The organism is Microbacterium sp. Leaf159 (assembly GCF_001423615.1).
Taxonomy (GTDB): Bacteria; Actinomycetota; Actinomycetes; order Actinomycetales; family Microbacteriaceae; genus Microbacterium.
In genome coordinates, this window is the sequence record NZ_LMOU01000003.1 from 13,697 (window position 1) to 68,910 (window position 55,214).

A 55,214-nucleotide genomic window follows, 5' to 3' on the forward strand; every position below is an offset into this window, starting at 1 on the left:
TCGACTCCGGAGTGCTCGTCGATGCCCTCGGCTGCGGGAGCGGGCTCGTTCTCGGCACCGGCTTCGGTGTCGGCGGACTGTTCCGCGTCGTTCGCAGGCGCGGTTCCGAACAGGATGTCGTCGAACGAGGGGCGTGCACCCTCTGAGGAGGGTGCATCGCCATCGTCGGATGCCACGTCGGCATCCCCGTCGTGTGCGGAGCGCTCGGGGGTCTCGGCGGCCTCGGATACGACGTCCGCCGCGTCTTCGGCGTCGTTGGCGTCTGAGGCATCTGCCGCGTAGCCGAGCTCCGCCGCCGCGTGCTCGACGTCGCGTGCCGCCGCCGCCGCATAGGCAGCGTCGTCGGCCTTCGCCTCTGCGGCATCCGCCGCTGCGGCGTCAGTCCGAGCAGCGTCAGATTCCGCAGCATCTGATTCCGCGGCATCTGATTCCGCAGCATCCGAGTCCGCACCGTCGACGGACGCATCCTCACCAGGCTCGGCTTCGGGGGCCTCGGCGTCGATCTCCGCACCCTCGTCGACGTTCGCCGCGTCGTCCGCAGGCGCATCCTCAGCGTCATCCGAGCCGTCTTCTGCACCCGCAGTCTCGACGGAGGCATCCGCAGCGGTATCGCCGATCACCGCGGGCAGGAGCGTGGTCGCAGGAGCGGCGTCGAGCGAAGCATCCGACGGCCCAGCCTCCGCCTCGGGAGCGATGAACTGCGAGGCTGCCGCGATCGCGTGCGGTGCGAGCGTGCCGCCGCGCACGAGCTCGATGAACACGTCTTCGAGCGTGGGGCCGCGCTGCACCAGGGTGGTGAGGGCGATGCCGGCCGATGCCGCGATGGCGCCGACCTTTCCGGCGTTGCTGCCACGGACGGTGAGTCCGGAGCGGAGCACCTCGACCTCGAGGCCGGCGACCGAGAGCGCCGCCTTCAGCGCGGCGCGGTCCGCGGCATCCACGACGACCGATCCGGCAGACGGGTCTGCGAGCTTCTCGATGCCGCTCGACAGCATGAGCTGCCCCTTCGAGAGCACGAGCACGTGGTCGGCGACCTGCTCGATCTCGCTCAGCACGTGCGAGGAGACGAGCACCGTGCGACCCTCGTCGGCGAGGCGGCGCATGAGCAGACGCATCCAGCGGATGCCTTCGGGATCGAGTCCGTTGGCCGGCTCGTCGAACACGAGGGCGCCGGGGTCGCCGAGCAGGGCGTGGGCGACGCTCAGTCGCTGACGCATGCCCAGCGAGAAACTGCCGATGCGGCCTTCGCTCTCGTGCTCGAGCCCGACCAGCGAGAGGACCTCGTCGACGCGCGACAGCGGGATGCCGTTGGCCTTGGCCGCCATGGTCAGCTGACGCGCGGCCGAACGCCGAGGGCGGTAGACCGTCTCCTCGAGCACGGATCCGATGGTGCGCAGGGGGTGGCGGAGCTCCGGGAATGCGACCCCGCCGATCGTGGCCGTGCCGGAGTTGGCGCGCACCTGACCGAGGAGGATCCGCAGCGTCGTGGTCTTTCCGGCCCCGTTCGGGCCGAGGAAGGCGGTCACGACACCGGGCTCGACTCGCGCGGAGAAGTCGGACACCGCCGTCACGTCATTGAATCGCTTGGTGACGCGCGTGAACTCGAGCACCTGTCCGTCGGGCATCTGCGACCTCTCGTTGCAGTGGGCAGTTCTCTCTATCCTGCCGGAAAAGCCGCCGGATCGCGCATTTACCGTACAAACCCACCCGAATGCAAGGCTGCAGCCGAGGGGTAACGTGGCACCCGTGACCGATTCCACCGCCGCTCCCCGGGTCCTCGTCCGCACAGAAGGTGCGCTCGGCAGGCTGACGCTCAACCGGCCCGAGGCGATCAACGCACTCGATCTCGGCATGATCAAGCTGCTCACCGAGGCGCTCGAGGCATGGCGTGAGGACACGGATGTGCAGATCGTCCTGATCGACGGCGAGGGCGAGCGAGGGATGTGCGCGGGCGGCGACGTGCGCGGACTGCATGCACAGATCGTGGCCGGTCGAGCCGACGAGACCGCGGAGTTCTTCCGCGCCGAGTACGCACTGAACGCGATGATCGCGGAGTACTCGAAGCCCGTCGTGTCGCTGGCCGACGGCATCACGATGGGCGGAGGCGTCGGCCTCTCGGGCCACGCGGCCATCCGCATCGTGACGGAGCGCTCGAAGCTCGCGATGCCCGAGACCCGCATCGGCTTCACGCCCGATGTGGGGGGAACGTGGCTGCTCGGTCGCGCTCCCGGCCGGCTGGGCGAGTACTTCGGCCTCACGGGCGGCACCATGAACGGAGCGGATGCCGTGCTGATGGGCTTTGCCGATCATTTCGTCCCGTCCGACCGCCTCGACGCGCTGCGCGAGGCGCTCGCGTATCGCGCGGACCCCACGGGTCCGGCCGAGATCGTGCTGCTGTTCGACGAGACCCCCGATCCGTCGGAACTTCCGGCCGCGCGCACGTGGGTCGACGAGGCGTTCTCCGCAGACACGGTCGCCGAGATCGTCTCTCGCCTGCACGAGCAGGGGACGGCGGATGCCACGGCCACCGCCGAGCTGCTCGGCAGCCTCGCCCCGACCGGCCTCACCGTGACCCTCGACGCGGTTCGCGAGGCTCGGGCGCTGCCGAATCTCCGCGCAGCGCTCGAGGGCGAGTACCGCCGCGTGATGTGGTTCGTGACACGTCACCCCGATCTCGTCGAGGGGATCCGCGCGCAGCTCGTCGACAAGGATCGCAACCCGAAATGGGATCCCGCGACGATCGCCGACCTGGCTCCGGATGCGGGTGCCGAGGCACGCGAGTTCGTGCCCGATCGCCCCCTCTTCTGACGTACATCGATATATCTGCGGTTGTTCGCCGCCGTGCATAAACGGCTGGCCGCAGGCGGAATGGTTCGCTGTCAGCGAAGGTCCACCCACAGGGGGATACGAATGTCCGCGGTTCGTGGCACTCTGTCATATGCGCGATCGTCGGCGCGCGTCCGCCCGTCGGGAGATCTGCCGCTTCATCCTTCCTAGAAAGTCCGCCTGTGCTGGGAAAAATCCTCGTTCGATATCTGTCCCGCTATAAGTGGTTGCTCGTGGCCGTTCTGGTGTTCCAGTTCGCCAGCGCGATCGCGACTCTGTACCTTCCCCGTCTCAACGAAGACATCATCAACAAGGGTGTCGCTCAGTCCGACACCGACTACATCTGGCGCACCGGTCTGTTCATGCTCGCCGTGTCGCTCGGCCAGATCATCGCCTCGGTCATCGCCACCTACTTCGCCGCCCGTGCGTCGATGGGGGCTGGCCGCGACATCCGCGCCGACGTCTTCGGCAAGGTGAGCGGATTCTCCGAGCGCGAGGTCTCGCAGTTCGGGGCCGGTTCGCTCATCACCCGCAACACGAACGACGTGCAGCAGGTGCAGATGCTCGCGATGATGGGCGCAACCATGCTCGTCACCGCGCCGCTGCTCGCGATCGGCGGCATCATCTTCGCCGTGCAGACGAACATCGGCCTCAGCTGGCTGATCGCGGTCTCCGTGCCGCTGCTGCTGATCGTCGCGGGTCTCGTCGTGAGCCGCATGGTTCCGCTGTTCCGCAGCTATCAGGGCAAGCTCGACACCGTGAACCGCGTCATGCGCGAGCAGCTGACCGGTGTGCGCGTCGTCCGTGCCTTCGTGCGCGAGCGCATCGAAGAAGAGCGATTCCGCGAAGCGAACACCGACATCATGGTCGTCGGCCGCAAGGTCGGCTCGCTGTTCGTGCTCCTGTTCCCGCTGTTCATGCTGATCCTCAACGTCACGGTCGTGGCGGTCGTCTGGTTCGGCGGCATCGAGGTCAACAGCGGCACCGTGCAGGTCGGCACGATCTTCGCCTTCATGCAGTACATCGGCCAGATCATGGGCGGCGTCATCATGGCGAGCTTCATGGCCATCATGATCCCGCGCGCCGCCGTGTCGGCCGAGCGCATCGGCGAGGTCCTCGACACGACCTCGAGCATGGAGCGCCCGACAGATGGCGTCACCGACTTCCCGGCTCCGGGTGCTGTCGCGTTCGACGACGTCGAGTTCACCTACCCCGGCGCGGATTCGCCCGTGCTCACGGGCATCAGCTTCGCGGCCGAGCCCGGCGAGACGGTGGCGATCGTGGGCTCGACGGGTGCGGGCAAGACCACGCTCGTCTCGCTGATCCCTCGACTCTTCGATGCCACGGGCGGAGCGGTGTTCGTCGGAGGAGCCGACGTCCGCAAGGCCGACGTCGAGTCGCTGTGGGCGACCATCGGCCTGGTTCCCCAGCGTCCGTTCCTGTTCACGGGAACCGTCGCATCGAACCTGCGCTACGGCCGCGAAGACGCCACCGACGAAGAGCTGTGGCACGCCCTCGAGATCGCGCAGGGTCGCGACTTCGTCGAGGAGATGCCCGACGGCCTCGAATCGCGGATCACGCAGGGTGGTACGAACGTCTCGGGTGGGCAGCGTCAGCGTCTCGCGATCGCCCGTGCGATCGTGCGGCAGCCGCAGATCCTCGTGTTCGACGACTCGTTCTCGGCGCTCGACCTCACCACCGACGCGCATCTGAGGCAGGCGCTGTGGCGCGAGCTGCCTCACGTGACCAAGATCGTGGTCGCGCAGCGCGTCTCGTCCATCACCGATGCGGATCGCATCGTCGTGCTCGAAGGGGGCACCATGGTCGGCGTCGGCACGCACGAGGAACTCCTCAAGACGAGCACGACCTATCGAGAGATCGTCGAGTCGCAGCTGGGGGTGGACGCATGAGCGAGCAGAACGAACCCCAGACGCGTCGGGGCCGCGCCAAGGCGACGGCCGCCCAGGCCACGGCAGCCACCGCGACGGCCGAGCCGGAACTCACGGACGAAGAGAAGTACGAGGCCGAACTCGCCGAGAAGGCGCGCCAGAACGGCGGCGGCTGGGACAGCGTCGCACCGGGCAAGGCCGACAACTTCGGCAAGAGCTTCAGCCGGATGATCGGACTGCTCAAGCCCTCGGCCGTGTGGTTCATCCTGGTCTCCATCGCCGGCGCGGTCGGCGTCGTGCTCACGGTCGCCGCGCCGAAGGTGCTCGGTGAAGCCACGAACCTCATCTACAAGGGCTTCATCTCGGTGCAGCTCGGCCAGGCGAACGGCGACTTCCCCGGCTTCCCGGCGGGTACCTCGCAGGATGACGTGGTCGCAGCCCTCCGCCAGGGCGGACAGGACGACTACGCGAACCAGGTCGCGGCGCTCGGCAGCTTCCAGGTCGGCGAGGGCGTCGACTTCGACGCGCTCCGGTGGGTCATCATCGCGGTCCTCGCGATCTACATCGTCGCCGCCTTCCTGAGCTGGATCCAGGGCTACGTGATCAACGTCATCATGGTGCGCACCATGTGGCGCCTGCGCGAGCAGGTCGAGGCGAAGATCAACCGTCTGCCCCTGTCGTACTTCGACAAGGTGCAGCGCGGTGACCTGATCTCGCGCGTCACGAACGACATCGACAACATCACCCAGACCATGCAGCAGTCGCTGTCCGGTGCGATCACGGCCGTCCTCACGGTCGTGGGCGTGCTGGTGCTGATGTTCTCCATCTCGTGGCAGCTCGCGCTCGTCGCACTGGTGGCCCTCCCGCTGATGGGCGTGATCTTCGGTGTCATCGGACCGAGGTCGCAGAAGGCCTTCGGCACGCAGTGGCGCAAGGTCGGTCGTCTGAACGCCCGCGTCGAGGAGGCATTCTCGGGCCACGCGCTCGTGAAGGTCTTCGGACGCGAGCAGGACGCCCTCGAGAAGTTCAAGGACGAGAACGAAGAGCTCTTCCAGGCGAGCTTCAAGGCGCAGTTCCTCTCGGGCATCATCATGCCCGCGATGACCTTCGTCGGCAGCCTCACCTATGTGGGCATCGCCGTGCTCGGAGGGCTCATGGTGGCGAACGGCCAGCTGCGCCTCGGTGACGTGCAGGCGTTCATCCAGTACTCGCAGCAGTTCACGCAGCCGCTGTCGGAGCTGGGCGGCATGGCCGCGGTCGTGCAGTCGGGAACCGCATCGGCCGAGCGGGTGTTCGAGCTTCTCGACACCGAGGAGCAGGAAGCCGATGACGCAGACGCTCCGGCGCTCGCAGACGGCCAGGGCGTCGTGGAGTTCGAGAACGTCGCGTTCTCCTACACGCCCGAGCGTCCTCTGATCACCGACCTCTCGTTCCGCGTCGAGCCGGGCCAGACCGTCGCGATCGTCGGTCCCACCGGGGCAGGCAAGACGACGCTCGTCAACCTGATCATGCGGTTCTACGAGCTGAACGGCGGGCGCATCCTGCTCGACGGTCAGGACATCTCCGGGGTCACGCGTGACCAGCTGCGTTCGCGCACCGGCATGGTGCTGCAGGATCCGTGGCTGTTCGCCGGCAGCATCCGCGAGAACATCCGGTACGGCCGCTCGACCGCGACCGACGACGAGGTTCTCGAGGCCGCCAAGGCGACGTACGTCGACCGCTTCGTGCACGCCCTCCCCGAGGGGTACGACACGGTGCTCGACGAGGACGCGTCGAACGTCTCGGCGGGTGAGCGTCAGCTGATCACGATCGCGCGGGCGTTCGTCGCCCAGCCGTCGATCCTGATCCTCGACGAGGCCACATCGGCGGTCGACACGCGCACTGAGCTGCTGCTGCAGCACGCGATGGCGGCTCTGCGGCAGGGGCGCACGTCGTTCGTGATCGCCCACCGCCTGTCTACCATCCGTGACGCCGACCTCATCCTCGTGATGGAGCACGGCGACATCGTCGAGAAGGGCACGCACGACGAGCTGATCGCCGCGCAGGGCGCCTACTGGCGTCTGTACCAGTCGCAGTTCGAGCAGGCGGCGACCGACATCGACGCCGAGGACGCACTCACGGGATCGACTCCGGTCGTCGTGAGCGGCGACGCCGAAGAAGAAGCGGCGGCCGCGCAGGTCGGCGCGTCGGTCGGCGCTCAGACGCCTGCGGCCGAGACCGCTGCAGCCCAGGCGATCGTCGAGCGACCGGACTCCGGTGGTCAGAACGGCTGACGCGAACGCAGCGTGAACCGACAGACGCCCCGCCCCGTTGATTCGGGGTGGGGCGTCTGCGTGCGGGCAATCGCGTGGGGCGTCCGCGTGCGGGCCGGCCTCAGCGCTGCGCTTCCGTGAGTCCGAACAGTTCGAGCGGATGCGTCATCCGCCACCACGGGCTCGGCGCGTCCACGTCGTCTGCCAACGACACCGACGTCGTCACGGTGTTCAGTGGTCCGACGCTCGTGACCGTGCCGATCTCGTCGCCGTCTTCGCGGTTCTCCCCGAGGGTGAACGTCGAGGTCGCCTGCGCGGTCGCTCCGTTCCACATCACGAGGTTCGCGTCGGCATCCGCGACGACATCGGTGGTCGTGCCCCACAGGGTCGTGACGGTCCCGACCACCGTGCCCTTCGCGACAGCCGGTGCCTGCGCCTGCAGCGCGGTCTCGACCTGCGAGAACAGTGAGCGGGTCTGAGCCAGGCGCTGTTCGTCATCGGCCTGCCCGAGCACAGCGGCGTACAGGTGCACCGTGACGTCGTCGACGGTGATGTCCTTCGCGGTCAGCAGGTTCCAGCTGTCGCCCAGCGTGCCCGTCTTCACGCCGACGACACCGGCATCCGCCAGCATCCCGTTCGTGTTCGTGACGGTGCCCGCACCGGGGAGATCGATCGAGGGAGTGCCCACGATGCCCGCGAAGACCGGGTTCTGCATCGCCATCTCGGCGAGCGCGACGAGGGACTCGGGCGTGGCCGTGTTGCGGGCGTCGAAGCCCGACGGGGTCGCGATCGTGATGCCGTCGAGACCGCGGTCGCGCAGCCAGACGGTGGCGGCGGAGGAGAACGCCGACTCCGATCCCCAGATCTCTCTGGCGAGGCGATCGATGTAGTTGTTCGCAGAACCCAGCAGGGTCCCCTGCAGCAACTGCAGTTCGGTGAGTGTGCCGCCGACGGGCACGTCGAGCGCCGACTGGTCCGAGCGCCGGTAGTCCCAGTACGCGAGGTTGTCCGCCCGGGTGAAGGAGAACTCCGGGCCCTGCTCGCCCACGGCGAGCGGCATCCGTTCGAGCACCATCAGGCTCGATACGACCTTCGTGACGCTCGCGATCGCCGCGGCGTCGAGAGATGAGGAGGTGGTGGAGAGCCCGCCGACGCCGACGGCCCCGCTTCCCTGACTGGGCCACGAGATCGCTGCCGCGTCTGCGGCGGTAGGTGTGATCTCGACCGCCTGCACGGTCGGCGCCACCTCGTGCAGAGGCCACAGCAGGGTCGTCCCCGCATACGAGGCGACCAGTCCGACGAGAACGCCGAGCGGCACCAGAACTCCCGGCCGCGCGATCGCCGGTCGCAGCCGAGCATCCTTGAGCAGGGCGGCTCCCGACGCGGTGCCCGCGCTCTCGTCCAGCGAGCCGCCGGTCGTCTCCTCGGCGACTCTGACCGGATCGACCCAGGTCAGCGGTGTGCCTCCGCTCGCAGCGCCCGCCCACTGCGCCTCGGGCTCGTGGTCGAACACCGTGAGTGCGTCGCCCTCGACGACTGCCGCGGGTGTGGCGCTCAGCGCGCCGGTTCCCGTCGCATCGCTCTCGGGCGCGTCGCCCACGGGTGCATCGCTCTCGGGCGCATCGCCCACGGGCGCGTCGCTCTCGGGCGCGTCGCCTGCAGGCGCGTCGGAGGCGGTGGCCTCGGCGGATTCAGGAGCGGTCACCTCCTCACGGTACCGAACTCGCGCGCAGATCCGCGGCGCTGCAACAGGAGCAGACGTGAGTGTCGGCACTGGGTAAGATCGTGAGAACAACCACGGGAGTCCGGCGAGCCGGGCTGAGAGGGAGCGAATCGCGCTTCGACCGTCGAACCTGATCTGGGTAATGCCAGCGCAGGGAGGAGTCACTGATGAGTACATCCACGTCCGGATCCACGACGGAATCGGCATCCGCCACCGCATCCCCCTCGAAGGGCCTCGGTCGCCCGGAGCTCTGGCGGTGGAGGGTCGTCGACATCGTCGTGGCCAGCGTCATCGCCGTCGCGTGCGCCCTGATCTTCCTGCTCTGGAACGTCGGGTACGAGGTGCCGAGCACCTTCCTCACCCCTCTGCTCCCCGGCGTGCAGGGCCTGCTCGCGGGCCCGTGGCTGATCGCCGGAGTTCTCGGCGGGCTCATCATCCGCAAGCCCGGCGCCGCGCTCTACACCGAGCTGGTGGCCGCCATCATCTCGGCGCTCGTCGGCAACGCCTGGGGACCGCTCACGATCGTCTCGGGCCTCGTGCAGGGCCTCGGTGCCGAGCTGATCTTCCTCGTCTTCCTCTACGGCGTCTGGCGCCTCCCCGTCGTCATGCTCGCGGGAGCGGGCGCAGGCCTCGCGTGCGGCATCAACGACCGCATCCTCTGGTACGCCGGGGCGGACACGCTGTTCACGACCGTCTACATCGTCTCGACGACCATCTCGGGTGCGATCATCGCGGGGCTCGGCGCCTGGCTGATCGCCCGAGGACTCGCGGCGACCGGCGCTCTCGGTCGGTTCGCTGCCGGCCGCGAGGTCACCGCACGGGTGTGACCTCGCCCACGACGCCCGCCACCCTCGAAGCCCGCGGCTGGGGGTGGCGGTACGCGACGCGGCTGCGCTGGGCGGTGCGTGACGTCGACCTGCGCATCGAGCCGGGGGAGAGGGTGCTGCTGCTCGGCGCATCGGGTTCGGGCAAGTCGACCCTGCTGCAGGGCTTCGGCGGTGTGCTCGGCGGGGCCGATGAGGGTGAGACGCAGGGTGCGCTGCTCGTCGACGGGCACGCGCCCACCGACGCGCGCGGACGCGTCGGCATGGTCCTTCAGGACCCCGACACCCAGACGATCCTCGCCAGGGTCGGCGATGACGTCGCGTTCGGATGCGAGAACCTCGGCGTCCCTCGTGGCGAGATCTGGCAGCGCGTGCGGCAGGCGCTGGATGCCGTCGATCTCGACGTCGCGCTGGATCGGTCGACAGCGGCCCTCTCGGGCGGCCAGAAGCAGCGCCTCGCCCTGGCCGGGGTGCTCGCGATGCGCCCCGGCGCGATCCTCCTCGACGAGCCGACAGCCAACCTCGACCCGCAGGGCGTGCAGGATGTGCGGGATGCCGTGGCCGCCGCGCTCGACGTCAGCGGCGCGACCCTGGTCGTGATCGAGCACCGCATCGACGTCTGGCTGCCGCTGGTCACCCGTGTCATCGTGCTCGGCGCCGCCCCCGAGGGGACGGTCGTCCTCGCCGACGGCAGTCCGGACGAGGTTCTCGGCGCGCGCGGCGCGGAGCTCGCGGCATCCGGCGTGTGGGTTCCGGGGCACCCGCCCGCCTCCCCGCCGGCGCCGTCGCAGCTCCCGGGGGAGACCCTGCTCGAGGCGCGAGGGCTCTCGGTCTCCCGACGGCGCGGGCTGGCGGTGGCGGGTCCCTTCGACATCGACGTGCGCGCCGGCGAGGCGCTGGGCGTGACGGGCGCGAACGGCGCAGGCAAGTCGACCCTCGGGCTCACGCTGGCGGGACTCATCCCCGCCGAGAGCGGCCTGGTCGCGGCGCGCCCCGCCCTCGCCGCGGGGGAGAAGCGCGATCCTTTCCGCTGGTCGTCACGCGCTCTGCTCACTCGCATCGCGACGGTGATGCAGACGCCCGAGCACCAGCTGCTCGCGAAGACGGTTCGGGATGAGCTGTCGGTGGGCCCGCGAGCCCTGAAGCTCCCGGAGGCCGAGATCGCCGTGCGGGTCGATGACCTGCTCGATCGGCTGCGACTCACGTCGCTCGCCGGCGCGAACCCCTACACGCTGTCGGGCGGCGAGAAGAGACGGCTCACGGTCGCCGCAGCTCTCGCCACCCGGCCCCGGATGCTGGTGCTCGACGAGCCCACGTTCGGACAGGACGCGACGACCTGGGCCGAGCTCGTCGGCCTGATCGCCCGGCTCCGGGACGAGGGGACGGCCATCGTCGCGATCAGCCACGACGAGGCCGTGCTGGACGCCCTCCACGCCCGCCGCATCGAGGTCGGCCGATGATCGATCCGCTCACGGCCCGCGTCGAACGACCGGGACCGATCGCGCCGCGCGCCGCACTGGCCAAGCTCGCTGCGGCTCTGCTCATCGCGCTGCCGCTCGTGCTGACGATCGACGTCGTGTCGGCATCCGTCGCGCTGCTGCTCGAGATACCGTTCCTGCTGCTCGCCGGCCTCCGAGCGAAGGAGTTCTGGACCCGCACCGCGGTGCTGTGGATCGCCGCCCCGCTCGGCGCCGTCACGATCGCCCTGTACGGCGCGACCAGCGGCACGATCCACTTCGAATGGCTGGTCATGCGCGTCAGTGACGGATCGCTGGCGCTCGCCGCCGCGACTGCCGTGCGCGTGCTCGCGATCGGTCTGCCCGCGGTGGTGCTGTTCATCACGGTGGATCCCACCGACCTCGCCGACGGTCTCGCCCAGCGCGTCAGGCTTCCGGCTCGGTTCGTCGTCGGGGCGCTCGCCGGCATGCGGATGCTGGGCCTGCTCGTCGAGGACTGGCGAGCGCTGGCCCTCGCCCGGAGGGCCCGCGGCGTCGCCGACGAGGGGCGCGTGCGTCGCGCGTTCGGCATGGCGTTCGCGCTGTTCGTGCTCGCGATCCGTCGCGGGTCGTCGTTGGCGACCGCCATGGAGGCGCGCGGGTTCGGCGGAAGCGGACCGAGGTCGTGGGCCAGGGAATCGGTGTGGGATCGACGCGACGCGCTCCTCGTGGTCGCAGCCGCGGTGATCCCGATCGTCGCGATCACCGTGGCCGTGCTGACGGGGGCCTGGAACTTCATCCTCGGCCCGACGGCCTGACGAAGGGCCTGAGGCCCCACGCTCTGACGGCGGCGCTCGACGCTGCCAGTGCATACTCAGCTTCCTCATAGCTGGAATGCCGATGTATTCGCTAGCATCGAGTGAACCCAAGGGGAGTACTCCACCACGGGCGGCTCGTCATTACGGATGTCCCTGCATCCCGGGTCCCCGGTCCTCGTTCTCGAGGATGGAGAAGACCTTGGCGTCGACATCGTCACGCCTACGTCTTCTGGAGACCTCCTTGAACATCACACCCCTCGTGTGGATCATCACGATCGCCGTCACGATCGCCTTCTTCGTGTACGAGTTCTTCGCCCACGTGCGAAAGCCGCATGAGCCCACCATCGGCGAGTCCGCCCGCTGGTCGGCCTTCTACATCGGCCTCGCGCTGCTGTTCGGCGTCGGCATCGGCACCGTCTCGGGCTGGACGTACGGCGGCGAGTACTTCGCCGGCTACCTCACCGAGAAGGCGCTGTCGATCGACAACCTCTTCGTCTTCCTGATCGTGATGACCGGCTTCGCCGTGCCGCGGATGTATCAGCAGAAGGTGCTGATGATCGGCATCGTGATCGCCCTGATCATGCGCGGCGGGTTCATCGCTCTCGGCGCCACGCTGATCGAGAACTTCTCCTGGATCTTCTACCTCTTCGGCGCCCTGCTGCTGTTCCTCGCATACCGCCAGGCCTTCGCCCACGGTGAGTCGGATCCCGCCAACGGCCGATTCATCCGCTTCGTGCGCCGCATCCTGCCGGTGAGCGACGAGTACAACGGCGACCGCCTGACCGTGCAGCGCGACGGCAAGCGCTTCTTCACCCCGATGTTCCTCGTGATCATCGCGATCGGCTTCATCGACCTGATCTTCGCGGTCGACTCGATCCCCGCGATCTACGGCCTGACCGAAGAGGCGTACATCGTCTTCACGGCCAACGCCTTCGCGCTCATGGGCCTGCGCCAGCTGTACTTCCTCATCGGCGGTCTGCTGGAGCGCCTCGTGTACCTCGCGCAGGGCCTCGCGGTCATCCTCGCCTTCATCGGCGTGAAGCTCGTGCTGCACGCGATGCACGTCAACGAGCTGCCCTTCATCAACGGCGGCGAGCCGATGCTGTGGGCGCCCGAGATCCCCATCTGGTTCTCGCTGGTGTTCATCGGCGCGACCATCGCGGTCGCCACCGTCGCGAGCCTCATGAAGACGCGCCGCGACGACAGGCGCGATGCGCTCGACGACTCCTCCTCGACCTCTGCATCCCTCACCACCGACACCCAGAAGGAACACTCGTGAACCAGTCGCGCCGATCCGACGCGTCCGCAGACCCTGACAGACCCGGCGCCCGAACGACCTCGGGCGCCCCTGCACCTCGCGAGGTGACCCGCTGATGGGCGACCTCGTGCTGAACATCGCTCTGGTGTTCGTCTTCGTCCTCGTCGGCGGCGTGTTCGCCGCGACCGAGATGGCCCTCGTCACACTGCGGGAGAGCCAGATCAACGCGATCGCGGCTCGTGGCAGGCGCGGCGAGAAGGTCGCCGGCCTCGCCCGCAACCCCAACACCTTCCTCTCGGCCGTGCAGATCGGTGTGACGGTCGCCGGGTTCGCCTCGGCGGCGTACGGCGCGACGTCCATCGCTCCCTCTGTCGCCCCGCTTCTCGAGAACCTCGGGGTCGCGGCCCCGCTGGCCATGACCCTCGCGACGGTCCTGCTGACGCTGGTGATCGCGTACCTGTCGCTCGTTCTCGGCGAGCTCGTCCCCAAGCGCCTCGCGATCCAGCGCAACGCGCAGTTCGCCTACGCGGTCGCGCCGGTGCTCGACGGCTTCGCCACGGTCATGCGCCCGGTGATCTGGCTGCTCTCGGTGTCGACGAACGCCATGGTGCGACTGCTGGGCGGCGATCCGCACAAGGCCGCCGACGAACTCAGCGAGGAGGAGCTGCGTGACATCGTCGCGACGCATCAGAGCCTGCCCGACGACGAGCGCCGGATCCTCGACGACGTGCTGTCGCTGCGCGGCCGCCAGGTCAGCGAGGTCATGCGGCCGCGCCCCGAGGTCGTCGCGCTCGACGGCGCGGCGACGCTTCAGGACTCCATCGCCCAGGTCAGGGAGCTGCCGTTCTCGCGGTACCCGGTGATCGACGCCTCGCTCGACGACATCGTCGGCTTCGTGCACGTGCGTGACCTGTTCGAGGCCGCCGCCGACGACGCGACGCGGTCGGTGCTCGGCCTCATGCGTCCCGTCGAGTACGTGCCCTCGACGGCCGGTGTGCTGCCGACGCTGACCCGGATGCGGGCCGCGGGCCACCAGATCGCCGTCGTCGTCGATGAGTACGGCGGCACCGACGGAATCGTGACGCTCGAGGACCTCGTGGAGGAGGTCGTCGGCGAGATCTTCGACGAGTACGACACGGAAGAGCGGATGCCGGATGCCGGCGGCGCGCTCGACGGCCGCCTCAATCTGCAGGACTTCTCCGAGATCACCGGGATCGATCTGCCCCGCGGCGCTTCCGACACGGTCGCGGGCTTCGTCACCGAGATGCTCGGACGCCTCGCGGTGGTCGGCGACTCGGTCGAGGTGCCCGGTGCGACGATCCGGGTGACCGCCGTCGACCGCCGCCGGATCGCGGAGATCAGGGTCGCGGTGCACGAGGATGCCGGACTCGACCCGCGGGAGTGACGCTCAGCTCTCGTTCCAGAGCCGGCGGTAGTATTCCAGTCGCTCACGGTCAGGGGTGACGCCGTAGGCCTCGATGAGTGCGTCCTCCCACCCCGGGCCGAAGTTCCACGTCGTGCTCATCGAGGCCACGGCGATGTCCGCCCAGCGGTCCGCGGTGCCGAGAGCTGCGAGATCGACGTGGGCGAGCGGGCGGCCGTCGTCATCGAGCAGCGTGTTCGGCATGCACGCGTCTCCGTGGCACACGACGAGCCGGTCGACCGGTGGCGGCGTGAGCAGGTGGTCCGGCACATCGACACCTCGCTTCCGGGCGTTCGCGATCCTCCACGCCGGGTCCCAGGTCCAGGGGCACTGCTCGACGGGCAGCGACTCGTGCAGCGTGCGCAGCGCGACGCCGACCGCGCGCACGGCGGTCTCGGGATCGTCACGCCACCGCGGGTCCACCGCGCTCCGACCCGCGAGCGCCGCCGTGACGAGCCACTCGTGATCGGCATCCTGGCCCTGCTCCAGGACCTCCGGCACGAGGATCCACTGCCGAGCCCACTGCATCCGCTCCGCCTCGTCGCGCATGTTCGCCTCGGCGTCGTGCGGCCCCCATTTGATGTACCGCTCGTCGTCGGTGCGGAACGTGAGCCCGCCGATGCCGTTGAGCCAGACAGGGGTCAAGGCGGCGTCCCCGGCGAGCGCGCGCACGACCGCCGGGATCTCGATCTCGGTGTCCGGAATCGTCATGCATCGCCCCCTTCGAAACGTATATCGGTATGCACATATTCTCTCGGTTCTGCGGGCTCGGACGCGGTTAGTGTCGATCCCGGTCGCCGTCGGCGGCCGCTTCATCCCTCCCTTCCGATACACCGAGGTCTTCGTGCGCGTTTCGTCCCGATCGCAGTGGTGGCGACGCCATGGCAGTGATGTCGACGCTTCGGCGAGCGCACCCGCAGCCGACGCTGCGGCCGCAGATCAGGGCGTCGCGAGCGATCTGCCCAGGGCTCCGGCGATCTCTTCCCGGGTGCCCGACGAAGGGGACCTCGACCGGTTCGTCGAATGGATCTGGGCCGAAGAAGCCAAGGGTTCCACGGCAGACGAGCCCGTCGCGGACACACGCACCACCACAGAGGAGCACTACAACATGAGTTCACTTGATGACGCCCTGCAGCAGCTGCTGGCGATCGAGGGCGCGACCGGCGCCGCGATCGTCGACTACGGCAGCGGCATGGCTCTCGCCCAGGGCGGCAATCCGTCGTTCGACCTCGGCATCGCCGCCGCGGGCAACTCCAACGTCGTGCGCGCGAAGCTCGCGACGATGCGCGACCTCGGTGTCACCGACGAGATCGACGACATCCTCATCACGCTGAGCTCGCAGTACCACCTGATCAACGTGCTCAACACGAAGAGCGCGAACGGACTGTTCATCTATCTCGTGCTGAACCGCGCGGCGGCGAACCTCGCTCTCGCCCGCCACAAGCTGAAGGGCATCGCCGCGCAGATCGAGGTCTGAGCGCGACACATCGACGAGGGGGGAGGGCCGTGCGGCTCTCCCCCTTCGTCGTGTGCGGCGTAGGCTCGGTGTCGATGCGCTGGGGGTCGACGCGATCGGAACGTACCCCGCCGCGCATGGACTGAAACTCGGAATCAGCTAAACTGACACTGAGTCGCACACGCTTCGAAGGAGAACCGCATGCAGATCCAGGGCTCGAGTGCTCTCATCACCGGCGGTGCGTCGGGTCTCGGACTCGCCACCGCACGCAGGCTGGCAGCCGCCGGCGCCGTCGTGACCATCCTCGACCTCCCCTCTTCGGCCGGCGCCGAGATCGCCGAGGAGCTCGGGGGAGTGTTCGCCCCCGGCGACGTCACGAGCGCGGATGACGCGGCCGCAGCCGCCGCCGCAGCTCAGGCCGCAGCGCCGCTGCGCGTCGTCGTCAACTGCGCGGGGATCGCCCCTCCGGCCAAGGTGCTCGACCGTGAGGGCAACCCGGCCGTGCTCGCCGACTTCGAACGCATCGTGCGCATCAACCTGGTGGGCACGTTCAACGTCCTCTCGCAGGCATCCGCAGTGATCTCGAAGAACGATGCGACCGATGACGGCGACCGCGGCGTCATCGTGAACACCGCGAGCGTCGCCGCCTTCGACGGTCAGATCGGCCAGCCCGCGTACTCCGCGTCGAAGGGCGGCGTGCACGCCATGACCCTCCCGGTGGCGCGGGAGCTCGCGCGCTACGGCATCCGCGTCTGCACCATCGCCCCCGGGATCATGGAGACCCCCATGCTGATGGGGCTTCCGCAGGCAGCGCAGGACTCGCTCGGTCAGCAGGTGCCGTTCCCCTCGCGGCTCGGCCGCCCCGACGAGTACGCCGCCCTCGTGCAGCAGATCGTCGAGAACGGCTACCTCAACGGCGAGACGATCCGCCTGGACGGCGCCATCCGGATGGCGCCGAAGTAACACTCCCCGGCGTTCGAATCGCGCACTTGGTGAGATTCGAGCCCGCAAAACTGCAATTCACGCGATTCGAACGAGAAGGTGGCAGATGAGCACACTGGCAGGAAAGACCATCCTCATGTCGGGCGGCAGCCGCGGCATCGGCCTCGCCATCGCGCTGCGCGCCGCAGCCGACGGCGCGAACATCGCGATGCTCGCGAAGACGGACACCCCGCACCCCAAGCTCGAGGGCACGGTGCACTCCGCGGCCGAGCAGATCCGGGCCGCCGGCGGCCAGGCGCTGCCGATCGTCGGCGACGTGCGCGACGACGACGACATCACCGAGGCCGTGCTCAAGACGCAGGGCGAATTCGGCGGCATCGACATCGTCATCAACAACGCCAGTGTCATCGACCTCTCGCGCTCGCTCGAGCTCGGCGCGAAGAAGTACGACCTGATGCAGGACGTCAACGTCCGCGGCACGTTCATGCTCTCCCGCGCGGCGATCCCGATGCTCAAGGACGCCGAGAACCCGCACATCCTCTCGCTGTCGCCGCCCCTCAACCCGACGCCGAAGTGGCTCGGTGCGCACACCGGATACACGCTCGCGAAGTTCGGCATGACGATGGTCACTCTCGGGCTCGCGGCGGAGTTCGCACGCGACGGCATCGCCGCCAACACCCTGTGGCCGCGCACGACGATCGCCACCGCCGCGGTGCAGAACCTGCTCGGCGGCGACAGGGTGATGGCTGCGAGCCGCACGCCCGACATCTATGCCGACGCCGCTTATGCGGTGCTGCTCAAGCCCGCGGCCGAGTACACCGGTCAGACGCTGATCGTCGAAGACGTGCTCGAGGCCGACGGAGTGACCGACTTCTCGGGCTACGCCGCAGTGCCGGGAACGCCGGACGACCGGCTGTTCCCCGACATCTTCCTCGACTGAGGCGGGATCGCCGCTCGGAAAACGGAGACGGGATGCGCCGCGCCCCGCGCGCCGTTCGATGACGCGCCGAACGGACCGCCTTCCGTCTGCGTTCTCCCGAGGGAGCGCGGATCAGAACAGCAGGTAGACGGCCCCGGCGATCGTCAGCACGATCACGATCCGGTCGAACAGCACCTGGTTCATCCGCTTCGCGAGGCGGATGCCGACGAGGGCGCCGATCACGACGAGCGGCGCCAGCACGGCATCCATCAGCAGCACGTGTCCCTCGAACAGGCCGAGACCCGCGAGGAACGGGATCTTCACGAGATTGATGATCGCGAAGAACCACGCCGAGGTGCCGAGGAACACCTGCACGGGTGTGCGGGTCGCGAGGAAGTACATCGACATGACCGGTCCGCCGGCGTTCGCGACCATGGTCGTGAAGCCGCCGAGGGTGCCGTAGACCCCCGAGAGCAGGAGCCCGCCGGGGGCCGGCGCCATGGCATCCGCCCTGTTCTGCCGCCATCGGCGCCACAGCGTCACCGCGATCATCGCCAGCAGGATCACGCCGATCGCGCGCCGGACTATCCCGTCGCCCGCGAGCGCGAGGAACGCGAACCCGGCAACGAGGCCGGCGATCACGGCCGGAGCGAGCCGCAGCAGGGTCGGCCAATGCGCATGGCGGCGATAGGTGATCAGCGCGAACACGTCGCCGACGATGAGCAGCAGAAGCATCGCGGCAGTCGATGTGCGGGCGGGCAGCACGGTCGCGAACAGGGCGATGCCCAGGATGCTGCCGCCGGGCAGCGCGGTCTTCGAGATGCCGATCGTGACGGCCGCGAGTCCGAGTGCCGCCCAGGCGAGGGGTGCGAGGTCGATCACCGGATCATCGGCGTTCGAGCAGGGCGACGATGTCGTCGTAGCCGCGAGCGGCGGCGAGGTCGCGGGGCAGCACTCCGTCACCGTCGCGGATCGTGATGTCGGCACCGCCGTCGAGCAGTGCGCGCACGACCTCGACGTAGGTGTCGGATCCGTCGCCGAGCACGATCGCCTCGTGCAGCGCCGTCCAGTTCAGGTTGTTGATGTGGTTCGGGTCGACGCCCGCCTCGAGCAGGATGCCGATGGTCGACAGCAATCCGCGCTCGGATGCCGGGATCAGCGCCGTGCCTCCGAAGCGGTTCGTACTGGCGAGGTCGGCGCCGTTCTCGAGCGTGAGCTGCAGGATCTCGTCGTGCCCTCGGGCGCCCGCGTAGAGATACGCGGAATCCTGGATGTCGTCCTTGGCGTTCACGTCGGCCCCGGCCTCGACGAGCACCCGGGCCGCGTCGACGTGGTCGGCCTTGGTCGCGGCGACGAGTGCGGTCATGCCGCCGGCGCCGCGGGCCTCGATGTCGGCTCCGGCGTCGAGGGCGGTGCGCACGGCATCCGCGTCGCCCGAGAGGGCAGCGTCGAAGAGATCACGGGTGCTGTCAGACATGGAGGACTCCTCAGCCGCGGGTTGCCGCGAGCGATGCGGCGAATCGCGACGAGCGCTGCTCGATGTCGGCCCAGTCGGATGAGGCGAGCGAGGCGCCGTTGGCGAGATCGCCACCCGCGCCGACGGCGACCGCTCCGGCGCGGAACCAATCGGCGAGGTTGTCGGGTGTCACGCCGCCGGTCGGCATCAGCGGGGCGTCGGGGAAGGGCCCGCGCAGCGCGCCGAGGTAGGAGGGGCCGCCGAGGGATGCGGGGAAGATCTTGACCACGTCGACGCCGAGCTCGAGCGCGCCCATGACCTCGGTCGGGGTCATGGCGCCGGTCATCACGACGCGACCGGTGTCGAGCATCGCGCGGGTCAGGGCGGGGAGCGTGCCGGGGCTGACCAGGAACTCCGCGCCCGCGTCGGCGGCGAGTGTGGCCTGCTCGACGGTGGTGACCGTGCCCGCACCGATGTAGGCGGCATCGCCGTGGCGGGCGATGAGCTCGCGGATCACCGCGGGGGCATCGGGTGTCGAGAACGTCACCTCGATGCCGGTCACCCCGCCGCGGATGATCGCCTCGGAGGCCTCGAGCGCGAGCTCGGGCGACGGTGCGCGCAGCACAGCGAGGACGCCGGTGGCGCGGGCACGGGAGAGACGGTCGGGCATCGAGGGCTCCTTCGGGTGGGGGTTCGTCCCCATTCTCCCCGACGGCAACCTGTAATTACAAGTGGGGCGGGTGCGGCCAGGCCTCGACGACGTCCTTCGAGTCCTTGAGTCCGAGGCCCGTGTGCTCGCGCACCAGCTTGATCGCGTGGATCTTCTGATCGGCGGCGACGAGGCGGTCGACCTCTGCCGCGACGGATGCCGGGAGTGCGCCGCGCACCGACGACGGCGTGGCCGTGATCGACGAGTGGGCCGCCGCCGCGTTCGAGACCGCAGCGAGGTGTGGTGCCGTGGTGCTGACCGACCAGTGGTCGATCCGGTCCTTCGCCTCCTGCAGTCGCACGCCGGTGTGCTGGCGGTAGAGCTTGATGGCCTGGATCTTCCTGTCCGCGGCGACGAGGCGGTCGATCTCGGCGATCGCGGCGGGCGTCAGCTGCGAGGCCGAGGCAGTCGACGTGGAGGCGGAGGCGACCGACCGGGCCATCGTCGGCGACGGGGTGAACACGTGCGGCTCCGGGGCCTTCGGACGCATCGAGCGCAGTGCGGCACCGATGATCAGCACGCCGACGGCGATGACGAGGATGACTCCGCCGAGAGCGAGGATGATGTCCATCCGCTCAGTCTAGGGACGCGTGCGCTCCCGCCCCAGGGCCTTCCCACCCGGCACCGCGTACCCTGGAGATATGACCGAGACTCCCCGCACGCGCGAGACGCGCCCCGCCACGGCACCCGCGTCGTCCCGTTCGGGGGCCATCCGTTCCACAGGCACCCCGCAGGTGCGCCCCACGACAGAGGGCTGGACCCAGCAGAAGGACGCCGAGGGGCGGCCGCTGCTGCAGTTCGCGAGCCCCAAGCGCGGCAAGCCGCCGGTGCACCTCGCCGACCTCACCCCGGCCGAGCGCGTCGAGAAGGTCAAGGAGCTGGGCCTGCCCGGATTCCGCGCGAAGCAGCTCTCGACCCACTACTTCCGCCACTACACGTCGGATGCCGCCGAGATGACCGACCTCCCGGCCGACACCCGCGAGCAGCTCGTCGCAGGCATGCTGCCGCCGCTTCTCACCGAGGTTCGCCGCCTCGAGACCGACCGTGGAGACACGATCAAGTTCCTGTGGCGCCTGCACGACGGCGCCCTGGTCGAGTCGGTGCTCATGCGCTATCCCGGCCGCATCACGCTGTGCGTGTCGTCGCAGGCAGGATGCGGCATGAACTGCCCGTTCTGCGCGACCGGCCAGGCGGGCCTCACGCGCAACATGTCGACCGCCGAGATCATCGAGCAGATCGTCCGTGCCAACCGTCTGATCGCCGACGGCGGCCTCGGCGGCAAGAAGGCCGACGACCACTCGATGGAGCGGGTGTCGAACATCGTCTTCATGGGCATGGGTGAGCCGCTCGCCAACTACAAGCGTGTGATGGACGCGGTGCGCTCGATGGTCGCACCGCAGCCCGACGGCCTGGGCATGAGCGCCCGAGGCATCACGGTGTCGACCGTCGGACTCGTGCCGGCGATCAAGAAGCTCGCTGACGAGGGCATCCCCGTCACCTTCGCGCTGTCCCTGCACGCGCCGGACGACCACCTGCGCGACGAGCTCATCCCGGTGAACTCGCGCTGGAAGGTCGATGAGGCGCTCGATGCCGCTCGGTACTACTACGAGAAGACCGGCCGTCGCGTCTCGATCGAGTACGCGCTGATCAAGGACATGAACGACCACGCGTGGCGCGCCGATCTGCTCGCCGACAAGCTCAACGAGCGCGGTCGCGGCTGGGTGCACGTCAACCCGATCCCGCTGAACCCGACACCCGGCTCGATCTGGACGTCGTCCGAGCCCTCGGTGCAGAACGAGTTCGTGCGCCGGCTCAACGACGCCGGCATCCCGACGACCCTCCGCGACACGCGTGGCAAGGAGATCGACGGAGCATGCGGTCAGCTCGTCGCGACGACCGAAGACGAGGCTGCCTCCGCCGCGATGGCCTGAGGTGCAGCGGCACCGCTCCGATCGCGGAGGCCGTCTCGACGACCGAGCGACTCGGCGCGTGACAGCCACGATTCGATGCGCGCCGGGCTCGCGTCCTTGACGCCGAGCATCCGGGTGGTGCGCACCGAGCGGATGCCGCAGAACCGCAGCGTCCCTCGCGCGACGTGCGTCTGCGCCGGCAGCCCGGTGAACGGCGTGAGGAACCACGGGGTGTCCGCCAGCAGGAACAGGCGTCCGTAGCGCGCGGGCAGCAGTCCCTCGGGCATGCCGAGCTTCGAGTAGCGGTACTCCTGCTGCGGCAGCAGCGCCCGATCGAAGAAACCCTTGAGCAGCGCGGGCACCGAACCCCACCAGAGCGGCGTGAACACCACGACCGTGGCGGCCTCGGCCAGGGCGCGCTTGGCGTCGATCAGGTCGGGCTCGAGCTCCATGCGCTGGCGGTAGCCGAAGCGCAGTGACGGATCGAACTCGAGATCGCGCAGGGCGAGGATGCGGGCGTCGCCGTGTGCCGCGGCGTAGCGCCGAGCGAGTTCTGCGGTGAGGGACCGGGCGTCCGGGTGGCCATCGATGATCAGGGCGGAAGACATGCGGACTCCTATGTTGACAGTGTCAAGAACTGGTGGACACTGTCAAGATAGGCAACAATGTTGCTTGTGTCAAGTTCCCGATCCGCCTATCACCACGGTGACCTCGCCCACGCCCTCGAGGCGGCGGCGATGCAGCTGCTCGTCGACAAGCCGGCCCACGAGATCAGCCTGCGCGAGGTCGCACGCGCGGCGGATGTGAGCCACAACGCGCCGTACCACCACTTCTCGGATCGTCGGGGTCTGCTCAAGGTGCTCGCCGAGCGGAGCATGGCCGATCTGGTCACGGCTGTGCGCACGGCGATCGAGGGTGCCTCCGAGCCTGCATCCGCCGCGATCGAGGGCGGTGCCGCCTACATCCGCTTCGCGGTCGAGCATCCGCACGGCTTCGACGTGATCTACGACCCGACTGTGTGCATCCCCGGTGAGCCGAGCGAGACCATGGCGCCGCTGATCCTCGAGCTCGAAGAGCTGCTGTCGACCGCGTCCGTCGCCGCAGGCCTCGAGAGCGAGAGCGGCGTCACCGGCGTCTGGGGGCTCGTGCACGGCCTCGGAACCCTGTGCGCCGCGGGCCACTTTCCACTCGACGATGCGCTCGCCGCGAGTGCCGATACGCTCACCCGCATGCTCTCTCGCTGACCCTTCTCAGGGCACAACAGAGGCGGAAACACAGGGTTCGTGCACGTTATCCACAGGCGACCTTTCGTAGATTGTCGGGATGCCCTATTCCGCTCACCGCCCAGGACGGTTCGACTCGCAGGGTCGCATCATCCTCGACAGCGACCCGAACGCTGACACGGACGACCTCGACTTCCTGCGCGCGTACGAGCCCTCCGGCGCCGATCTGTCGGAGCCGCAGGCCGACGCGACTCCCGAGTCAGAGCCGGAGCCGGAGCAGGATGCCGCAGCATCCGCTCGTCCGGTGCGTGAGCCGAAGCCGCGTCGCCAGCCGCGCGAGCGCACTCCCCGTGTGCCGGGGTCGCGTCTGCGGAAGCTCGCGATCCTCGGTGGGGCCGAGGGCGAGATCCTCGACCGCGTGCCCGGTGAGACCCCGCGATTCGTGCAGATGTTCTTCGTGCTCGCCGGCACCGCACTGGTCTCGGCCATCTCGATGCTGTTCGCCCTGACCACGGGCGTTCAGGCCGCGATCTGGCTGGCCGTGCCGCTCGCGATCGTGTGGGCGCTGATCATCTTCAACCTCGACCGCTTCCTCACCTCGACCATGTCGTCGACTCGTAATGTCTGGCGGCTCATCGGCCTCGCGATCCCGCGTGTGATCATGGCCGCGATCATCGGCTTCGTCGTCGCCGAGCCGCTGGTGCTGCAGATCTTCCACAACGACATCGCGCGCGAGGTCGCCTCGACCAACATCACGCAGGCGCAGGCCGACCAGGATGCGCTCGAGACGGGTCCTGAGCGCAAGGCGCTGGATGCCGCATCCGACCGCGTCGCCGAGCTCGAGAACCAGGCGGCCACGGGCATCGTCGCCGGCACCGACTCGTCGTCGGCGAGCGAAACTGCCGCGCAGGCGACCGTCGACGACCTCACCGCCAAGATGACCGCCCAGCAGGGCGTCATCGACCAGGCGCGCGTGCTGTACCAGTGCGAGCTCACCGGCGAGGGAGCAGGCACGGTTCCCGGCTGCACCGGTGTCAACGGCGAGGGCGCGAGCTCGGATGCCGCCCAGGCCCAGCTCGCCGAGGCGCAGCAGACCTATGACGCGCTCGCCGCCCAGCTGCGCACCGCCAACGAGGAGCTCGCCGCCGCCGGCACCGCCGCGAAGGAGAACACCAGCACCTCCGAGACGCAGAACCGCGAGGAGGCGCAGTCGCAGCTCCCCGCCGCACGTGACAGCTACGACACCGCGCTCGCCGCCTACAACGCGCGAGCAGAGTCCGTGGCATCCGGCAATGCCGGGGCGATCGGACTGCTCAGCCAGATCAGTGGGCTGAACAGGCTGAGCGAGAAGGAGCCCACGATCCTCTGGGCGCACATCCTGATCGCGGCGCTGTTCTTCATGATCGAGCTGCTGCCGGTGCTCGTGAAGGTGCTCACGTCCTACGGCGACCCGTCGCTCTACGAGAAGGCCGCGGCGATCCGCAAGCAGGTCGCGCTCGACAAGGTGACCGCCGAGGGCTTCCGCGACCGCGCGGCGATCGTGAACGTGCAGTCGCAGGGGATCCAATCGGATGCCGCGCCGACCGAACCGCAGACGCGTGCGGAGCGCAAGGAGGCCGAGCAGGCGGCGCAGGAACGCGCGCAGGCCGAGGAGCGCGAGCTCGCCGACAAGCGCGCCCAGGCGCAGACGCTCGAGGAGCAGGAGCAGCTGGTCGAGCCCCGCGTCTGACACAGCGAGGACATCTCCCGCGCGCCATCGGCAGGATCCTTGCGCGCGGGAGATGTCATCCTTTCGGAGGACGGTCGGAGCACCTTCGGCTGACGCGTCGTGCCGGCGGCTCCACGAGGCTGGACGTATGACGATCACCAGCCCGAGCCGACGTCCTCACCCCGCTCGTGTCCCGGACCCGTCCGCCGCGGGCGGGCTGCGGCGTTCCGACGGGATCCGCTCCCGCCTGCGCGCCTTCGGGAAGCACCCGCGGCTGATGGGCGTCGATGCGGCTCGCGGCCTCGCGGTGCTGGGAATGCTCGGAGCCCATCTCGGCCTCGGCGCCGCAGGCTTCGACTGGGCGACACCTGCGACCTGGGGCGATGCCGTCAATGGCCGCTCGGCGATCCTCTTCGCCATCGTCGCCGGCGTCTCGCTCGCTCTCATGACCAGGGGCCTCGATCGCGACGATGCGGATGCCGTCCGGGCGGCGCGACTCCGCCTGATCGGCCGTGGCCTGGCGGTGTTCGCGATCGGCATCGTCCTGGAACTGCTCGGCACGCACATCGCCGTCATCCTCACCATCTACGGACTCCTCTTCGTGATCGCCGCGCCGTTGCTGACGTGGCGCACGCGATCGCTGGCGATCGGGGCGGTCGTCTCGGCGGTGCTGGTACCTGCGGCCCTGGCGACGATGAACGTCCTGTCCGCCGACGTCATCTTCGGCCCCGGCGTCTCGTTCGCGCTCGTCGGCATCTACCCGGTCCCTGTCTGGATCACCTTCCTGCTCATCGGTCTCGCAGTGGGGCGGATGCCGCTGCACCGTGTCCGGGTCCAGCTCGCCCTCCTCGGCCTGGGCGCGGTGCTCGCCACCGCAGGTTACGGTGCCGCTGCGCTGGCGCTGCCCTCGACCCCGCCCGCCGAGTCGATGACGAGCAGTTCCGTCTCGAGCGACGTTCCGAGCGGATCCGCCGAGGGCGGTCTTCCCGGCATGAGCCCGGCAGATCAGTTCGACTTCGACGGCCTCTCCTGCCAGGCCGACAGCGGGGTGATCGTCTGCGCAGATCCGGACGAGTTCGCGGGCGGTGCCGACGCCGGCGAGGCGGGCGACTATTGGGAGGCCCTCTGGGCGTCCGACCCGCTGGGAATGATCGGCACGCATTGGATGGACGCCTCCCCGCACAGCAGCGGAGCGCTCGAGATCATCGGCTCGGGCGGGCTCGCCATGGCCGTGCTCGCGCTCATGCTCCTGGCCGCCAGGCCGCTGCGGTGGGTGCTGATCCCGCTCGCGGCTCTGGGCGCCATGCCGCTCACCGCCTATGCGGCGCACGTCGTGCTGTTCGTCAACGGGTGGTTCACGTCGCTGTTCGAGGAGCCGGTCATCGCGTGGGGAGTCGCATCCGTCGGCCTGCTCGTGCTCACCACCATGTGGGCACTGCTCGTCGGGCGGGGGCCGCTCGAGCGCCTGACGGCCTGGGCCGGTGCCGCATTCACCCGCGAGTCCCGAGCGGGACGCCATGCGGCCGTGGGCACGGACCCCCAGGGCTGAGACCGGTCACGGAGATCCGGGCCCGAGGTCTGTGGCGGCCGGTAGCGTTGTCGCATGGTCAACTATCGCTATCTCGGCAACAGCGGTCTCAAGGTCTCTGAGATCACCTACGGCAACTGGGTCACCCACGCTTCACAGGTCGGCGACGACGCCGCCGTCAAGACCGTGCATGCGGCGCTCGACGCCGGCATCACCACATTCGACACGGCAGACACGTACGCGAACACCGCGGCCGAGGTCGTGCTCGGCAAGGCTCTCGAAGGCCAGCGCCGCGAGAGCCTCGAGATCTTCACGAAGGTGTACTTCCCGACCGGCCCCAAGGGCCCGAACGACACCGGTCTGAGCCGCAAGCACATCCTCGAGTCGATCAACGGCTCGCTCAAGCGACTCGGCACCGACTACGTCGACCTCTATCAGGCCCACCGCTTCGACTACGAGACCCCGCTGGAAGAGACGTTCCAGGCGTTCGCCGACGTCGTCCGCCAGGGCAAGGCCCTCTACATCGGCGTCTCCGAGTGGACGGCGGAGCAGCTGCGCGACGGGCACGCTCTCGCGAAGCAGCTCGGTGTGCAGCTCATCTCGAACCAGCCGCAGTACTCGATGCTGCACCGTGTGATCGAGGGCAAGGTCGTACCGGCATCCGAAGAGCTGGGAATCTCGCAGATCGTCTGGTCGCCGATGGCGCAGGGCGTGCTCTCGGGCAAGTACCTGCCTGGGCAGCCGGTTCCGGACGGCTCGCGGGCGACCGACCCGCACAGCGGAGCGGACTTCATCAAGAGCTTCCTGAAGGACGACATCCTCACCGCGGTGCAGAAGCTGAAGCCGATCGCCGAAGAGGCGGGCCTCTCGATGCCGCAGCTCGCGATCGCGTGGGTGCTGCAGAACCCGAACGTCGCGGCGGCCCTGGTCGGCGCCTCGCGCCCCGAGCAGCTCGCCGACACGGTCAAGGCCTCTGGCGTGACGCTCGACGCCGACACGCTCGCCGCGATCGACACCGCACTGGGTGACACGGTCAACCGCGACGCCGAGGCGACGTACTCGATGTCGCCGAAGGCGCGCATGGTCTGACAGCCCGCATGACGAAGGCCGCCGTTCGAGATGAACGGCGGCCTTCGTCGTGGTGCGCCTCCGATTTCGAATCGCGCACTTGGCAGTTTCTCGGTGAGGATTTCTGCCAAGTGCGCGATTCGAAAACCTACTCCTTGACGGCGCCGGCGGTGAGTCCCTGCACGATCCAGCGGCTCGCGAGAGCGAACATCACCATGGTCGGCAGGATCGTCAGCACGGCTGCGGCGCTCATCGAGCCCCAGTCGATGTTGAACGTCGAGATGAAGCCGTTCAGCGCCGACGGCACCGTGCGGTTGGCATCGGTGTTCATCAGCACGACCGACAGGAACAGCTCGTTCCAGCAGTTGACGAAGTTGAAGATGAACGCCGCGATGATGCCCGGGGTCATCACCGGCACGAGCACCCGGAACAGAGCGCCGAAGCGCGAGCATCCGTCGATCATCGCCGCTTCTTCGAGCGCGTCGGGGACGTTCTCGAAGAAGCCGCGGAGCATGACCGTGGAGAACGGGATGCAGACCGCGATGTACACGAGGATCAGACCGGGCTTGGTGTCGACGAGTCCGAGGTCGGTCATCATCGAATACAGCGGCCCCAGCGCGATGAACGCGGGGATCATCTGCGTGAGCAGGAACGCGACCAGCACGGTGCCCTTGCCGCGGAACTCGAAGCGGGCGATCACGTAGGCGCTGAGCAGCGCGATCAGCGTCGCCACCGCGCCCGCGACCGTCGCCACGATCGCGGAGTTGGCGAGGAAGACCCCGAACGAGCTCTGCTGGAACAGGCTGACGTAGTTGTCGAACGACGGTTCTGACGGCCAGTACTCGATCGGGAACGAGTTGATCGTTCCCGGCGACTTGAACGACGTCAGCGCGATCCAGTACAGCGGGAACAGCGTGATGACGAGCCAGAGGCCGAGCCCGACGACGCGGATGACGCCGCCGACCGAGGCCTTGCGCTTGGGGCGCGGTGCCTTCGCGATGTCGGGGACGGTGAGACGCCGGGTCTCGGTGACCGTGGTTCCGGTGATGGTCATCGCTGGACCCTCCGCATCGCCATCAGGTAGAACGCGCAGAACACGAACAGGAACGCGACGACGATGAGTCCGATCGCGCTCGCGATGCCGTAGTTGCCCTGCTGGGTGTAGTTGATCATCCACGTCGTGATGATGTGCGTCTGGTTCGCCGGTCCGCCGTTCGTCATCGCGTAGATGATGTCGGGGAAGTTGAAGATCCAGATGATGCGCAGCAGGATCGTCAGCAGCAGCGTCATCGAGATGTACGGGATGATGATCGAGAACAGCTGCCGGGCCTTGCCTGCACCGTCGAGGCTCGCGGCCTCGAGCATCTCGTCAGGCACCGACTGGAGCGCTGCGAGGATCATGATCGCGAAGAACGTCACGCCGTACCAGATGTTGGCCACGATGACCGCGAACATCGCGAGCTTCGGGTCGGCCAGCCAGGGGAGCGGAGCATCGATCAGGCCCGCCTTCATGAGCAGGTCGTTCACGACGCCGAACTCGGCGTTGAACATCCAGCGGAACAGCATGCCGATCAGGAAGCCGGAGACGGCCCACGGGAAGAACACGAGCGCCTGGTAGAGCCCGCGGAAGCGGAACCGCTTGCGCAGGGCGAGCGCGATCAGGAAGCCGATCACGAGCTGCGGCACGAGCGAGCCGACGACCCACAGCACCGAGTTCCACGCGACGGTGGGGAAGGCCGGGTCCTGGAAGACGGTGACGAAGTTGTCGAAGCCCACCCAGGGGGTCGACGTGAGGTCCCACAGGTTCCAGTCGTGGAAGGCCATGCGTGCGCCCTGCAGCATGGGCCAGTAGGTGAACCAGCACACGAACACGATCGCCGGGGCCATGAAGGCCAGCAGCGTCAGCGCGTGGCGGCCACGGAAGGGGCGGCGCCGGCGGGATGCCGGGGAGGCCCCGCCGGCGGTGCCGACGGAGCCCCCTTCGAGTGCGGTCCGGGTCACGGATCAGCCCTTTTCCGCAGCGTACTTCTCGGTCCAGAAGGTGTCCCACGACTCGAGCAGCTCGGTGGTCGACATGTTGCCGAGCAGCACGTTCTGCACGTCCTGGTCGGACTTCTGGATCCACTCGGTCCACCAGCTGACCCCGCGCGGCTGCTGCACGTTGACGTATGTCTCGGGGTCTTCGGTCATCGTGACGTAGCTCGTCCACGGGCCGGTCGAGTAGAACTCGTCATCCGCTGCCTCCGAGATGATCGGCACGAGGCTGTTCGCCTGTGCGAACTCGGTGGCGGGCTCGGCCGACGAGAGGAACTCGACGAGCTTGACCGCGGCATCCTGGTGCTCGCTGTTCTCGGCGACGCCCCAGCCGGCGACGGCCAGCGGCTGCGCGGCCTTGCCCGACGGGCCCACGAGCAGCGGGGCGGTGTCCCACTGGTCCTCGGTCAGCGACGAGTCCTGCACTGTGGCGATGACCTCGGGGTCCTGCAGCAGGAATGCTGTGGTGCCGTTGGTGAAGCCGGCGACCATCTCGGGGTAGCCCCACGAGACGGCAGAGGGCGGGGATGCCTCCTTGAAGAGGTCGAAGTAGTCGTCGACCGCCTCCTGGGCCTCCGGGGCGGCGAAGATCGTCGAGCCGTCCTCCATCAGGAATGCGTCATCGACGTCGAGGCCGTCGATCGTGTACGCCTCGATCGCCGCGACGACGTTGCTGTTCGCGTTCTGACCGCCGCGGAACGCGTAGCCGTAGATGTTGTTCGACGGGTCCTGGATGGCGCTGGCCTGCTCGAGGAGGTCCTTCCAGCTGTGCGGCGGGCCGTCGAAGCCGGCCTCCTCGACCAGGTCGGTGCGGTAGAACAGCGACAGGCCGTAGAAGCCGTAGGGCACGAAGTAGCTCTTGCCGTCGGCGGCCACCGAGGCGGACTGTGCGTTGTCGGTCAGTGCATCCCAGCGGTCCCACTTCTCGAGATCGCCCGAGATGTCGTGCAGCCAGCCGTTGTTCGCGAACGGGCCGACCGTGATGTCGCGGACCTCGAGGACGTCGACGCCCTTTCCGGACTGCAGCATCTGCTGGATCTTCGCGTCGGCCTGCTCGGTGGGCGGCGAGACGAGGTTGACCTTGATCTTGGGGTTGTCGGCCTCGAACTCGTCGAGCAGACCGCGCAGCAGGTCGGTGCGCGCCGGGTTGGTCAGGCTCTCGACCATCTGCAGGGTGACGGTGCCGTCGGCGGATTCGCCGCCGCCTGCGGAACAGCCGGTGAGCGCGAGGACGGCGACGGTGCCGAATCCCGCGGCGGTCGTCAAGATTCTGTTCTTCTTCACGAGGTGCCTCTCAGTTGGTGATGGTGATGGTGGTGTCGGGTGGTGATGGTGGTGGGTCGGGGTGGAGCGGGTCAGGGGACGATGAGGGAGTCGGCGCCGGTGCGGATGCCGGCTCGGCGGAGGATCTGCGGGATGCAGCGCTCGACGAAGGTCTCGAAGTCCGAGGCCTCGGTGTACAGGTGCGCCGACAGGCGGAAGTAGCCGATGCCGCGGAAGCTCGTGAACGCGGTCTCGACGCCGGTCTCGTCGAGCAGGTCCATGCGCAGGGCATCGGCCTCTTCGCGGGTCGAGCCGAGTCCGAGCGGCAGCCGCACGAGGCGCATCGACGGCACGGGCGAGGGCAGCGGGGTGAGGGGGTCTTCGTCGCCGTAGGGGCGCAGGCCTTCGGCGATGATCTCGGCGCCGGCATCCGCCATCTGCGCCATCGCCAGTCGGGCGTTGTGCCAGCCGAACTCGGCCTCGATGAACTCGATCGAGGCGGGGGTGGCGAGATAGGTCGTCGCGTCGATCGTGCCCTGGGTGTCGAAGCGCTCGGGGTAGGGCTCGTTCGCCGCCCACGAGTCGATCAGCGGCCAGAGTTCGTCGCGGTCGGGCGCGTTCGTGACGAGCAGCGCCGAGCCGCGCGGGGCGCAAGGCCACTTGTGCAGGTTGCCGAACCACCAGTCGCCGCCGGCGACCGCGGCGGCATCCGGCACGAGGCCCGGGGCATGGGCGCCGTCGACGAGCGTGCGGACACCGCGCTCGGCGGCGAGTTCGGCGATGCGGCGGGTCGGCAGCATCCGGGCGGTGGGGGAGGTGATCTGGTCGACCACGATCAGGCGGGTGCTCGGGGTGAGCGCGTCGGCGAAGCGCTGCACGACCTCGTCGTCGGAGGCGAGCAGCGGCAGCTCGACGGCGCGGACGGATGCTCCGAAGCGGCGGGCCAGGCGCTGCGCGCCCATTGTGATCGCACCGTAGCCCTGGTCGGTGACGAGGATCTCGTCGCCGCGCTCGAGGCGCAGGGCGTTGTAGATCACGGTCGCCGCGGCGGAGGCGTTGGGCACGAAGGCGCTGTCCTCGGCATAGGCACCCACGAACGGAGCGGTGCGCTCGCGGGCGGCGCGCACCCGCTCGGCGATGCGGGGGAACCACTCGACCGGGCTCAGGTCGGCGCGGCGACGCAGAGCATCCTGCTGCTCGACGACCGCCGTGGGCACGGCGCCGAACGAGCCGTGGTTGAGGTGGATCACGTCGGGATCGAGGGGCCACGCGTCACGGGCTCGCATGCCGGAGTTCAGCGTGAGCGGTGCGGGGAAAGCTGGTGCGGGCATCGGTCCTCGTCGGTGCGTCAGGGGGAGTTGTTGCACAACTTTGCCACACAGGTTCCCAAATCGCTACGAAAAGGTGAGGATGAAACATAGTTGTCATACGAATTTGATGAAGGCCCTGCATCCGACAGACTCAGCAGGGGGATCGGGCGGTGTCGGGAGGATGACCATGAGCGCTTTGGACACGGCTCTGCACGGGCTGCGCACGCTGATCGCCGACGGCGCTCTGCGCCCCGGTGATCGCCTTCCCAGCGAGGGGGAGCTGTGCGAGACGCTCGGAGTCTCACGCGGTTCGCTGCGAGAGGCCATCCGGATGCTGGCCGCCCTCGGCGTGCTCGACACGAGACACGGCTCGGGCAGCTACGTCAGCGAGCTGCGCGCCGCCGACCTCATCGGCAGCCTGTCGCTCACGGTCGGGCTGCTGCCCATGGCGGGGGTGCTCGAACTCACGGAGCTCCGTCGCGTGCTCGAACCGCACGCGGCCGCGCTCGCCGCAGCCCGCATCGACGCGTCGACGATCGAGGAGCTCAGCGAAGTTCTCGACGAGATCGAAGCCAGCGACGATTTCGAGGACCACTCGCGGCTCGACCACGCCTTTCACATGACGATCTCGGAGGTCGCGGGCAACGACGCCCTCACGAGCCTCATCGACGTGCTGCGCTCACGGTCGCGGGCCTACCGGATTCCGGATGCCGCGGATGCCGCCGAGCTGAAGCTCCACTCGGATGCCGGGCACCGGGCGATCCTCCGCGGACTCGCGGCGGCGGATCCGGTCGCGGCATCGGCTGCGGCATCCGCTCACGTCGCGCAGACCGAGTACTGGGTGCGGCGGTACACCGACACGGATGCGCCGGCGCCCGTGACTGCGCCTGACGCCGAGTGACCTGGGCTCGTGTCCGGGACGAGGTCGGCTGATCGGGCGGTCTTTCAGCTCGACCGGGAGCCGAAGCGCAGCACGTTCGTGTCGCGGCGCACGAAGCCGACCGACTCGTAGAGGCGCAGTGCGGATTCGCGAGACGGACGGGACGTCAGATCGAGTGTGGTCAGCCCCCGCCGCTGTGCCTCGTCGATGATCGCCTCGAGCAGCAGACGGGCGATGCCCTGCCCGCGGGCGCTCTGATCGACCACGACGTCTTCGATGCTGCCGTGCCAGCCGGTGACGAGGGGCGCGGTCGCGAGCGTGGCCATCCCCACGATCCGCCCTGACTCGCGCGCGACATAGAGGTCTGTGTTCTGCGCATCGAGCAGCGACACCACCCGTTCCGCATCGAATCGAGCGGTCGATGAGAGCTGGGGGAGAAGGGTCTCGATCGTGTCGAGGTCGCTCTGCGTGAGGTGCTCAGCGATCGAGATGGTGATTCCGTCGGCCATGCGCGGCAGTCAGGCGAGGGTGATGTCGACCTGGATCTCGGTGGCGATGCGCTCGAGGTCGCGACGCAGCGCATCGAGGTCGACGGATGCCGGAACCCGGGCGATCACGGATGCCTCGAACAGGCGTCCGCCGGCCATGGCGGCGTCCCGGGTCTCGGTCGCCAGTTCCTCGATGCTGAGTTCATGCGCGTTCAGCACGTTCGACACCTCGCGGACGATGCCGGAGCGGTCGTTGCCGAGAATCCGGATCTCGAGCACCTGCGCCTCGGCGTCTGCCGTGGGCGTGCCGGTGAGGACGGCGAGTGTCAGAAGTCCCTGGCCCTGCAGCTCGCGGAGTGCGGTCTGCAGGCCCTCCGAGTGCTCGGGGGCGACCGAGACCTCGATCACGCCCGCGAAGGTGCCGGCGAGCTCGGCGAGCGAGCTGTTCTCCCAGTTGCCGCTGTGGGCATCGACGACATCGGCGACGGCTGCGACGAGACCGGGGCGGTCAGCACCCGCGACAGTGAGGATGAGAGTAGTCATGCGGCCAGCGTAGGGTGCGTTCTGGATTCCCGACGAATACGCGCGGCTAGTGTGGACGGATGGAGCCGCACGACACAGTTCCTCATGTCAGCGAACGCTTCGTAAGCGCGATCACCCTGCTGATGTCCGGGCCTCTGATTCCCTCGTGCCACGCTCGGGTCGCCCTCCGGCAGGGTGCTGACGCGCCAGTCGAGCACTTCGTCATCGATGCGTCACCGAGGGATCTCGTCTACACCCTGCACCGGGCAGACGGCGAGCTGGTCGACGACTACGACGGCTACACGCACACCCGCAGGAGCGAGACGCCGGTGCAGGATATCCCCCGCAACTCCTTCAACGTCGAGCACTTCGCCGCACGACTCGCGTTCCCGCTGTCGCTGCCCGTTTGGGGTCGCAGCTTCGACGGCTACCGATTCACCGGAGAAGCAGTCGCGGACGGTGATCGGATCGAGCTCGCCCTCGTGCACGCGAAAGACGACAGGGTGACGGGGGCGCTCACGGTGAGCGACGACTTCCGCATGGCGGTGAAGCTGGACACCCCGACACTCCTGATCGAGTACACGGAGATCGCTGCCGCCCGACGCGCTCGGGTGAACGCGCGCGATTGACGACTTTCGCCTCGCAGGCGTGGCGAGTTGTTTTGAGTGATTCAAAACAAGGTACGCTGGAAGGGCAACGTGGTGCCGGGGTTGCAGCCCCGGCACCACTGTCCGTGAAGCACCACCACCCCTGACTGAGGAGGCTCACATGAGTCACGAACACGCCAAAGATAGCCGATCACTGCCGATGGATCGATCGATGGGGCGCGAAGGTCGTGAGCGCATCGTCCGCGAAGCGCTGGAGCGCATCGACGGAGCGCCGACGCCGACGGTCGACATGATGCAGGCCGCGATGGGGTCCGAAGCGCAGATCCGCCTGGTCCACGACGTCGTCCGCGCCTATCTCGATGAACACGACCTCGCGGATACGAAGGCGTGGGCCGCGGCCCTGCAGCATCGGTCGTCGGATCATGACGCATCCGTGAGTGTGATCTGAGTGTCGATCGCTTCGATGGTTCAGCTTCCGGTCGCAGCACTCGGCGCAGGTCCCGTGGTGCAGCACATCACCGAGTCGGATCTCCTCTCGACGCCGCCCCGCATCACCGACCCGTCGCGCGTCATGGGGCGCGTGGAATCAGGAGGGCTCGGCCGCCCGAGCTTCGTCGTCGTCGAGTGCGCAGACGGTCGGATCCCGGCCGCGCTGGTCCTCGAATACGGAGAGACGGATGCCGAGCGGACGAGGCCGGCGCGCGTGTGGAGCCTCGCACGCGGGAAGGGGAGCGCCCCGCTCTACCGCCTCAGCGGGGACAGCTCGTCGGGCGGCTACGTCAGCGCGTGAGGCAGGCGCCTCGGGTCGGCGGGGGAGAGAGCGACACGGTCAGTCGATCCACACCCCGGTCTCGAGGAGATGGTCGAGGCGGGCGCGGTGCGGGGCGAGGTCCCAGCCCTGCTCCGCGACCCACTCGTCGTTGAAGTACGTGCCGGCATAGCGGATGCCGCTGTCGCAGATGAGCGTGACGATGCTGCCGGTCTCACCGGCCGCACGCATGCGCGCGATCAGCTGGAAGGCGCCGTAGAGATTGGTGCCGGTCGATCCGCCGGCGAGGTGCAGCGTGCGTTCGCGCAGCATCCGGATCGCGGCGATCGAACCGGCGTCCGGCACCCGGATCATCTCGTCGATCACCGTCGGCACGAACGAGGCCTCGACGCGCGGTCGGCCGATGCCCTCGATGCGGCTGGGGCGTCCGGCCGGCGGATCGACGGTTCCCGCCCACCCGTCGTAGAACGCCGAGCCCTCGGGGTCGACGACAGCGATCTGGGTCTCGTGGCGGCGGTACTTCACATAGCGGCCGAACGTCGCGCTCGTGCCGCCGGTGCCCGCGCCGACGACGATCCACCGGGGGATCGGATGCCGCTCCTGCGACAGCTGACTGAACACGCTCTCGGCGATGTTGTTGTTGCCCCGCCAGTCGGTCGCACGCTCGGCATACGTGAACTGGTCGAGGTAGTGCCCGTGGCATTCGGAGGCCAGGCGCTGCGCCTCGGGAGACATGTCCTCCGCACGGTCGACGAAGTGGCAGCGTCCGCCGTAGAACTCGATGAGGTCGATCTTCTCCTGGCTCGTCGACCGCGGCACGACCGTCACGAACGGCAGCCCCAGCATCCGCGCGAAGTACGCCTCGGAGACGGCGGTCGACCCGCTCGACGACTCGACGAGCGTCGAATGCTCCGTGATCCGTCCGTTCACCAGCCCGTACAGGATCAGCGAGCGCGCCAGGCGGTGCTTGAGCGACCCGGTGGGGTGCACCGACTCGTCCTTGAGGTACAGATCGATGCCCCACTCGGGCGGCAACGGGAAGAGGTGCAGGTGCGTGTCGGCACTGCGGTTCGCGTCGGCTTCCAGCAGGGCGATCGCGGTGCTGGTCCAGTCGCTCATGCTTCGAGCGTAACGCCCCGCTACTTGGCGGTGTAGCCGCCCTCGCCCGTCTCGCCGTCGTACGTGAAGACCTTGTCTTCGAGAGTGATCTTGATGTCGTCGCCGAGCGGCTGTTGAGCGAGCAGGCGCTCCTCGAGCATCGTCATCCGCTCCTGATACTCCTGCGCCTGTGCCTCATCGACGCCCCAGAGAGTCGCCGACTTCATGTCGACGAGGAAGTACAGGAACGCCGACACGGCGGTGCGGTTGAACTCGCTGTCGGGAATCTTCTCCCACAGAGCCCCGCTGTCTCGAAGCTGCTTGTACTCGTCGATCTTGGACTGCAGCACATCGGCGATCCCGGATGCATCGGCGCCGCCGGCGTCGTCGGACGGCGGTTCCTCGTCGGTCGAGTCATCGGAGGGTGCGCTGGGAGCGGCCGTCACCGACGGCAGCGGAGCGGAGACGGGTTCGCTGCTCGAGCCGAGCAGGAGGCTCACTGCCACCCCGATGCCGACGACCACGAGCAGCACGAACGCCGCGACGGCCGCGATGACGATGCCGACGGTCCTGCCGGAGCCCGACGGGCGGCTCGGAGGCGCCGCAGGGTACGGGTACTCGGAACCGTAGGGGGCCGACGGCTGCTGCCCCACCGGGTACTGCGCTGGCTGAGCGGGGTATTGCCCGGGCTGCGCCGGGTACTGGCCGGGCTGAGCGGGGTACTGGCCGGGCTGGGCGGGGTACTGAGTCGGGTACTGCCCTGCCGGATACTGCGTCGGCTGTGCCGGCGGGTAGGGGCCCGACGGCCCGGCCTGCGGAGCCGCAGCGTAAGGCGGCAGCGGCGGCGCGGGCGGTCCGTACGGACCACCGGATGCCGGCGGCTGCGGAGCGGGAGGGGTCGGCGGTCCGCTCAGAGGCGGCGCCAGCGGAACGGAGGATGCCAGGTCGCCGGGGGGTGCAGCAGGCGGCGGCGGGATGACAGCATCCGGATCCGAACCGTTCGAGTGCGCGTCGTCGACCATGGTGTTGCCCCCCCTGCTCACGTCGCCCGATGCGACGCGTTGCTCCGCCTTCAGGCTAGCGGCCTCAGCCCAGGTCAGATCAGCGCGCTGGCCTACCGCACGGTGCCGGCGCGCGAGGTGCTTCCCTCGCCGTCGACGTGCAGCAGCGACGCCTGCGACTGCTCCTGCTGCAGCTGAAACTCGAAACGCGAGCGATCGCCGCGATGATGCGCCACGAAGTACTCGATCGGGATGCCGTCGGCAGAGCGACTCACGCTGCGCAGCCGCAGCAGGGCGGAACCTGCGCTGACGCCGAGATGCTGCGCCTGCTCGTGCGTCGCGACCGTCGCCTCGGCGGACCGCACACCGCTCGTCGCCACGATGCCGTTGTCGGCGAGTACGCGATAGAGCGACGCCTCGGACAGATCGACGTCGAGGGTGACGCTGCCGACGGCATCCGGCATCCAGGTCGTCGAGAGCGACCAGGGTTCGCCGTCGACGTGGCGGAGGCGATCGAGCACCACGACGGGCGAACCCACTTCGACCTCGAGGGCCGCAGCGATCTCGTCGTCGGCGACCGTCGGCTCGTGGCGCAGCACGTCGCTGTGCACGTGCCCGCCGCGCCGCTCGACGTCGTCGTAGAGGCCGATCAGGGTGTGCACGAGGCTCTCGCTCGTGCGCGGACGGGAGACGAACGTGCCCTTGCCCTTGACCCGCTCGACGAGCCCTTCGTGCTCGAGCTGGGCCAGTGCCTGACGCACCACGGTGCGCGAGATGCCGTAGCGCTCGCACAGGCGGTGCTCTCCCGGCAGCGGGTCGCCCGGCTGCAGTCCGTCTCGGGTGATGCCCTCGACGATCAGCTGGCGCAGCTGGTCGTACATGGGCGCGGCGGAGTGGCGGTCGATCGAGTCGTTCATGTCAGTACGCCACTCCCGCGTGCAGGATCACGTTGGCATAGGGGGTGAACTCGCCCGACCGCACGAACGCGCGCGCCGAATGCGTGAGCTTCTTGAACTCGACGTGCGGGATGAGCTCGATCTCGAAGTCCTCGCCGGCGAAGCGCTCGCGCAGCGCGGCCAGGACCTCGGGGCTCTTCTCGGCGACCTCCTCCGAGACGGTCGCGCCCTCGACGACGAGTTCGGCGAGCACCGTGTCGAGCACGTCGAAGAAGGCGGGCGCACCCGGACGGTACGCGAGGTCGATGCGCTCGGACCCCGGCGGGATGGGCAGCCCCGCGTCGGTGACGACCAGCAGATCGGTGTGCCCGGTCTCGCTGATCACCCGAGAGAGGGCGGGATTGATGGTCGTCGCTGTCTTGCGCATGGTGCTCCTCAGGGTGTCAGTGGGCTTCTCGGGCGGCCAGGAACGCCTCGACCTCGGCGCGCAGCGGCAGGCTCGGCGATGCGCCCTGCTTCGTCACGGCGAGGGCTCCCGCCGCGGTCGCCACGCGCACGGCATCGGTCAGCGACCGTCCGTTCGCGAGCGCCGCACCGAGGTAGCCGGCGTAGGCGTCACCGGCGGCGGTCGTGTCGACCGCCTCGACGGGGAAAGGCGGGACGACGGATGCTCCGTCTGCCGTCACGACGCACGACCCCTGGCCTGCGAGCGTGATCACGGCCGCGCCGACGCCACGGTCGAGGAACCAGCGTCCGGCGAGCGCGGCGGATGCGGCATCCGTCACTTCGATGCCGCTGAGCACCGAGGCCTCGGTCTCGTTCGGGGTCACGATGTCGATGCTCGCCCAGACCGCGTCGTCGAGCGGAGCGGCGGGCGCGGGGTCGAGGATGACGGTCATGCCGTGCTCGCGGCCGCGCGTCGTGATGTGCGCGGTGAGGGCCGAGGGCGTCTCGAGCTGCGTCAGCAGCACCGATGTGGTCGGCGCGAGGGCGGCGAGTGCCGCGTCGATCTGCTCGGTGCTGAGCGCCGCGTTCGCGAGCGGCACCATCACGATGTCGTTCTGGGCCGAGGCGTCGACGCGGATGTGGGCGATGCCGGTCGGTCCCGGCACGGTGCGCAGGTGGGTGAGGTCGACCCCTGCGTCGCTGAGCCCGTCGACGACGAGGTCGTGGAAGAGGTCGTCGCCGACGCATCCGACGAAGCTCGTGCGAGCCCCTGAGCGCCCAGCGGCCACTGCCTGGTTCGCGCCCTTGCCGCCGAGCATGAGGGTGAACTCGTCTCCGAGGATGGTCTCGCCGCGGGCCGGGAGCCGGGTCGAGAAGGTCGTCACATCTGCGGTCACGCTGCCGACGATGACGACGCCGGTGCGATCGGGCGAGGTGGCGGCTGTCATGGCACTCCTGATCGTCGTCGATGCGGGGTGCTTTGACATCCTCCGCGGCTGTCATTACATTAGCCGAATCCGAACCTGTAACGACAGGTTGTGCACAAGGAGACCCGATGACCGTGTTGGCCCCCCGTCTCTATGTCGACAGCGCGGACGTCGATCGCGTCGCCTCCCTCCTCGCCGCGGGGGTCGTGCACGGGGTGACGACCAACCCCACGATCCTCGAGCGGGGCGGCCGCACCGCCGCGGAGATCCCCGACCTGTACGCCCGCTGGTCGAGCGAAGGTGCCCGCGAGATCTTCTTCCAGACATGGGGCGGCGACACCGCATCGTTCCTCCGCAACGCCGAGGGCATCCGCGCGCTCGGCGATCGTGTGGCCGTGAAGGTGCCCGCCACGCGGGACGGCTTCGCCGCGGCATCCGCTCTGGTGGCCGACGGCGCGACCGTGCTCGTCACCGCCGTGTACTCGGTCGCGCAGGCGCTGGCCTGCGCCTCGATCGGCGCGCAGTACATCGCCCCCTATCTGGGGCGGATGCGGGATGCCGGCATCGACGGCGACGCCGTGATCGCGAGGATGCAGGAGGTCTGCGCGGGCAGCGGCTCGAACGTGCTCGCGGCCAGCCTGCGCTCACCCGACGACATCACCGGTCTGCGGCTGGCAGGGGTGCCGTACTTCACCGCAGCACCCGACGTGATCGAGCAGGTGCTGTTCCACGAGGTCAGCGACAGCTCGGCCGCCGAGTTCGACGCGGCGATGGGGCGGCTCGGGGCCTGAGTCGGGTTCTCGGGCGACGCGGCGTCAGGCGGATGCCGCCTGGCGCAGCCACCGTTCGACACCGGCGATATGCGCGGTCGCGAGCGACGTCGCGAGCCCCGAGTCCCGGCGGGCGATGGCATCGGCGATAGCCCGATGCTCCGACAGGGTGCGCTCGACGGCGCCGCCCTCGGTGAGCCCGCGCCATACCCTGGCGCGCACGGTCTGGCTGCTCAGATGCTCGATGAGGCTGGCGAGGTAGGCGTTGCCGGCCATCCCCACGATCTCGCTGTGGAAGCGGATGTCGTGCTCGACGAGCTCTTCGATGCTGACGGTCGCGTCGATGGAGTCGACCTCGCGTTCGAGTTCCGCGATCGCGTCGTCGTCGCCGAGGGTGGCGGCGAGGCCCGTGGCCTGCGACTCGAGCATCCGTCGCACCGCGAAGATCTCGAGCATCGAGTCGTCGTCGTGCATGTCGACGACGAACGAGATCGCCTCGAGCAGCAGGTGCGGCTCGAGGCTCGTGACATAGGTGCCGTCGCCGCGGCGCACATCGAGCACGCGGATGACCTCGAGCGCCTTGACGGCCTCGCGCATCGAGTTGCGCGACAGGCCGAGGCGCTCGGACAGCTCCTTCTCGGGAGGGAGTCGATCACCGGGAGCCAGCTCGCCGGACACGATCATCGCCTTGATCTTCTCGATCGCCTCGTCAGTCACTGCCATGGCGTCATCCTAGCCATTCATCGGATGTCTGCGGCAGGATGGGGGCATGCGCGTACTCGATTCGCACCTGCACCTGTGGTCACCCGAGGCTCTGACCTACACCTGGCTGGAGGGCCCGCTCGCGTGGGAGTTCGCGGCGCTCGAGATCGAGCACTCGCCGATCGACGTCGCCACGGTCGAGAAGTCGGTCTTCGTGCAGGCCGAGACGATCGAAGACGACTTCCTTGCAGAGGTGCGATGGGTCGCCGATCAGGCCGATGAGGTCGGCGTCGTCGGCATCGTCGCCGGTGCGAGGCTCGACCGCGGCACCGACACGACAGCGCACCTGGAGGGTCTGGCCGCCGAGCCGCTGGTGGTCGGTGTGCGTCACAACCTGCAGGGCGAACCCGACGGACTCGCAGTGTCCGCCGCGTTCGTGACCGGCGCGCGCGAGGTCGCCGCCCGGAACTGGTCGTTCGACGCGTGCGTGCGCGCCTCGCAGCTGCCTGAGATCGCCCGCCTCGCAGGGGCCGTGCCCGAACTGCGGATGGTGCTCGATCATCTCGGCAAGCCCCAGGTCGGCACGGCGGATGCTCCGGCCGCGCCGACGATGGAGTGGGTGCGTGATCTTGACGATCTGGCACGGCATCCGCACGTGTGGTGCAAGCTGTCGGGCCTGCCGGGGGAAGCGGGTGGCGACTGGTCGCCGGAGCAGCTCGAGCCGTTCCTCGACGCCGCGGCAGATGCGTTCGGCGTCGAGAAGCTGATGTGGGGGAGTGATTGGCCGGTCTCGGTCATCGGCCCCGCAGAGGAGGGTGACCCGCACGCTCCGGAAGACGGCTCGCCGACCTATCAGCCGACGGCGCGCAGCCGGTGGGCCGACACGGTGATCGCCTGGGCCGAGCGGCGTGGACACGACGTCGACGCGATCCTCTGGCGCAACGCCGAGGAGTTCTATCGGATCGGCCAGCGGCCCGCGCATCAGGATGCGCGGGAGGAGCGACCGCGCCGCGGCATCCTGGGCTGGCTGCGCGGCGAGCGCCCGTAGGCGGGGTCGCGGTCGGCGCAGCCAGGCGGATGCGGCGGCTCAGCCGGCGGGGCGCAGGCGCAGCTGCGCCATGCCGCCGTCGACCTCGATGAACGTTCCCGTTGTGGATCCCGCGGCGGGGCTCACCAGGTAGGCGACAGCCGCGGCGACCTCGTCGGGCGAGACCAGGCGGCCATGCGGCTGGCGGGCTTCGAGGGCGGCCCGCTCGGCGGCCGGATCGTCGGCGGAGTCGAGCAGGCGTCCGACCCAGGGAGTGTCGGCGGTGCCGGGGTTCACCGCGTTGACGCGGATGCCCTCGCGCAGGTGATCGGCCGCCATGGCGCGGGTCAGGGCAGAGACGGCCCCCTTCGACGCGCTGTAGAGGGCGCGCTGAGGCAGGCCGGTCGACGACGCGATGGATGCCGTGTTGCAGACGGCCGCGCTCGGCGACTCCTTGAGCCACGGCAGTGCCGCCGAGGTGACGCGGGCGATGCCGGTGACGTTGATCGAGAGCACACGTGCCCACTCGTCGTCGTCGTTCGCGGTGATGTCGCCCTGGGCTCCGACGCCGGCGTTGTTCACCACGATGTCGATGCGGCCGAACTTCTCGGCGACGGCCGTGACGGCGGCATCCACCGATGTGCGGTCGGATACATCGGCCGTGAACGCGGCGAACGCGGCATCCGCACCCGAGGTGTCGCGGTCGAGCACCGCGATCCGGGCTCCGTCGGCGTGCAGGCGGGCGGCGATGGCGGCCCCGATGCCGGATGCTCCACCGGTGACGATCGCGACGAGTCCGTCGAGTGCAGTGCTCACTTCTGTGCCTCCCATGCCACGAACTCCTGGCGCTGGTGCCCGAGTCCTTCGATCTCGATCTCGACGACGTCGCCGGCCCGCAGGTAGGGGAACTTGCCCCCGAACGCGACGCCCTGCGGGGTGCCGGTGAGGATCAGATCGCCCGGCTCGAGCGTGACGTACTGCGACAGGTGGTGCACGATCACGCGCACGTCGAAGATCATGTCGTTCGTGTTCGAGTCCTGGCGGGTCTCGCCGTTGACCCAGCTGCGCAGCTGCAGGTCGTCGACGTCGACCTCGTCGGGGGTGACGAGCCACGGGCCGGTCGGGTTGAAGCCGGGGGCGATCTTGCCCTTCGACCACTGCCCGCCCGAGACCTCCATCTGGAACGCGCGCTCCGAGACGTCGTTCGCCACGACGTAGCCGGCGATGTGCGCCTCGGCCTGCTCGGGCGAATCGAGGTAGGCGGCGCGGGCGCCGATGACGATGCCGAGCTCGACCTCCCAGTCGGTCTTCTCGCTGCCGCGGGGGATGGTGACTGCGTCGTTGGGGCCGACCACCGTGTTCGGCGTCTTCAGGAACATGATCGGCACGGTCGGCGGCTCGGAGCCGGACTCGCGGGCGTGCGCCGCATAGTTCTGACCGATGCAGATGACGGCGCTGGGGCGGGCGATCGGCGCTCCGATGCGCATCGCGGCGGCCTCGTCGAGCACGGGGAGCTCGTCGGCGGCACGGGCGGCTTCGACGCGCGCCCGGAAGTCGCCGGCGAGGAAATCACCGTTCACATCGGATGTCACTGCCCGCAGATCGAGATAGCGGTCGCCTTCGACGAGGACGGGGATCTCGGCACCGGGGGTGCCTAGACGTGCGAACTTCATGTCTCTCCTGATCAGTGAGGATGCCGGGTGAGAGGGGTGCGCCGGGGCGGCCCGTCTCGTTGACAGTATAGACATCGGATGTTTACACTCCAAGAGATCTGCACGGATATCCGTCCCGTGCCCGAGAGGAACCCGTGAGCCGCATCGTCGCCCTCGACACGACCGACATCCGCTTCCCCACGTCGCTGAGTCTGGACGGGTCGGATGCCATGAACCCCGACCCTGACTACTCGGCCGCGTACGTGATCGTGCGCACGGATGCCGAGGACGGCGTCGAGGGCCACGCCTTCGTCTTCACGATCGGCCGCGGCAACGACGTGCAGGTCGCCGCGATCGATGCGCTCGCCGGACACCTGGTCGGCCGCGAGATCGAACCGCTGCTCGACGACATGGGCACGACCTTCCGCGACATCATCGGCGATTCGCAGCTGCGGTGGCTCGGCCCCGAGAAGGGCGTCATGCACATGGCCATCGGAGCGGTCATCAATGCGCTGTGGGACATCAAGGCCAAGCGCGCCGGCCTGCCGCTCTGGCAGCTGCTCGCGCGGATGACGCCCGAGGAGCTCGTGGGCCTCGTCGACTTCCGCTACCTCACCAATGCGCTGACGCCCGAGGACGCCCTCGAGATCCTGCGCGCCGCCGAGCCGGGTCGACTCGAGCGGGAGCGCGAGCTGCTCGCCACCGGATACCCCGGCTACACGACGAGCCCCGGGTGGCTGGGCTACTCCGACGAGAAGCTCGAGCGGCTCGCTCGCGAGGCGATGGCCGACGGCTTCACCCAGATCAAGCTCAAGGTCGGTGCTGACCTCGACGACGACATCCGCCGGTTCCGCAAGGCCCGCGAGGTCTGCGGGCCGGACTTCCCGATCGCGATCGACGCGAACCAGCGCTGGGAGGTGTCGGAGGCGATCGAGTGGGTGAACGCGCTCGCCGAATTCCACCCCGCCTGGATCGAGGAGCCCACGAGCCCCGACGACGTGCTCGGTCACGCCGAGATCGCGAGAGGTGTGGCGCCGATCAGAGTCGCCACCGGCGAGCACGCGCAGAACCGGGTGATCTTCAAGCAGCTGCTGCAGGCCGAGGCGATCTCGGTCATGCAGATCGACGCGGTGCGCGTCGCGGGCGTCAACGAGAACATCGCCAACCTGTTGCTGGCCGCCAAGTTCGGCGTGCCGGTCTGCCCGCACGCGGGTGGCGTCGGGCTGTGCGAGGCGGTGCAGCACCTGTCGATGTTCGACTTCGTCGCCGTCACCGGCACGCGCGAGGGCCGGATGATCGAGTTCGTCGACCACCTGCACGAGCACTTCGTGATTCCCACCGACATCCAGGGCGGCTCCTACATGGCGCCGACCGTGGCGGGCTCGGGCATGGAGATGAAGGCCGAGAGCATCGCCGCCTACACGTGGACGGGTCGGCATGTCGGCGCCTGAATCTCTCTCGCTTCCGGCTCTCGGATACGGCGCCGCGAACGTCGGAAACCTCTTCCGCGAGCTGAGCGACGACGAGTCGTGGGCCGTGCTGGATGCGGCGTGGGACAGCGGCATCCGCTACTTCGACACGGCTCCGCACTACGGGCTCGGGCTCTCGGAGCGCCGCCTCGGCGCCTTCCTGCAGACGAAGCCGCGCGACGAATTCGTGCTGTCGACGAAGGTCGGAAGGCTGCTGCGGCCGAACCCCGACCACGACGGCGGCCTCGACACCGCGAACGACTTCCACGTGCCCGACGACCTGCAGCGCGTGTGGGACTTCTCGGCATCGGGAATCCGCGCCAGTCTCGACGAGTCGCGCGAACGGCTGGGCATCGAGCGCATCGATCTGCTGTACCTGCACGACCCCGAGCGGCACGTCCTGGATCTCGCCCTCGCCGAAGCCCTGCCGGCGCTCGAGCAGCTGCGAACCGACGGCCAGGTCTCCGCGGTCGGGATCGGGTCGATGGTGTCGGATGCGCTCGCCGCCTCCGTGCGATCCGCAGATCTCGACCTCATCATGGTCGCGGGGCGGTACACGCTGCTCGAACAGCCCGCAGCCGCCGACGTGCTGCCGGCCTGCCGCGAGACCGGAACGGGCATCGTCGCGGCATCCGTCTTCAACTCGGGGCTGCTCGCGTCGAGCGAACCGCGTCGCGATGGCCGATACGAGTATGGCCAGCTTCCCGACGAGCTCTGGGACCGGCTGCTGCGCATCGCGCGAGTGTGCGCCGAGCACGACGTGCCGCTGCCCGCCGCAGCGATCCAGTTCCCGCTGCAGTCCGATGTGGTGCGCTCCGTCGTCGTGGGCGGCAGCCGGCCGACGCAGCTGACGCAGAACGCGGAGTACGCGGCGCTCGAGATTCCCGGCGCCCTGTGGGCTGAGCTGGCTGCTGAAGGGCTGATCCCGGCCTGAGCCGGCGTGAGCTCAGCGCCCGACGGTGGACTCGCGAACCACGAGCTCGGCGGCGAACGGCGTCGGCGCTGGCAGGTCGGCGGTGGGGTCGGTGAGCTGACGGATCAGGGCGGCACCGGCCGCTCGGCCGATCTCGTACCCGGGCTGACGCACGCTTGTGAGCGGCACGACGGTCTGGTGCGCCTGGGCGACGTCGTCGAAGCCGACCAGGGCGATCTGCTCAGGCACGCGGATCCCCTCGCGCAGCAGTCGGGTGAGCACGCCGATCGCGACCATGTCGTTCGCGGCGAAGATCGCGTCGGGGCGGTCGGCGGCGGGCGACGCGACGATCCGCTCGGCGATCTCCAGACCGTCCTCCGTCGTCAGATGCGGCACGTCGAACACATCGACCGTGGCATCCGTACCCACGACGGCGTCACGCAGCCCCAGAAGACGGTCGTTCGACTGGCTGACGCTCGGCGCCCCCAGGAACAGGATGCGGCGACGGCCGATCGACAGCAGATGCTCCCCGGCGAGGCGCCCGCCGCCGCGGTCGTCGAAACGTACGGATCCGACGCTCGGCGAGTCGGGGATCGGTCCCACGACGACCGAGCGGATGCCGCGCTCCGCGAGCTGTTCGAGCCGTGGCACGACGTCTTCGAGAGGGTAGATCACGATGCCCTGCACGCGGTGCGACTCGAACATGTCGATGTTGCGGCGTTCGATGCCGGCGTCGCGATTGCTGTTGCTGAAGAAGAGCGACCAGCCGCCCTCGCGCGCCACGTCTTCGACCCCGCGCGAGAGCTCATGGAAGTACGGCAGCCACGCGTCGAGCAGGATCAGTGCGAGCGCCTTGCTCGACCCCGCTCGCAGCTGCCGAGCCGATTCGTTCGGCACGTAGCCGAGTCGCTCGATCGCGTCTCTGACCTTCGCGGCGCTCGACTCCCCGAGCACGTGCGGGTGATTGAGGTAGTTCGAGACGGTCGAGGAGGACACCCCGGCGAGGGCTGCGACGTCTTTGACGCTGGCGGGCATGGAGCTCCTTGTCGACGGCGTCGGTGCGCGCGTGCGCGAGGGTTGCTGCGCGCCCGCGCGGCACTGACGACTCCACAGTAGCCGAGCGATTGGCACGTGCCAAGAAACTTCTTGACACCGCATCCGCCACCCCGTACCGTGACCTGAACGCAGGGTTGCAACGTGCCAATCCTGCCGAGGCGAAGGTGCCGCACACCCGTCTCCGAGAGGTCTCATGAACATCGGATGCCACGGGCTCGTCTGGACCGGACACTTCGATGCCGACGGCATCCGTCTCTCCGTCGAGAAGACGAAGGCGGCGGGATTCGACCTCATCGAGTTCCCGCTCATGGATCCGTTCTCGTTCGATGTCGCCGCGGCGAAGGATGCGCTCGAAGAGCACGATCTCGCGGTCAGCGCCTCGCTCGGGCTCTCGGGTGCGACCGACGTCACCAGCTCCGACCCCGAGGTCGTGGCTGCGGGCGAGGCCCTACTGCTCAAAGCGGTCGACGTGCTCAGCGACCTCGGCGGGCAGCACTTCTGCGGAGTGATCTACAGCGCGATGCAGAAGTACATGGACCCGGTCACCCCCGAAGGCCTCGAGAGTAGCCGCCGCACGATCGCCCGCGTCGCCGATCACGCGGCTGAGCGCGGCGTCTCGGTGTCGCTCGAGGTCGTCAACCGCTACGAGACGAACGTTCTGAACACCGCCCGTCAGGCTCTCGCCTACCTCGCGGAGATCGATCGGCCGAACCTCGGCATCCACCTCGACACGTACCACATGAACATCGAGGAGTCGGATATGTTCGCGCCGGTGCTCGACGCCGCCCCGTCGCTGCGCTACGTGCACATCGGGGAGAGCCACCGCGGATATCTCGGTACGGGAACCGTCGACTTCGACAACTTCTTCAAGGCGCTGGGGCGCATCGGATACGACGGCCCGATCGTGTTCGAGTCGTTCTCGTCGGCCGTGGTGGCTCCCGACCTCAGCCGCATGCTGGGGATCTGGCGCAACCTCTGGACCGACAACGCCGAGCTCGGCGCGCACGCCAACGCGTACATCCGCGACAAGCTCGTCGCCGTCGACTCGATCCGGCTGCATTGAGCCGGCTCATCGCCGAATCGCAGACCTGTGGCCAACTTGTTATTACAGGTCTTCCTTTCGGAAGAAGTCTTAGTTACATTTAGATACAACTTGCGCAGGGTGGGGCGCAGGCCGCAGAATTGATCCGATGTTTACGGGCCCGACCGGAAATGTCAGATAACGACCTTCAAGGAAGCAGGTGAGCACATGAGTGACCCCATTCTCAGAGTCGAGGGGATCAGTAAGGGATTCCCCGGTGTGCAGGCTCTCAAGGACGTGCACCTCGAGGTGCGTGCCGGTGAGGTGCTGGTGCTCGTGGGCGAGAACGGCGCGGGCAAGTCGACTCTCATGAAGATCCTCTCGGGGATCTACACCAAGGACGAGGGCACGATCACGTTCGAGGGCCAGGAGGTCGAGCTGACCAGCCCGCTGCAGGCGCAGCAGCTCGGGATCACGATCATCCACCAGGAACTCAACCTGATGCCCGATCTCACCGTGGCGCAGAACATCTTCGTCGGACGCGAGCCCACGACCGGGCCGTTCCTCTCGGAGCGCAAGCTCAACGCGCAGACCGCAGAGCTGCTGCAGCGACTGGGCATCCGGGTGAACCCGCGACAGCTCGTCGGTGAGCTCACCGTGGCCGAGCAGCAGATGGTCGAGATCGCCAAAGCGCTCTCGTTCAACGCCAAGGTGCTCATCATGGACGAGCCCACGTCGGCGCTCACCGATTCCGAGACCGAGACCCTGTTCGTGCTCATCGAGCAGCTGCGGGCGTCGGGCACCGGCATCGTCTACATCTCGCACCGCATGGACGAGCTGCGGCGCCTCGCCGACCGCGTCACGGTGCTCCGGGATGGCACATACATCGGATCACTGGAGAAATCCGAGGTCAGCATCCCGAAGATCATCGAGATGATGGTCGGACGCGTGATCGACGAGGGAACCAGGCCGCAGGCCCGCGACCACATCAACGACCCGATCGTGCTCGACGTGCAGGGGCTCTCGACCAAGAACCTCCTGAAAGACGTCTCGTTCCAGCTGCACAAGGGCGAGATCCTCGGCTTCGCCGGCCTCATGGGGGCGGGCCGCACCGAGACGGCGAGGGCCATCATCGGCGCCGACCACCGCGACGGCGGCACGATCGCGATCGGCGGCGATCCCGTGCGCATCGGACAGCCCGCGGATGCCGTGAAGCATGGCCTCGGCTACCTCTCGGAGGACCGCAAGCTGCTCGGGCTCATGCTCGAGCAGGACGTGACGTTCAACACCGTGCTCGCCTCGCTCGGGTCGTACGCCAACGGCATCGGCTGGATGGGCGACAGCAAGGCGAAGAACCGCACGAAGGAGTACGTGCAGCAGCTGCGGGTCAAGACGCCCTCGGTGAACCAGGTCGTGAAGCTCCTCTCCGGAGGGAACCAGCAGAAGGTCGTCATCGCCCGGTGGCTGATGCGCGACTGCGACATCCTCATCTTCGACGAGCCGACCCGAGGGATCGACGTCGGCGCGAAGGAGGAGATCTACCGCCTGATGCAGCAGCTCGCTGATCAGGGCAAATCCATCATCGTCATCTCGTCGGAACTGCCGGAGATCCTCCGCGTCGCGAACCGCATCGCGGTCTTCGCGAACGGTCGCATCACCGGAACCCTCCGCAACGAGGAAGCCAGCCAGGAGAAGATCATGCAACTCGCAGCCCACGGGGAGGAAGACTGATGAGCACCCCACAGCAGTCCGGATCGTCGACGACGACGATCATCCAGACGGCAGTCGACGAGAACACCGACAAGCGCGACATCGGCGGATTCCTCCGTCGTCAGCTCCAGCAGTCGCTGGCCTTCGGCACGCTGATCGTCCTGGTGATCTTCTTCTCGATCGCCAGCCCGAACTTCTTCACCTTCAGCAACATCGCCACGGTGCTGCTGTCGACCGCGGTCATCGGCATCCTCGCCCTCGGCACGACCTTCGTCATCATCACCGGCGGCATCGATCTCTCGATCGGGACCGGCATGGCGCTCTGCGCCGTGATGACGGGCGTGTTCGTGACGAACATGGGGCTCCCGGTCTGGGTCGGCGTGATCGGCGGTGTCCTCACGGGTGTCCTCATGGGACTCGTGAACGGCATCAACATCACCTTCCTCCGACTGCCCCCGTTCATCGCCACCCTCGCGATGATGATGATCGCCGGCGGACTCGCCCTCGTCATCTCGAACGTCTCGCCGATCTACTTCTCGACGTCGGCCCCCGACTTCAAGAAGATCGCGCTCGGCGTGATCATCCCCGGCATCCCGAACGCCGTGCTGATCACCGCGGTGGCCGCGATCATCGCCTGGCTGGTGCTGTCGAAGACGCTCCTCGGCCGCTACACGTTCGCGATCGGCTCGAACGAGGAGGCCACCCGCCTCTCGGGTGTGAACACGCGACGCTGGACGATCCTCATCTACATGTTCGCCGGAGCCTTCACCGGCATCGCGGGCATCGTGATCGCCGCCCGCCTCGACTCGGCCCAGCCGCAGATCGGCACCGGCTACGAGCTGCAGGCGATCGCCGCGGTCATCATCGGCGGAACCTCGCTGCTCGGCGGACGAGGATCCATCCTCGGCACCGTGATCGGTGCGCTCATCATGAGCGTGCTCGTCAACGGCCTGCGCATCATGTCGATCCAGTCGGAATGGCAGAACATCGTCGTCGGCATCGTCGTGCTGCTGGCCGTGTTCCTCGACTCGCTGCGCAACCGCCAGCGCACCTGATCACACAGATCTACACCCCCCACCACCACACAGAGAACAATGGAGTTTCCATGAAATTCGGCAAGAAGACCGCATTCGCGGCACTCGTGGCCGCATCCGCCCTCGTCTTCGCGGGCTGCGCCGGCGGCGGTGACGTCATCGAAGAAGGCAGTGGCGACGGATCGAGCGGCGACGGCGAGATGTACATCGCCCTCGTCTCGAAGGGCTTCCAGCACCAGTTCTGGCAGGCAGTCAAGCAGGGCGCTCAGGAGAAGGCAGACGAGCTCGGCGTGAAGATCACGTTCGAGGGCCCGGCCGCCGAGACCGAGATCGCCCAGCAGCTCGAGATGCTGACCACCGCGATCGACAAGAACCCGGATGCCATCGCCTACGCCGCCCTCGACCCCGAGGCGTGCGTCGCCCCGCTCGAGCAGGCCAAGGCCAAGGACATCCCGGTCGTCTACTTCGACGCCCCGTGCGACGGAGACGTCGGACTCAGCCTCTCGGCGACCGACAGCAAGGTCGCGGGTGCGCTCGCCGCAGAGCACATGGCCGAGCTGATCGGAGGCGAGGGCGAGGTCGCCATCGTCGGTCACTCGAACATCAACTCGACCGGTGTCGAGCGTCGCGACGGCTTCGTCGAGAAGATCGAGGCGGACTACCCCGACATCGACATCGTCGACATCCAGTACGGTGACGGCGACCACCTGAAGTCGGCTGACATCGCCAAGACGCTGATCGCCGCCCACCCCGACCTCAAGGGCATCTACGGCACCAACGAGGGTTCGGCCATCGGCGTCGTGAACGCCGTGAACGAGCTCGGTCTCGAGAAGGGCAAGATCACGATCGTCGGATTCGACTCCGGCGCCGCGCAGATCAACGCCATCAAGGACGGCACCATGGCCGGCGCGATCACGCAGGACCCGATCGGCATCGGCAAGCAGGTCGTCCAGGCGGCATACGACGCCGCCAACGGCGATGACGTCGACGAGTTCTACGACACCGGTTCGTACTGGTACGACAGCACGAACCTCGAGGATGAGAACATCGCAGCGGTCCTCTACGAGTGACCCGCTGAGATCGACAGAAGCCCCTCGCCTTCGGGCGGGGGGCTTTCTGTGTGCCCGGGTGGATTTCTGGGTGCCGGGTGGCCGGGGGCTGGCGGGATCCGTGCACAGATGCATGCTCAGATCACGGATGCAGGCGCAGACGCGCGGAATCGGCATGCAGGTGTGTTCTGGGCATGCAGGTGTGAGCGGCTGCAGGTGTGACGGGTGGATGCGGGAGGGGGGCGGGTGAGGCATCGGCGCACAGACGGATGCTCAGATCACGGATGCAGGCCCAGACGCGCGGAATCGGCATGCAGGTGTGTTCTGGGCATGCAGGTGTCGTGCGGGCATGCAGGGGTGAGGGGCGGGGGATACCGGGGAGGGGAGCGTGCGGCGCCGTCAGATGCGACGGAGGAAGGTCAGGATCGACGACGGCTCGACGATCAGCTGCTGCAGCGCCTCGTTGAACGGGACCCCGGCCGGGGCTGCGATGTGCGCCTGGAAGGCCGCCTCGTCGCGATAGACCTCGTAGACGAAGAACCGGTCGGAGTCATCGACGAGGCGCGTCGCATCGAACACGACGTTGCCCTCTTCGGCTCGCACGACCTCGGCGAAATCGCGGAGCAGGGCGGCGACCTCGTCGCCCTTCTCCGGGCGTGCGGTGAACACGGCGTGCAGGATGGTCGGCTCGGCCATGAGGGCTCCTCGGGGTGGATACGGAATGCGAGATGGATGCGGGATGCGGGGTACGGGATGCGGGGCAGGCGATGCGGGATCAGGATGACACGGTGAGCAGGCGCGCCGGGTTGGCGACCAGCATCCGCTCTACGGCGTCGTCGCCGACGGCGGAGCGCAGTCGCGGCAGGTAGCGCTCGCCGAGATAGGCGAGGCCTGGCATGCCGCCGTAGGCGAGGTAGCGGGTGCGGCGGGCGACATCGCCGCCGAGCAGCACCCGATCGACCGCGCCGAGGGCGACGACCTTCTCGGTCAGGGCGAGCAGCTCGGCATCCGATCTCGTGCGGGGGCGCGCGAATCCGTCGTATCCGAGGTATGCGCCGCGCTCGGCGAGCGAGGCGTGCAGACCCGAGTCCGGATCGCGGTCGGCGTGCGCGAGCACGACACGATCGGATGCGACGCCCTCGGCCTCGAGCGCGTCGAGCACCTCGTGCGCGGCGGTGCAGAACTCCAGGTGCACCATCACCGGGGCCCCGGTCGCGCGATGTGCCTCGGCCACCGCGAGCAGGGTCGTGTGCTCGAACGGGGTGATGCTCCAGTAGCCGACGCCGGCCTTGAGCATCCCGGCGCGCACCGGCGATCCATCCGGAGCTGCGGCACGGGGGACGTCGGGCGTCTCGAACACCAGCGCATCGTCGACCAGCATCCCTCGCGTCACCTCGGCGACGAACAGCTCGGTCAGGCGCTCGACATCCCACACCCGCATCGGGTGGTCGTCGCCGTAGTGCGCCTCGCGATGGCGCCCGGTGGTCGCGACGACATGCATCCCGGTGCCGGCGCTGATGCGTGCGACCCCCTCGGGGTCTCGCCCGAGGCCGAACGGGGTCGCATCCACCATCGCGGCGAAGCCGCTGGCCTTCAGCCGGGCGGCCTCCTGTCCCGAGAGGTCTTCGTCGTCGAGCTCGTCGCCGGCCAGCAGCGGCGAGATCTGGAACAGGTGCTCGTGATAGTTCGTCGCCCCGAGCTTCGTCGGGTCGATGTCGCCGAGAACCGTGCGGACGATCGGCATCAGCGCACCGATTCGGCGGCCTCGGCGAGCTGTTCGACGATCTCGGGGGTGAGGTCGATCTCGAACACGTCGGCGACGACCTGCGACCAGCCGTGGATGAAGTACCGCCAGCCGTCGACCACATGCAGACCGCGCGCGGCCTCCTGCGCCCTGGCCTGATGCAGGAACTCGAGCGACCCGCGGTAGTTGAACTCCCACACCCACGCGCCCTCGGGGAACACGACATCGTCGGGCAGCGGCGAGCCGGGGCGGTCCTTACCGAGTCCGGTGGCGTTCACGATCAGCGAGCCCGCAGGGGCTGCCGCGACGATGGCCGCGGCATCCTGCACCGTGTCGGTGCGCACGTACGTGATCAGGCCGTCGGGGGTGCCGTGCTGGCGGTGCACCTCGCGCAGGTGGTCGAGCTTGTCGTCGTCGCGGGCGGTCACGGTGATCCTGGCCGGAGCATCCGCTCGCTCCGCCAGGGCCCAGCTGAGCGCGGTGCCCGAGCCGCCGGCGCCGAGGATCACGACCTCGGCCCCGGTGCGGGCGAAGTGGTCGGTCGGGAGGAAGTCGTTCAGGGCGAGGTCGACCGTGAGGGGATCCTTGGCACGCCCGATCAGGCGATCGCCCCGCTTCGAGATGCTCGAGATCTCGGAGCACGAGACCGCGAACGGGTCGAGTTCGTCGAAGAGGTCGGATGCCGCGGCGAAGACGTTCATCTTGTGGGTCGTGACGAGTGCGCCCCGGTGCTGAGGATCGTCGCGGATCTGCTCGACCATCGCGACGTACTGCGCCGGCGTCGCATCCATCGGCAGGTCGTGCCCGAGGAGGTTCTCGGTGGGGAGCCCGAGCACCTCGGCCCACTTCGGGAACACCTTCATGATCGACGACGATCCGGTGCTCACGCCGACGAAGCCCATGTAGCCGCCGGTCTCGGGAGTCGCGGGGGTCGCGGGAGTCTCGGTGATGGTCATGGCCTGGTCCTTCAGGTTCGGGGAGAGACGGGGTGAGTGGGCACACGGCCCGCGAGGATGGCGAGCACATCGTCGAGAGACATCGAGCCCATGTTGTCGACGGCCTGCGTGGTCTGCGCGCCCAGGTGCGGGGTGACGGTCACGCGGTCGGCGAGGTCGTCGGCGAGCAGCGGGCTCGCGCTCGCCGCGGTGTCGCCGGCCAGGGTGTCGGCCGCGTATCCGCCGAGACGTCCGTCGCGCAGGGCGGCGGCGAGAGCCACCTCGTCGACGAGGTCGGGGCGGGCGGTGTTCACCAGGATCATCCCGGGCCGGATGCTGTCGAGACGCGCCGCATCGACGAGAGTCTGGCCGCCCGGGGCGTGCAGCGTGATCAGATCGGCGGTGCGGAAGAGCTCATCGAGGTCGACCGGCTCGGCCCCGCGCTCGGCGATGACGCCGGCGGGAAGGAACGGATCGGCCGCGAGCGCACGCGAGCCGAAGCCGCCGAGGCGCCGGGCGACG

Annotated in this window: 55 protein-coding genes and 1 riboswitch (1 of these 56 cut by a window edge); of the genes, 28 read left to right on the top strand and 27 right to left on the bottom strand. The window is 68.7% G+C overall.

The annotated features are described in order from the left end of the window. The coding region (locus tag ASF80_RS18835; protein WP_157521141.1) for an ATP-binding cassette domain-containing protein at positions 1–1,625 on the bottom strand (1,625 nt) is incomplete at its 3' end. A 121-nt stretch (positions 1,626–1,746) separates the two neighbouring features. On the opposite strand from ASF80_RS18835, the gene ASF80_RS17950 reads away from it, so the two are divergent. From ASF80_RS17950 to ASF80_RS17960, 3 genes are all read left to right on the top strand, one after another. After that, positions 1,747–2,808, top strand: coding sequence for an enoyl-CoA hydratase/isomerase family protein (locus ASF80_RS17950; protein WP_056314006.1), 1,062 nt, complete (start codon positions 1,747–1,749; stop codon positions 2,806–2,808). Between the two features lie 200 nt (positions 2,809–3,008). Further along, the gene (locus ASF80_RS17955) at positions 3,009–4,736 is read left to right on the top strand and encodes an ABC transporter ATP-binding protein (RefSeq protein WP_056313779.1); all 1,728 of its coding nucleotides are present in this window, start codon (positions 3,009–3,011) and stop codon (positions 4,734–4,736) included. Continuing rightward, the gene (locus ASF80_RS17960; protein ID WP_056313782.1) at positions 4,733–6,988 is read left to right on the top strand and encodes an ABC transporter ATP-binding protein; all 2,256 of its coding nucleotides are present in this window, start codon (positions 4,733–4,735) and stop codon (positions 6,986–6,988) included. Before ASF80_RS17955 ends, ASF80_RS17960 begins: the two co-directional genes overlap by 4 nt. Positions 6,989–7,088: 100 nt before the next feature. Here ASF80_RS17960 and ASF80_RS17965 read toward each other — a convergent pair whose 3' ends face one another. Continuing rightward, positions 7,089–8,672: a hypothetical protein gene (locus ASF80_RS17965; RefSeq protein WP_056313784.1), complete on the bottom strand. Its 1,584-nt coding sequence runs from the start codon at positions 8,670–8,672 to the stop codon at positions 7,089–7,091. 82 nt (positions 8,673–8,754) lie between these two features. After that, a riboswitch (TPP riboswitch) is annotated at positions 8,755–8,864 on the top strand. On the opposite strand from ASF80_RS17965, the gene ASF80_RS19480 reads away from it, so the two are divergent. The 5 genes from ASF80_RS19480 to ASF80_RS17990 all read left to right on the top strand — a co-directional run bounded on the left by ASF80_RS19480 (position 8,858) and on the right by ASF80_RS17990 (position 14,431). Further along, on the top strand, positions 8,858–9,517 hold the full coding sequence (locus tag ASF80_RS19480) for an ECF transporter S component (protein WP_056313786.1): 660 nt from the start codon (positions 8,858–8,860) through the stop codon (positions 9,515–9,517). Its footprint overlaps the riboswitch before it by 7 nt. Then, positions 9,514–10,974 carry an ABC transporter ATP-binding protein gene (locus ASF80_RS19200; RefSeq protein WP_235560056.1) on the top strand — a complete coding sequence of 487 codons (1,461 nt, stop codon included), beginning with the start codon at positions 9,514–9,516 and terminating at the stop codon, positions 10,972–10,974. Before ASF80_RS19480 ends, ASF80_RS19200 begins: the two co-directional genes overlap by 4 nt. Continuing rightward, positions 10,971–11,768 carry an energy-coupling factor transporter transmembrane component T family protein gene (locus ASF80_RS17980; RefSeq protein WP_056313788.1) on the top strand — a complete coding sequence of 266 codons (798 nt, stop codon included), beginning with the start codon at positions 10,971–10,973 and terminating at the stop codon, positions 11,766–11,768. Before ASF80_RS19200 ends, ASF80_RS17980 begins: the two co-directional genes overlap by 4 nt. Positions 11,769–12,009: 241 nt before the next feature. After that, on the top strand, positions 12,010–13,047 hold the full coding sequence (locus ASF80_RS17985; protein WP_200934837.1) for a TerC family protein: 1,038 nt from the start codon (positions 12,010–12,012) through the stop codon (positions 13,045–13,047). 94 nt (positions 13,048–13,141) lie between these two features. Next, positions 13,142–14,431, top strand: coding sequence for a hemolysin family protein (locus ASF80_RS17990; protein ID WP_056313792.1), 1,290 nt, complete (start codon positions 13,142–13,144; stop codon positions 14,429–14,431). A 3-nt stretch (positions 14,432–14,434) separates the two neighbouring features. On the opposite strand, the gene ASF80_RS17995 is transcribed toward ASF80_RS17990, so the two are convergent. Beyond that, positions 14,435–15,160: an aminoglycoside 3'-phosphotransferase gene (locus ASF80_RS17995; RefSeq protein WP_056313794.1), complete on the bottom strand. Its 726-nt coding sequence runs from the start codon at positions 15,158–15,160 to the stop codon at positions 14,435–14,437. 70 nt (positions 15,161–15,230) lie between these two features. On the opposite strand from ASF80_RS17995, the gene ASF80_RS19485 reads away from it, so the two are divergent. The 3 genes from ASF80_RS19485 to ASF80_RS18010 all read left to right on the top strand — a co-directional run bounded on the left by ASF80_RS19485 (position 15,231) and on the right by ASF80_RS18010 (position 17,787). Beyond that, positions 15,231–15,926, top strand: a complete 696-nt coding sequence (locus tag ASF80_RS19485) for a hypothetical protein (protein ID WP_235560057.1) — start codon at positions 15,231–15,233, stop codon at positions 15,924–15,926. Between the two features lie 180 nt (positions 15,927–16,106). After that, a complete protein-coding gene (locus ASF80_RS18005) occupies positions 16,107–16,868 on the top strand; it encodes an SDR family NAD(P)-dependent oxidoreductase (protein ID WP_056313796.1) in 762 nt (253 codons plus the stop codon). A gap of 85 nt (positions 16,869–16,953) precedes the next feature. Then, complete coding sequence (locus tag ASF80_RS18010) at positions 16,954–17,787, top strand: SDR family oxidoreductase (RefSeq protein WP_056313798.1); 834 nt, start codon at positions 16,954–16,956, stop codon at positions 17,785–17,787. 111 nt (positions 17,788–17,898) lie between these two features. Here the strand turns inward: ASF80_RS18010 and ASF80_RS18015 are convergent, their stop codons facing one another. From ASF80_RS18015 to ASF80_RS18030, 4 genes are read right to left on the bottom strand one after another with little or no spacing between them, the layout of a single operon-like run. Then, positions 17,899–18,648, bottom strand: a complete 750-nt coding sequence (locus tag ASF80_RS18015) for a sulfite exporter TauE/SafE family protein (RefSeq protein WP_056313800.1) — start codon at positions 18,646–18,648, stop codon at positions 17,899–17,901. 4 nt (positions 18,649–18,652) lie between these two features. Beyond that, positions 18,653–19,243, bottom strand: a complete 591-nt coding sequence (locus ASF80_RS18020; RefSeq protein ID WP_056313802.1) for an ankyrin repeat domain-containing protein — start codon at positions 19,241–19,243, stop codon at positions 18,653–18,655. 10 nt (positions 19,244–19,253) lie between these two features. Beyond that, complete coding sequence (locus ASF80_RS18025; RefSeq protein WP_056313804.1) at positions 19,254–19,892, bottom strand: bifunctional 4-hydroxy-2-oxoglutarate aldolase/2-dehydro-3-deoxy-phosphogluconate aldolase; 639 nt, start codon at positions 19,890–19,892, stop codon at positions 19,254–19,256. 55 nt (positions 19,893–19,947) lie between these two features. Continuing rightward, positions 19,948–20,502: a ribosomal protein L7/L12 gene (locus ASF80_RS18030; RefSeq protein ID WP_056313806.1), complete on the bottom strand. Its 555-nt coding sequence runs from the start codon at positions 20,500–20,502 to the stop codon at positions 19,948–19,950. A 70-nt stretch (positions 20,503–20,572) separates the two neighbouring features. Between ASF80_RS18030 and rlmN the strand changes: the two genes are divergently transcribed. After that, the gene (rlmN, locus tag ASF80_RS18035) at positions 20,573–21,862 is read left to right on the top strand and encodes a 23S rRNA (adenine(2503)-C(2))-methyltransferase RlmN (protein ID WP_200934838.1); all 1,290 of its coding nucleotides are present in this window, start codon (positions 20,573–20,575) and stop codon (positions 21,860–21,862) included. On the opposite strand, the gene ASF80_RS18040 is transcribed toward rlmN, so the two are convergent. Then, positions 21,811–22,449: an NAD(P)H-dependent oxidoreductase gene (locus ASF80_RS18040; RefSeq protein ID WP_056313808.1), complete on the bottom strand. Its 639-nt coding sequence runs from the start codon at positions 22,447–22,449 to the stop codon at positions 21,811–21,813. The two genes, rlmN and ASF80_RS18040, sit on opposite strands and share 52 nt — an antisense overlap. Before the next feature lie 66 nt (positions 22,450–22,515). Here ASF80_RS18040 and ASF80_RS18045 point away from each other — a divergent pair, with 66 nt between their 5' ends. From ASF80_RS18045 to ASF80_RS18060, 4 genes are all read left to right on the top strand, one after another. Then, entirely contained in the window at positions 22,516–23,085 is a 570-nt protein-coding gene (locus ASF80_RS18045) for a TetR/AcrR family transcriptional regulator (protein WP_056313810.1), read from the top strand. Between the two features lie 79 nt (positions 23,086–23,164). Further along, on the top strand, positions 23,165–24,793 hold the full coding sequence (locus ASF80_RS18050) for a DUF4407 domain-containing protein (RefSeq protein WP_056313812.1): 1,629 nt from the start codon (positions 23,165–23,167) through the stop codon (positions 24,791–24,793). Between the two features lie 127 nt (positions 24,794–24,920). Continuing rightward, positions 24,921–26,321: a heparan-alpha-glucosaminide N-acetyltransferase domain-containing protein gene (locus ASF80_RS18055; protein ID WP_056313814.1), complete on the top strand. Its 1,401-nt coding sequence runs from the start codon at positions 24,921–24,923 to the stop codon at positions 26,319–26,321. A 54-nt stretch (positions 26,322–26,375) separates the two neighbouring features. Beyond that, positions 26,376–27,389 carry an aldo/keto reductase family protein gene (locus tag ASF80_RS18060; protein WP_056313816.1) on the top strand — a complete coding sequence of 338 codons (1,014 nt, stop codon included), beginning with the start codon at positions 26,376–26,378 and terminating at the stop codon, positions 27,387–27,389. A 127-nt stretch (positions 27,390–27,516) separates the two neighbouring features. Here the strand turns inward: ASF80_RS18060 and ASF80_RS18065 are convergent, their stop codons facing one another. The 4 genes from ASF80_RS18065 to ASF80_RS18080 all read right to left on the bottom strand — a co-directional run bounded on the left by ASF80_RS18065 (position 27,517) and on the right by ASF80_RS18080 (position 31,996). Next, positions 27,517–28,422 (bottom strand): carbohydrate ABC transporter permease, encoded by a 906-nt coding sequence (locus ASF80_RS18065; RefSeq protein WP_200934839.1) that lies wholly within the window; start codon positions 28,420–28,422, stop codon positions 27,517–27,519. Next, the gene (locus ASF80_RS18070) at positions 28,419–29,369 is read right to left on the bottom strand and encodes a carbohydrate ABC transporter permease (RefSeq protein ID WP_056313818.1); all 951 of its coding nucleotides are present in this window, start codon (positions 29,367–29,369) and stop codon (positions 28,419–28,421) included. Before ASF80_RS18070 ends, ASF80_RS18065 begins: the two co-directional genes overlap by 4 nt. Before the next feature lie 3 nt (positions 29,370–29,372). After that, positions 29,373–30,686 (bottom strand): ABC transporter substrate-binding protein, encoded by a 1,314-nt coding sequence (locus tag ASF80_RS18075; RefSeq protein ID WP_056313820.1) that lies wholly within the window; start codon positions 30,684–30,686, stop codon positions 29,373–29,375. A gap of 71 nt (positions 30,687–30,757) precedes the next feature. After that, the gene (locus ASF80_RS18080; RefSeq protein WP_056313823.1) at positions 30,758–31,996 is read right to left on the bottom strand and encodes an aminotransferase class V-fold PLP-dependent enzyme; all 1,239 of its coding nucleotides are present in this window, start codon (positions 31,994–31,996) and stop codon (positions 30,758–30,760) included. A gap of 166 nt (positions 31,997–32,162) precedes the next feature. Between ASF80_RS18080 and ASF80_RS18085 the strand changes: the two genes are divergently transcribed. Next, positions 32,163–32,876, top strand: a complete 714-nt coding sequence (locus ASF80_RS18085; protein ID WP_056313824.1) for a FadR/GntR family transcriptional regulator — start codon at positions 32,163–32,165, stop codon at positions 32,874–32,876. Between the two features lie 44 nt (positions 32,877–32,920). Here ASF80_RS18085 and ASF80_RS18090 read toward each other — a convergent pair whose 3' ends face one another. Together ASF80_RS18090 and ASF80_RS18095 are read right to left on the bottom strand one after the other, a co-directional pair. Further along, positions 32,921–33,364, bottom strand: coding sequence for a GNAT family N-acetyltransferase (locus ASF80_RS18090; RefSeq protein ID WP_056313827.1), 444 nt, complete (start codon positions 33,362–33,364; stop codon positions 32,921–32,923). A gap of 9 nt (positions 33,365–33,373) precedes the next feature. Further along, positions 33,374–33,886, bottom strand: coding sequence for a glycine cleavage system protein R (locus ASF80_RS18095; protein WP_056313829.1), 513 nt, complete (start codon positions 33,884–33,886; stop codon positions 33,374–33,376). Between the two features lie 122 nt (positions 33,887–34,008). Here ASF80_RS18095 and ASF80_RS18100 point away from each other — a divergent pair, with 122 nt between their 5' ends. The 3 genes from ASF80_RS18100 to ASF80_RS18110 all read left to right on the top strand — a co-directional run bounded on the left by ASF80_RS18100 (position 34,009) and on the right by ASF80_RS18110 (position 35,263). Beyond that, on the top strand, positions 34,009–34,494 hold the full coding sequence (locus tag ASF80_RS18100) for a hypothetical protein (RefSeq protein ID WP_157521132.1): 486 nt from the start codon (positions 34,009–34,011) through the stop codon (positions 34,492–34,494). A 139-nt stretch (positions 34,495–34,633) separates the two neighbouring features. After that, positions 34,634–34,921 carry a hypothetical protein gene (locus ASF80_RS18105; RefSeq protein WP_200934840.1) on the top strand — a complete coding sequence of 96 codons (288 nt, stop codon included), beginning with the start codon at positions 34,634–34,636 and terminating at the stop codon, positions 34,919–34,921. A 15-nt stretch (positions 34,922–34,936) separates the two neighbouring features. Beyond that, complete coding sequence (locus ASF80_RS18110) at positions 34,937–35,263, top strand: hypothetical protein (RefSeq protein WP_157521133.1); 327 nt, start codon at positions 34,937–34,939, stop codon at positions 35,261–35,263. A gap of 39 nt (positions 35,264–35,302) precedes the next feature. Here ASF80_RS18110 and ASF80_RS18115 read toward each other — a convergent pair whose 3' ends face one another. The 5 genes from ASF80_RS18115 to ASF80_RS18135 all read right to left on the bottom strand — a co-directional run bounded on the left by ASF80_RS18115 (position 35,303) and on the right by ASF80_RS18135 (position 39,631). Beyond that, a complete protein-coding gene (locus tag ASF80_RS18115; protein ID WP_056313834.1) occupies positions 35,303–36,361 on the bottom strand; it encodes a PLP-dependent cysteine synthase family protein in 1,059 nt (352 codons plus the stop codon). 20 nt (positions 36,362–36,381) lie between these two features. Next, entirely contained in the window at positions 36,382–37,383 is a 1,002-nt protein-coding gene (locus ASF80_RS18120) for a hypothetical protein (RefSeq protein ID WP_157521135.1), read from the bottom strand. 71 nt (positions 37,384–37,454) lie between these two features. After that, positions 37,455–38,258 (bottom strand): GntR family transcriptional regulator, encoded by an 804-nt coding sequence (locus ASF80_RS18125; RefSeq protein ID WP_056313838.1) that lies wholly within the window; start codon positions 38,256–38,258, stop codon positions 37,455–37,457. Position 38,259: 1 nt separating this feature from the next. Next, positions 38,260–38,664 carry a D-ribose pyranase gene (rbsD, locus tag ASF80_RS18130; protein ID WP_056313840.1) on the bottom strand — a complete coding sequence of 135 codons (405 nt, stop codon included), beginning with the start codon at positions 38,662–38,664 and terminating at the stop codon, positions 38,260–38,262. A 16-nt stretch (positions 38,665–38,680) separates the two neighbouring features. Continuing rightward, positions 38,681–39,631, bottom strand: coding sequence for a ribokinase (locus ASF80_RS18135; protein ID WP_056313842.1), 951 nt, complete (start codon positions 39,629–39,631; stop codon positions 38,681–38,683). A gap of 107 nt (positions 39,632–39,738) precedes the next feature. Here ASF80_RS18135 and ASF80_RS18140 point away from each other — a divergent pair, with 107 nt between their 5' ends. Beyond that, positions 39,739–40,401: a transaldolase family protein gene (locus ASF80_RS18140; protein WP_056313845.1), complete on the top strand. Its 663-nt coding sequence runs from the start codon at positions 39,739–39,741 to the stop codon at positions 40,399–40,401. Between the two features lie 24 nt (positions 40,402–40,425). On the opposite strand, the gene ASF80_RS18145 is transcribed toward ASF80_RS18140, so the two are convergent. Beyond that, complete coding sequence (locus ASF80_RS18145; protein WP_056313847.1) at positions 40,426–41,103, bottom strand: FadR/GntR family transcriptional regulator; 678 nt, start codon at positions 41,101–41,103, stop codon at positions 40,426–40,428. A 46-nt stretch (positions 41,104–41,149) separates the two neighbouring features. Between ASF80_RS18145 and ASF80_RS18150 the strand changes: the two genes are divergently transcribed. Beyond that, on the top strand, positions 41,150–42,130 hold the full coding sequence (locus ASF80_RS18150) for an amidohydrolase family protein (protein WP_056313849.1): 981 nt from the start codon (positions 41,150–41,152) through the stop codon (positions 42,128–42,130). Positions 42,131–42,169: 39 nt separating this feature from the next. Here ASF80_RS18150 and ASF80_RS18155 read toward each other — a convergent pair whose 3' ends face one another. Beyond that, a complete protein-coding gene (locus ASF80_RS18155) occupies positions 42,170–42,940 on the bottom strand; it encodes an SDR family NAD(P)-dependent oxidoreductase (protein ID WP_056313851.1) in 771 nt (256 codons plus the stop codon). Next, positions 42,922–43,782, bottom strand: a complete 861-nt coding sequence (locus ASF80_RS18160) for a fumarylacetoacetate hydrolase family protein (protein WP_056313853.1) — start codon at positions 43,780–43,782, stop codon at positions 42,922–42,924. Before ASF80_RS18160 ends, ASF80_RS18155 begins: the two co-directional genes overlap by 19 nt. Before the next feature lie 134 nt (positions 43,783–43,916). Here ASF80_RS18160 and ASF80_RS18165 point away from each other — a divergent pair, with 134 nt between their 5' ends. After that, a complete protein-coding gene (locus ASF80_RS18165) occupies positions 43,917–45,212 on the top strand; it encodes an L-fuconate dehydratase (RefSeq protein WP_056313855.1) in 1,296 nt (431 codons plus the stop codon). Further along, positions 45,199–46,164 carry an aldo/keto reductase gene (locus tag ASF80_RS18170; RefSeq protein WP_056313857.1) on the top strand — a complete coding sequence of 322 codons (966 nt, stop codon included), beginning with the start codon at positions 45,199–45,201 and terminating at the stop codon, positions 46,162–46,164. The genes ASF80_RS18165 and ASF80_RS18170 overlap by 14 nt, the downstream gene beginning before the upstream one ends. A gap of 12 nt (positions 46,165–46,176) precedes the next feature. Here the strand turns inward: ASF80_RS18170 and ASF80_RS18175 are convergent, their stop codons facing one another. Further along, complete coding sequence (locus tag ASF80_RS18175; protein ID WP_056313859.1) at positions 46,177–47,178, bottom strand: LacI family DNA-binding transcriptional regulator; 1,002 nt, start codon at positions 47,176–47,178, stop codon at positions 46,177–46,179. A 214-nt stretch (positions 47,179–47,392) separates the two neighbouring features. Here ASF80_RS18175 and ASF80_RS18180 point away from each other — a divergent pair, with 214 nt between their 5' ends. From ASF80_RS18180 to ASF80_RS18195, 4 genes are all read left to right on the top strand, one after another. Beyond that, positions 47,393–48,262 carry a sugar phosphate isomerase/epimerase family protein gene (locus ASF80_RS18180; protein WP_056313860.1) on the top strand — a complete coding sequence of 290 codons (870 nt, stop codon included), beginning with the start codon at positions 47,393–47,395 and terminating at the stop codon, positions 48,260–48,262. A gap of 186 nt (positions 48,263–48,448) precedes the next feature. Then, complete coding sequence (locus tag ASF80_RS18185) at positions 48,449–49,951, top strand: sugar ABC transporter ATP-binding protein (RefSeq protein WP_056313862.1); 1,503 nt, start codon at positions 48,449–48,451, stop codon at positions 49,949–49,951. Then, positions 49,951–50,985 carry an ABC transporter permease gene (locus ASF80_RS18190; protein WP_200933996.1) on the top strand — a complete coding sequence of 345 codons (1,035 nt, stop codon included), beginning with the start codon at positions 49,951–49,953 and terminating at the stop codon, positions 50,983–50,985. Before ASF80_RS18185 ends, ASF80_RS18190 begins: the two co-directional genes overlap by 1 nt. A gap of 50 nt (positions 50,986–51,035) precedes the next feature. Continuing rightward, the gene (locus tag ASF80_RS18195) at positions 51,036–52,034 is read left to right on the top strand and encodes an ABC transporter substrate-binding protein (protein ID WP_056313864.1); all 999 of its coding nucleotides are present in this window, start codon (positions 51,036–51,038) and stop codon (positions 52,032–52,034) included. Between the two features lie 378 nt (positions 52,035–52,412). Here ASF80_RS18195 and ASF80_RS18200 read toward each other — a convergent pair whose 3' ends face one another. From ASF80_RS18200 to ASF80_RS18215, 4 genes are all read right to left on the bottom strand, one after another. After that, on the bottom strand, positions 52,413–52,709 hold the full coding sequence (locus ASF80_RS18200) for a putative quinol monooxygenase (protein WP_056313866.1): 297 nt from the start codon (positions 52,707–52,709) through the stop codon (positions 52,413–52,415). 79 nt (positions 52,710–52,788) lie between these two features. Next, positions 52,789–53,757: a phosphotriesterase gene (locus ASF80_RS18205; protein WP_056313868.1), complete on the bottom strand. Its 969-nt coding sequence runs from the start codon at positions 53,755–53,757 to the stop codon at positions 52,789–52,791. Next, positions 53,757–54,713: a shikimate dehydrogenase family protein gene (locus ASF80_RS18210; RefSeq protein WP_056313870.1), complete on the bottom strand. Its 957-nt coding sequence runs from the start codon at positions 54,711–54,713 to the stop codon at positions 53,757–53,759. Before ASF80_RS18210 ends, ASF80_RS18205 begins: the two co-directional genes overlap by 1 nt. A gap of 11 nt (positions 54,714–54,724) precedes the next feature. Further along, positions 54,725–55,214: the 3' portion of an NAD(P)-dependent oxidoreductase gene (locus ASF80_RS18215; RefSeq protein WP_082488480.1), read on the bottom strand. Its footprint extends 467 nt past the window's final position; only the last 490 of its 957 coding nucleotides appear in the window; its start codon lies beyond the right edge, outside the window; it ends in the stop codon at positions 54,725–54,727.

What these genes read in the sequence shown, in the direction of transcription:
- ASF80_RS18010 (WP_056313798.1), top strand. Translation starts at nt 16,954, where the DNA reads ATGAGCACACTGGCAGGAAAGACCATCCTCATGTCGGGCGGCAGCCGC.
- ASF80_RS18095 (WP_056313829.1), bottom strand. Translation starts at nt 33,886, where the DNA reads ATGACTACTCTCATCCTCACTGTCGCGGGTGCTGACCGCCCCGGTCTC.
- ASF80_RS18125 (WP_056313838.1), bottom strand. Translation starts at nt 38,258, where the DNA reads ATGAACGACTCGATCGACCGCCACTCCGCCGCGCCCATGTACGACCAG.
- ASF80_RS18090 (WP_056313827.1), bottom strand. Translation starts at nt 33,364, where the DNA reads ATGGCCGACGGAATCACCATCTCGATCGCTGAGCACCTCACGCAGAGC.
- ASF80_RS18190 (WP_200933996.1), top strand. Translation starts at nt 49,951, where the DNA reads ATGAGCACCCCACAGCAGTCCGGATCGTCGACGACGACGATCATCCAG.
- ASF80_RS18020 (WP_056313802.1), bottom strand. Translation starts at nt 19,243, where the DNA reads ATGTCTGACAGCACCCGTGATCTCTTCGACGCTGCCCTCTCGGGCGAC.
- ASF80_RS18065 (WP_200934839.1), bottom strand. Translation starts at nt 28,422, where the DNA reads ATGACCATCACCGGAACCACGGTCACCGAGACCCGGCGTCTCACCGTC.
- ASF80_RS18055 (WP_056313814.1), top strand. Translation starts at nt 24,921, where the DNA reads ATGACGATCACCAGCCCGAGCCGACGTCCTCACCCCGCTCGTGTCCCG.
- ASF80_RS18180 (WP_056313860.1), top strand. Translation starts at nt 47,393, where the DNA reads ATGAACATCGGATGCCACGGGCTCGTCTGGACCGGACACTTCGATGCC.
- ASF80_RS18025 (WP_056313804.1), bottom strand. Translation starts at nt 19,892, where the DNA reads ATGCCCGACCGTCTCTCCCGTGCCCGCGCCACCGGCGTCCTCGCTGTG.
- ASF80_RS18040 (WP_056313808.1), bottom strand. Translation starts at nt 22,449, where the DNA reads ATGTCTTCCGCCCTGATCATCGATGGCCACCCGGACGCCCGGTCCCTC.
- ASF80_RS18050 (WP_056313812.1), top strand. Translation starts at nt 23,165, where the DNA reads ATGCCCTATTCCGCTCACCGCCCAGGACGGTTCGACTCGCAGGGTCGC.
- ASF80_RS19480 (WP_056313786.1), top strand. Translation starts at nt 8,858, where the DNA reads ATGAGTACATCCACGTCCGGATCCACGACGGAATCGGCATCCGCCACC.
- ASF80_RS18080 (WP_056313823.1), bottom strand. Translation starts at nt 31,996, where the DNA reads ATGCCCGCACCAGCTTTCCCCGCACCGCTCACGCTGAACTCCGGCATG.
- ASF80_RS18210 (WP_056313870.1), bottom strand. Translation starts at nt 54,713, where the DNA reads ATGACCATCACCGAGACTCCCGCGACCCCCGCGACTCCCGAGACCGGC.
- ASF80_RS18185 (WP_056313862.1), top strand. Translation starts at nt 48,449, where the DNA reads ATGAGTGACCCCATTCTCAGAGTCGAGGGGATCAGTAAGGGATTCCCC.
- ASF80_RS18030 (WP_056313806.1), bottom strand. Translation starts at nt 20,502, where the DNA reads ATGGACATCATCCTCGCTCTCGGCGGAGTCATCCTCGTCATCGCCGTC.
- ASF80_RS18115 (WP_056313834.1), bottom strand. Translation starts at nt 36,361, where the DNA reads ATGAGCGACTGGACCAGCACCGCGATCGCCCTGCTGGAAGCCGACGCG.
- ASF80_RS17960 (WP_056313782.1), top strand. Translation starts at nt 4,733, where the DNA reads ATGAGCGAGCAGAACGAACCCCAGACGCGTCGGGGCCGCGCCAAGGCG.
- ASF80_RS18150 (WP_056313849.1), top strand. Translation starts at nt 41,150, where the DNA reads ATGCGCGTACTCGATTCGCACCTGCACCTGTGGTCACCCGAGGCTCTG.
- ASF80_RS18145 (WP_056313847.1), bottom strand. Translation starts at nt 41,103, where the DNA reads ATGGCAGTGACTGACGAGGCGATCGAGAAGATCAAGGCGATGATCGTG.
- ASF80_RS18100 (WP_157521132.1), top strand. Translation starts at nt 34,009, where the DNA reads ATGTCCGGGCCTCTGATTCCCTCGTGCCACGCTCGGGTCGCCCTCCGG.
- ASF80_RS18140 (WP_056313845.1), top strand. Translation starts at nt 39,739, where the DNA reads ATGACCGTGTTGGCCCCCCGTCTCTATGTCGACAGCGCGGACGTCGAT.
- ASF80_RS18110 (WP_157521133.1), top strand. Translation starts at nt 34,937, where the DNA reads ATGGTTCAGCTTCCGGTCGCAGCACTCGGCGCAGGTCCCGTGGTGCAG.
- ASF80_RS18005 (WP_056313796.1), top strand. Translation starts at nt 16,107, where the DNA reads ATGCAGATCCAGGGCTCGAGTGCTCTCATCACCGGCGGTGCGTCGGGT.
- ASF80_RS18170 (WP_056313857.1), top strand. Translation starts at nt 45,199, where the DNA reads ATGTCGGCGCCTGAATCTCTCTCGCTTCCGGCTCTCGGATACGGCGCC.
- ASF80_RS18085 (WP_056313824.1), top strand. Translation starts at nt 32,163, where the DNA reads ATGAGCGCTTTGGACACGGCTCTGCACGGGCTGCGCACGCTGATCGCC.
- ASF80_RS18105 (WP_200934840.1), top strand. Translation starts at nt 34,634, where the DNA reads ATGAGTCACGAACACGCCAAAGATAGCCGATCACTGCCGATGGATCGA.
- ASF80_RS17980 (WP_056313788.1), top strand. Translation starts at nt 10,971, where the DNA reads ATGATCGATCCGCTCACGGCCCGCGTCGAACGACCGGGACCGATCGCG.
- ASF80_RS17995 (WP_056313794.1), bottom strand. Translation starts at nt 15,160, where the DNA reads ATGACGATTCCGGACACCGAGATCGAGATCCCGGCGGTCGTGCGCGCG.
- rlmN (WP_200934838.1), top strand. Translation starts at nt 20,573, where the DNA reads ATGACCGAGACTCCCCGCACGCGCGAGACGCGCCCCGCCACGGCACCC.
- ASF80_RS18155 (WP_056313851.1), bottom strand. Translation starts at nt 42,940, where the DNA reads ATGGGAGGCACAGAAGTGAGCACTGCACTCGACGGACTCGTCGCGATC.
- ASF80_RS18135 (WP_056313842.1), bottom strand. Translation starts at nt 39,631, where the DNA reads ATGACAGCCGCCACCTCGCCCGATCGCACCGGCGTCGTCATCGTCGGC.
- ASF80_RS18195 (WP_056313864.1), top strand. Translation starts at nt 51,036, where the DNA reads ATGAAATTCGGCAAGAAGACCGCATTCGCGGCACTCGTGGCCGCATCC.
- ASF80_RS18160 (WP_056313853.1), bottom strand. Translation starts at nt 43,782, where the DNA reads ATGAAGTTCGCACGTCTAGGCACCCCCGGTGCCGAGATCCCCGTCCTC.
- ASF80_RS18200 (WP_056313866.1), bottom strand. Translation starts at nt 52,709, where the DNA reads ATGGCCGAGCCGACCATCCTGCACGCCGTGTTCACCGCACGCCCGGAG.
- ASF80_RS18175 (WP_056313859.1), bottom strand. Translation starts at nt 47,178, where the DNA reads ATGCCCGCCAGCGTCAAAGACGTCGCAGCCCTCGCCGGGGTGTCCTCC.
- ASF80_RS18205 (WP_056313868.1), bottom strand. Translation starts at nt 53,757, where the DNA reads ATGCCGATCGTCCGCACGGTTCTCGGCGACATCGACCCGACGAAGCTC.
- ASF80_RS18060 (WP_056313816.1), top strand. Translation starts at nt 26,376, where the DNA reads ATGGTCAACTATCGCTATCTCGGCAACAGCGGTCTCAAGGTCTCTGAG.
- ASF80_RS17990 (WP_056313792.1), top strand. Translation starts at nt 13,142, where the DNA reads ATGGGCGACCTCGTGCTGAACATCGCTCTGGTGTTCGTCTTCGTCCTC.
- rbsD (WP_056313840.1), bottom strand. Translation starts at nt 38,664, where the DNA reads ATGCGCAAGACAGCGACGACCATCAATCCCGCCCTCTCTCGGGTGATC.